The organism is Desulfotruncus alcoholivorax DSM 16058, from assembly GCF_000430885.1.
Taxonomy (GTDB): domain Bacteria; phylum Bacillota; class Desulfotomaculia; order Desulfotomaculales; family Desulfallaceae; genus Desulfotruncus; species Desulfotruncus alcoholivorax.
In genome coordinates, this window is record NZ_AUMW01000024.1 from 1 (window position 1) to 57,671 (window position 57,671).

Annotated in this window: 55 protein-coding genes, 1 tRNA gene and 1 pseudogene; 45 read left to right on the top strand and 12 right to left on the bottom strand. The window is 46.9% G+C overall.

Going from position 1 to position 57,671, the window contains the following annotated elements; translation table 11 throughout:
• The 6 genes and pseudogenes from H569_RS20260 to H569_RS0112295 all read left to right on the top strand — a co-directional run.
• Window positions 1-200: pseudogene (locus H569_RS20260) on the top strand (IS110 family transposase); the annotation flags it as partial.
• Between the two features lie 129 nt (window positions 201-329).
• Window positions 330-1,463 (top strand): condensation domain-containing protein, encoded by a 1,134-nt coding sequence (locus tag H569_RS0112270; protein WP_157833528.1) that lies wholly within the window; start codon window positions 330-332, stop codon window positions 1,461-1,463.
• A gap of 680 nt (window positions 1,464-2,143) precedes the next feature.
• Window positions 2,144-2,569: an RNA polymerase sigma factor gene (locus H569_RS0112280; RefSeq protein WP_027365236.1), complete on the top strand. Its 426-nt coding sequence runs from the start codon at window positions 2,144-2,146 to the stop codon at window positions 2,567-2,569.
• Window positions 2,562-2,813, top strand: a complete 252-nt coding sequence (locus H569_RS0112285) for a helix-turn-helix domain-containing protein (protein WP_027365237.1) — start codon at window positions 2,562-2,564, stop codon at window positions 2,811-2,813. Before H569_RS0112280 ends, H569_RS0112285 begins: the two co-directional genes overlap by 8 nt.
• A 558-nt stretch (window positions 2,814-3,371) precedes the next feature.
• Entirely contained in the window at window positions 3,372-3,593 is a 222-nt protein-coding gene (locus tag H569_RS0112290) for a helix-turn-helix domain-containing protein (RefSeq protein WP_309294786.1), read from the top strand.
• Window positions 3,594-3,697: 104 nt separating this feature from the next.
• Complete coding sequence (locus tag H569_RS0112295; protein WP_027365239.1) at window positions 3,698-5,173, top strand: tyrosine-type recombinase/integrase; 1,476 nt, start codon at window positions 3,698-3,700, stop codon at window positions 5,171-5,173.
• Between the two features lie 171 nt (window positions 5,174-5,344).
• Here H569_RS0112295 and H569_RS0112300 read toward each other — a convergent pair.
• Window positions 5,345-5,430 (bottom strand) — tRNA-Leu (locus H569_RS0112300).
• Window positions 5,431-5,894: 464 nt separating this feature from the next.
• On the opposite strand from H569_RS0112300, the gene H569_RS0112305 reads away from it, so the two are divergent.
• From H569_RS0112305 to H569_RS0112380, 16 genes are all read left to right on the top strand, one after another.
• Complete coding sequence (locus H569_RS0112305) at window positions 5,895-6,524, top strand: RNA polymerase sigma factor (RefSeq protein ID WP_027365240.1); 630 nt, start codon at window positions 5,895-5,897, stop codon at window positions 6,522-6,524.
• The gene (locus H569_RS0112310) at window positions 6,505-7,608 is read left to right on the top strand and encodes a DUF4349 domain-containing protein (protein WP_027365241.1); all 1,104 of its coding nucleotides are present in this window, start codon (window positions 6,505-6,507) and stop codon (window positions 7,606-7,608) included. Before H569_RS0112305 ends, H569_RS0112310 begins: the two co-directional genes overlap by 20 nt.
• 135 nt (window positions 7,609-7,743) lie before the next feature.
• The gene (locus tag H569_RS0112315) at window positions 7,744-7,965 is read left to right on the top strand and encodes a NifU family protein (protein ID WP_027365242.1); all 222 of its coding nucleotides are present in this window, start codon (window positions 7,744-7,746) and stop codon (window positions 7,963-7,965) included.
• A gap of 82 nt (window positions 7,966-8,047) precedes the next feature.
• Window positions 8,048-8,899, top strand: coding sequence for a carbon-nitrogen hydrolase family protein (locus tag H569_RS0112320; protein WP_027365243.1), 852 nt, complete (start codon window positions 8,048-8,050; stop codon window positions 8,897-8,899).
• 54 nt (window positions 8,900-8,953) lie between these two features.
• Window positions 8,954-10,045: a redox-regulated ATPase YchF gene (ychF, locus tag H569_RS0112325; RefSeq protein WP_081411004.1), complete on the top strand. Its 1,092-nt coding sequence runs from the start codon at window positions 8,954-8,956 to the stop codon at window positions 10,043-10,045.
• 307 nt (window positions 10,046-10,352) lie between these two features.
• Window positions 10,353-10,538 (top strand): Flp family type IVb pilin, encoded by a 186-nt coding sequence (locus tag H569_RS0112330; RefSeq protein ID WP_034630511.1) that lies wholly within the window; start codon window positions 10,353-10,355, stop codon window positions 10,536-10,538.
• 243 nt (window positions 10,539-10,781) lie between these two features.
• On the top strand, window positions 10,782-11,342 hold the full coding sequence (locus H569_RS0112335; protein ID WP_034630532.1) for an A24 family peptidase: 561 nt from the start codon (window positions 10,782-10,784) through the stop codon (window positions 11,340-11,342).
• Window positions 11,327-11,731 carry a TadE/TadG family type IV pilus assembly protein gene (locus H569_RS0112340; protein ID WP_034630514.1) on the top strand — a complete coding sequence of 135 codons (405 nt, stop codon included), beginning with the start codon at window positions 11,327-11,329 and terminating at the stop codon, window positions 11,729-11,731. The genes H569_RS0112335 and H569_RS0112340 overlap by 16 nt, the downstream gene beginning before the upstream one ends.
• 34 nt (window positions 11,732-11,765) lie before the next feature.
• The gene (locus tag H569_RS20265; RefSeq protein WP_238492548.1) at window positions 11,766-12,704 is read left to right on the top strand and encodes a Tad domain-containing protein; all 939 of its coding nucleotides are present in this window, start codon (window positions 11,766-11,768) and stop codon (window positions 12,702-12,704) included.
• Window positions 12,705-12,769: 65 nt separating this feature from the next.
• On the top strand, window positions 12,770-13,483 hold the full coding sequence (gene cpaB, locus H569_RS0112350; protein ID WP_027365248.1) for a Flp pilus assembly protein CpaB: 714 nt from the start codon (window positions 12,770-12,772) through the stop codon (window positions 13,481-13,483).
• 18 nt (window positions 13,484-13,501) lie between these two features.
• Window positions 13,502-14,734 carry a response regulator gene (locus H569_RS0112355; RefSeq protein WP_027365249.1) on the top strand — a complete coding sequence of 411 codons (1,233 nt, stop codon included), beginning with the start codon at window positions 13,502-13,504 and terminating at the stop codon, window positions 14,732-14,734.
• A gap of 7 nt (window positions 14,735-14,741) precedes the next feature.
• Entirely contained in the window at window positions 14,742-16,079 is a 1,338-nt protein-coding gene (locus H569_RS0112360; protein WP_027365250.1) for a CpaF family protein, read from the top strand.
• A gap of 11 nt (window positions 16,080-16,090) precedes the next feature.
• A complete protein-coding gene (locus H569_RS0112365) occupies window positions 16,091-17,056 on the top strand; it encodes a type II secretion system F family protein (RefSeq protein ID WP_027365251.1) in 966 nt (321 codons plus the stop codon).
• A gap of 19 nt (window positions 17,057-17,075) precedes the next feature.
• Window positions 17,076-17,993 carry a type II secretion system F family protein gene (locus H569_RS0112370; protein ID WP_027365252.1) on the top strand — a complete coding sequence of 306 codons (918 nt, stop codon included), beginning with the start codon at window positions 17,076-17,078 and terminating at the stop codon, window positions 17,991-17,993.
• 14 nt (window positions 17,994-18,007) lie between these two features.
• Window positions 18,008-18,352, top strand: coding sequence for a DUF192 domain-containing protein (locus tag H569_RS0112375; RefSeq protein ID WP_034630516.1), 345 nt, complete (start codon window positions 18,008-18,010; stop codon window positions 18,350-18,352).
• 127 nt (window positions 18,353-18,479) lie between these two features.
• Window positions 18,480-20,132: a HAMP domain-containing protein gene (locus tag H569_RS0112380; protein ID WP_027365254.1), complete on the top strand. Its 1,653-nt coding sequence runs from the start codon at window positions 18,480-18,482 to the stop codon at window positions 20,130-20,132.
• An 87-nt stretch (window positions 20,133-20,219) separates the two neighbouring features.
• Here the strand turns inward: H569_RS0112380 and H569_RS0112385 are convergent, their stop codons facing one another.
• From H569_RS0112385 to H569_RS21885, 3 genes are all read right to left on the bottom strand, one after another.
• Window positions 20,220-20,870: a response regulator gene (locus tag H569_RS0112385; protein ID WP_027365255.1), complete on the bottom strand. Its 651-nt coding sequence runs from the start codon at window positions 20,868-20,870 to the stop codon at window positions 20,220-20,222.
• 29 nt (window positions 20,871-20,899) lie between these two features.
• A complete protein-coding gene (locus H569_RS0112390) occupies window positions 20,900-22,039 on the bottom strand; it encodes a sensor histidine kinase (protein ID WP_309294787.1) in 1,140 nt (379 codons plus the stop codon).
• A gap of 119 nt (window positions 22,040-22,158) precedes the next feature.
• Entirely contained in the window at window positions 22,159-22,905 is a 747-nt protein-coding gene (locus tag H569_RS21885) for a L,D-transpeptidase (RefSeq protein WP_081411005.1), read from the bottom strand.
• A 316-nt stretch (window positions 22,906-23,221) separates the two neighbouring features.
• Here H569_RS21885 and H569_RS0112405 point away from each other — a divergent pair, with 316 nt between their 5' ends.
• Window positions 23,222-23,431 (top strand): hypothetical protein, encoded by a 210-nt coding sequence (locus H569_RS0112405; protein ID WP_238492546.1) that lies wholly within the window; start codon window positions 23,222-23,224, stop codon window positions 23,429-23,431.
• A gap of 40 nt (window positions 23,432-23,471) precedes the next feature.
• Window positions 23,472-23,732, top strand: coding sequence for a spore coat protein (locus H569_RS20275; RefSeq protein WP_034630519.1), 261 nt, complete (start codon window positions 23,472-23,474; stop codon window positions 23,730-23,732).
• 8 nt (window positions 23,733-23,740) lie between these two features.
• Here the strand turns inward: H569_RS20275 and H569_RS0112415 are convergent, their stop codons facing one another.
• On the bottom strand, window positions 23,741-24,889 hold the full coding sequence (locus tag H569_RS0112415; RefSeq protein ID WP_051273632.1) for an NAD(P)/FAD-dependent oxidoreductase: 1,149 nt from the start codon (window positions 24,887-24,889) through the stop codon (window positions 23,741-23,743).
• A gap of 128 nt (window positions 24,890-25,017) precedes the next feature.
• Between H569_RS0112415 and H569_RS0112420 the strand changes: the two genes are divergently transcribed.
• The 7 genes from H569_RS0112420 to H569_RS0112450 are packed head-to-tail and all read left to right on the top strand — an operon-like array spanning window position 25,018 to window position 30,567.
• Window positions 25,018-26,646, top strand: a complete 1,629-nt coding sequence (locus H569_RS0112420) for a DAK2 domain-containing protein (protein ID WP_027365259.1) — start codon at window positions 25,018-25,020, stop codon at window positions 26,644-26,646.
• A gap of 16 nt (window positions 26,647-26,662) precedes the next feature.
• A complete protein-coding gene (locus H569_RS0112425) occupies window positions 26,663-27,520 on the top strand; it encodes a DegV family protein (RefSeq protein WP_027365260.1) in 858 nt (285 codons plus the stop codon).
• 20 nt (window positions 27,521-27,540) lie between these two features.
• The gene (locus tag H569_RS20280; protein ID WP_051273633.1) at window positions 27,541-27,852 is read left to right on the top strand and encodes a LysO family transporter; all 312 of its coding nucleotides are present in this window, start codon (window positions 27,541-27,543) and stop codon (window positions 27,850-27,852) included.
• A complete protein-coding gene (locus H569_RS0112435) occupies window positions 27,849-28,445 on the top strand; it encodes a lysine exporter LysO family protein (protein WP_027365261.1) in 597 nt (198 codons plus the stop codon). Before H569_RS20280 ends, H569_RS0112435 begins: the two co-directional genes overlap by 4 nt.
• Window positions 28,446-28,476: 31 nt before the next feature.
• Window positions 28,477-28,863 (top strand): DUF6941 family protein, encoded by a 387-nt coding sequence (locus tag H569_RS0112440; RefSeq protein WP_027365262.1) that lies wholly within the window; start codon window positions 28,477-28,479, stop codon window positions 28,861-28,863.
• Window positions 28,864-28,870: 7 nt separating this feature from the next.
• Window positions 28,871-29,791: an ABC transporter ATP-binding protein gene (locus H569_RS0112445; protein WP_027365263.1), complete on the top strand. Its 921-nt coding sequence runs from the start codon at window positions 28,871-28,873 to the stop codon at window positions 29,789-29,791.
• Window positions 29,788-30,567 carry an ABC transporter permease gene (locus H569_RS0112450; RefSeq protein WP_027365264.1) on the top strand — a complete coding sequence of 260 codons (780 nt, stop codon included), beginning with the start codon at window positions 29,788-29,790 and terminating at the stop codon, window positions 30,565-30,567. Before H569_RS0112445 ends, H569_RS0112450 begins: the two co-directional genes overlap by 4 nt.
• On the opposite strand, the gene H569_RS0112455 is transcribed toward H569_RS0112450, so the two are convergent.
• Together H569_RS0112455 and H569_RS0112460 are read right to left on the bottom strand one after the other, a co-directional pair.
• Window positions 30,553-32,496: an aldehyde ferredoxin oxidoreductase family protein gene (locus tag H569_RS0112455; RefSeq protein WP_027365265.1), complete on the bottom strand. Its 1,944-nt coding sequence runs from the start codon at window positions 32,494-32,496 to the stop codon at window positions 30,553-30,555. The two genes, H569_RS0112450 and H569_RS0112455, sit on opposite strands and share 15 nt — an antisense overlap.
• Window positions 32,493-32,747, bottom strand: coding sequence for a 4Fe-4S binding protein (locus H569_RS0112460; protein ID WP_027365266.1), 255 nt, complete (start codon window positions 32,745-32,747; stop codon window positions 32,493-32,495). The genes H569_RS0112455 and H569_RS0112460 overlap by 4 nt, the downstream gene beginning before the upstream one ends.
• A 197-nt stretch (window positions 32,748-32,944) precedes the next feature.
• On the opposite strand from H569_RS0112460, the gene H569_RS0112465 reads away from it, so the two are divergent.
• From H569_RS0112465 to H569_RS0112495, 7 genes are all read left to right on the top strand, one after another.
• On the top strand, window positions 32,945-33,892 hold the full coding sequence (locus tag H569_RS0112465; RefSeq protein WP_027365267.1) for an NAD(P)H-dependent flavin oxidoreductase: 948 nt from the start codon (window positions 32,945-32,947) through the stop codon (window positions 33,890-33,892).
• 45 nt (window positions 33,893-33,937) lie between these two features.
• Window positions 33,938-34,474, top strand: a complete 537-nt coding sequence (locus H569_RS0112470) for a gamma carbonic anhydrase family protein (protein WP_051273634.1) — start codon at window positions 33,938-33,940, stop codon at window positions 34,472-34,474.
• Between the two features lie 198 nt (window positions 34,475-34,672).
• Window positions 34,673-35,584: a heme o synthase gene (gene cyoE, locus H569_RS0112475; RefSeq protein ID WP_027365269.1), complete on the top strand. Its 912-nt coding sequence runs from the start codon at window positions 34,673-34,675 to the stop codon at window positions 35,582-35,584.
• A 181-nt stretch (window positions 35,585-35,765) separates the two neighbouring features.
• Window positions 35,766-36,386, top strand: coding sequence for a Crp/Fnr family transcriptional regulator (locus tag H569_RS0112480; protein WP_051273638.1), 621 nt, complete (start codon window positions 35,766-35,768; stop codon window positions 36,384-36,386).
• Window positions 36,387-36,530: 144 nt separating this feature from the next.
• Window positions 36,531-39,788 (top strand): DEAD/DEAH box helicase, encoded by a 3,258-nt coding sequence (locus tag H569_RS0112485; RefSeq protein ID WP_027365271.1) that lies wholly within the window; start codon window positions 36,531-36,533, stop codon window positions 39,786-39,788.
• A gap of 241 nt (window positions 39,789-40,029) precedes the next feature.
• Complete coding sequence (locus H569_RS0112490; RefSeq protein ID WP_027365272.1) at window positions 40,030-40,422, top strand: hypothetical protein; 393 nt, start codon at window positions 40,030-40,032, stop codon at window positions 40,420-40,422.
• Between the two features lie 18 nt (window positions 40,423-40,440).
• Window positions 40,441-41,382 (top strand): sulfite exporter TauE/SafE family protein, encoded by a 942-nt coding sequence (locus tag H569_RS0112495; RefSeq protein ID WP_027365273.1) that lies wholly within the window; start codon window positions 40,441-40,443, stop codon window positions 41,380-41,382.
• Between the two features lie 6 nt (window positions 41,383-41,388).
• Here H569_RS0112495 and H569_RS22795 read toward each other — a convergent pair whose 3' ends face one another.
• Window positions 41,389-41,532 (bottom strand): hypothetical protein, encoded by a 144-nt coding sequence (locus H569_RS22795; protein ID WP_169726470.1) that lies wholly within the window; start codon window positions 41,530-41,532, stop codon window positions 41,389-41,391.
• A 41-nt stretch (window positions 41,533-41,573) separates the two neighbouring features.
• A complete protein-coding gene (locus tag H569_RS0112505) occupies window positions 41,574-42,428 on the bottom strand; it encodes an HpcH/HpaI aldolase/citrate lyase family protein (protein WP_027365274.1) in 855 nt (284 codons plus the stop codon).
• A 295-nt stretch (window positions 42,429-42,723) separates the two neighbouring features.
• On the opposite strand from H569_RS0112505, the gene H569_RS0112510 reads away from it, so the two are divergent.
• From H569_RS0112510 to H569_RS0112540, 7 genes are all read left to right on the top strand, one after another.
• Window positions 42,724-43,374, top strand: a complete 651-nt coding sequence (locus tag H569_RS0112510) for a ComEA family DNA-binding protein (protein ID WP_034630544.1) — start codon at window positions 42,724-42,726, stop codon at window positions 43,372-43,374.
• A gap of 256 nt (window positions 43,375-43,630) precedes the next feature.
• Complete coding sequence (locus tag H569_RS0112515) at window positions 43,631-45,112, top strand: putative sulfate exporter family transporter (protein WP_081411007.1); 1,482 nt, start codon at window positions 43,631-43,633, stop codon at window positions 45,110-45,112.
• 32 nt (window positions 45,113-45,144) lie between these two features.
• Entirely contained in the window at window positions 45,145-45,312 is a 168-nt protein-coding gene (locus tag H569_RS22580; RefSeq protein ID WP_157833530.1) for a hypothetical protein, read from the top strand.
• Between the two features lie 417 nt (window positions 45,313-45,729).
• Window positions 45,730-46,533 carry a DUF169 domain-containing protein gene (locus tag H569_RS0112525; protein WP_027365277.1) on the top strand — a complete coding sequence of 268 codons (804 nt, stop codon included), beginning with the start codon at window positions 45,730-45,732 and terminating at the stop codon, window positions 46,531-46,533.
• 108 nt (window positions 46,534-46,641) lie between these two features.
• A complete protein-coding gene (locus tag H569_RS20285) occupies window positions 46,642-49,041 on the top strand; it encodes a DNA internalization-related competence protein ComEC/Rec2 (RefSeq protein WP_051273636.1) in 2,400 nt (799 codons plus the stop codon).
• Between the two features lie 161 nt (window positions 49,042-49,202).
• The gene (locus H569_RS21395) at window positions 49,203-54,866 is read left to right on the top strand and encodes a PAS domain S-box protein (RefSeq protein WP_051273637.1); all 5,664 of its coding nucleotides are present in this window, start codon (window positions 49,203-49,205) and stop codon (window positions 54,864-54,866) included.
• Window positions 54,863-55,231: a response regulator gene (locus tag H569_RS0112540; RefSeq protein ID WP_027365278.1), complete on the top strand. Its 369-nt coding sequence runs from the start codon at window positions 54,863-54,865 to the stop codon at window positions 55,229-55,231. The genes H569_RS21395 and H569_RS0112540 overlap by 4 nt, the downstream gene beginning before the upstream one ends.
• Window positions 55,232-55,241: 10 nt before the next feature.
• Here H569_RS0112540 and H569_RS0112545 read toward each other — a convergent pair whose 3' ends face one another.
• Genes H569_RS0112545 through larC2 form a run of 3 tightly spaced genes read right to left on the bottom strand, consistent with a single transcriptional unit; the run spans window position 55,242 to window position 57,458 of the window.
• A complete protein-coding gene (locus H569_RS0112545; RefSeq protein WP_027365279.1) occupies window positions 55,242-56,600 on the bottom strand; it encodes a PFL family protein in 1,359 nt (452 codons plus the stop codon).
• Window positions 56,601-56,616: 16 nt separating this feature from the next.
• Window positions 56,617-56,922: an ACT domain-containing protein gene (locus H569_RS0112550; protein WP_027365280.1), complete on the bottom strand. Its 306-nt coding sequence runs from the start codon at window positions 56,920-56,922 to the stop codon at window positions 56,617-56,619.
• A gap of 44 nt (window positions 56,923-56,966) precedes the next feature.
• Window positions 56,967-57,458 carry a nickel pincer cofactor biosynthesis protein LarC2 gene (larC2, locus tag H569_RS0112555; RefSeq protein ID WP_027365281.1) on the bottom strand — a complete coding sequence of 164 codons (492 nt, stop codon included), beginning with the start codon at window positions 57,456-57,458 and terminating at the stop codon, window positions 56,967-56,969.
• Window positions 57,459-57,671 lie beyond the last annotated feature (213 nt).

Genomic DNA, 57,671 nt, shown 5'->3' on the forward strand with positions numbered 1-57,671 from the left:
GACGTGGAGCGAACCGCGCTGCTGTAGCAGTTGCTCACAGCATTTTAACCATCGTCTACCACATTATTAAACGTAAGCAACCTTATATTGAGCTTGGTCCAACTTTTTATGAAGAACGCAAACGCGAAACTGTTATAAAACAGTCCATTAAGAAACTGGAATCCTTGGGATATAAGGTCACCGTTGAATTAATAGCCTAACGTTTTTAATTGGGCATATAGTCCTTCTGTTGACCGGATTTGCTTTTTGTAGAATTGATCAAGTCTGGTTTAGTATGTTATTGTCTCTTTTCATGGTTGTTGTTTGTTAATTTTCAGGACAGATTATCATTGGATGCTGAACCGATATTGCGATGCCAGTTTATTGAAAATGATAAACAACCTTATTGGCAACCCTTTCAAAATCCAGACGCAATCCAGTGGTTTGAGTTTGTACAAAATGATAGTAAACAAGTGGCAATTGAACAGTTCTTGAAAAGCCCATTTTATTGTGAAGAACAGATGCTGAGTGTCCAACTAATTCGGGTCAATGATAATGATACCCTTTGTGTGAAAATCTCTCATGCCTGTTCAGACGCTGGAGGTCTTAAGCAATATTTGCAGTTGCTGGCCGAAATATATTCGAACTTGCTAAAGGACTCCCGCTACAAACCTAAGCCAAATACGAAGCGCCGCCTGGATCAGAAGAGTTATTTCGAGGCACTGGGTATTAAGGAGCCATTGACCTTACTTGATCCCAATGCCCAGGCTCTGCCCGCTACCTGGGCTTTTCCCTATCACGGTGTTGAGTCAAAGGAAATGCATGTTTCCATGCGCCGTTTTTCTGGGGAATCCTTCGATAGAATCAGAGCATTTGGCAAAACTCATGCCGTAACCATCAATGCTATAATTTTAACCTCATTTTATAGAAGTATGTTTCAACTGTTGAACTCACCGGCCGGGGATGACCGGGAAATCTGCGTAACCATGGATTTGCGAAGGTATTTTAAAACCGATCCTTCTCAGGATATTTGCAACCTGTCAGTAGTCATGACTCCCAGGGTTTGCCGGGTAGAGGATGAACCTTTTAAAGAGACGTTAAGAAGAGTGTCTGAGTCCATTGAAGAATTAAGGAATACTCAAGTAGAATTGACTCGCGCCGTGGGAATTGAAGCACAAGAGGCCATAGAATATTCGCAACTGCTAACTCTTTTTCAGGCAGCCATGCCTCAGCTTATAGAAACTGGCAAGTTTTCTCCAGTCATAACTAATATGGGGATCATCAGTCCATTGCAGTTTGGACAAATCCCAGCTTATGATGCGTATCTCGTTCCTCCAACTATTTATGCCCCCGGTTTTTTACTAGGGGTCAGTACTTATAATAGAACCCTGACCCTGTTAGTCAGTTATTGTGAACCTTCACATCGGACTGAAGATATTGATGCGTTGATGGACTTCATGGCAGATGAGTTAAATTCACTATAACTGCCTGCTTTCGTAATAGTGAAAGAATCCTTGGCTCTAAACTATAGGATATTTTGCCACTGTAAAAAATAGTAAATGGGGTTTTCGGCCTAATCGTCGAAACCCCGAAGTTTCTTAAATGGCAGAGAGAGCGGGATTCGAACCCGCTTAAGCTTCTATTTTGAGGGTGATATTTTGTTCTTGCGGTACTACAAGGATTTACCTTTTAACGTAACAGGAGACCGTTGTTTTGGCGGGAGAATAATCATACACATACTAAATAGCTAATGCCAAACGGCGGTTTTGAAATAAAGAAATTCAAAGCCGCCGTTTTCCTTTTCAAAAAATAGGATTTCGGAGGGCGTGTTAAAGTCGTCCCTTTTTAAGGACACGGCGGCACAAGGAGGATGCCGCCGTGTTTCTTTGTCTTCGACATAATTTGATATTATTCTGCATATCAAAAAAAGAATTGACGCTTTATGGGACTATTGCGGTTGTGAAGTTACCTACACACATTACACGTTAAGATATACAAGCTCCTGCGCCCGATTGGTTTTTATCCAGTCGGGTTTTTTTGCGTTTTGCGCCAAATTATTTTTCACTTCTTGCCGTTCACTTTGCCAAATTTTTCATGCCTACCGTAGTAGTGGCGAAAGGGGAAGCCATCACCCGCCTTTGCGGACGCGAAGGGAGGTGAGAACATGAAGCCTCATTCCCACAAAGAACACAAGCGGCACGCCTTTGACAGCTTTTGCAAAAAGATACTCAAGCATGAAGCCCGCGACTATTACGACGAGTTAAAAAGACACAGAGAACATGAAATATCTTTGGACGAGCTGTCCGAAAAGGATTGGGAGCAGTTGACCGTCATGGACGAATATTTCAAGGATACATACAGCTTTTGCGTGTTGGGCTACGACATCACCGTGTCGGATGAACGCATAGGCGAAGCTCTGAAAGCCTTGCCGACAAACAAGCGCGACATTATCCTGCTGTCTTATTTCCTTGACATGACGGACAGGGAAATCGGGGAACTCTTGAACCTTGTCCGGCGCACCGTTGCCTATCGTCGGACAAGCACTTTGCAGGAATTAAAAAAATTCATGGAGGGAAAAGCGGATGAGTAGCACACGAAACGCTAAAACCGGCAATACCGGCTTGCTTCCTTTCCCCGTCATTGCGGCGGCAAGCAACGGCGACATCAACGCAATCAACACCGTCCTAAAGCACTATGAGGGATATATCGCCGCATTGTCTACAAGGCAGCTATACGACGAAAACGGCAACCCCCATCTGTGCGTAGACCCTGAATTGCGACGCAGACTGGAAACCAAGCTCATAACAAAAATCCTGGCTTTCAGGGTAGCATAACGAAAAGCCTGCTACGGGAGCGCGCCCCCTTTCCGCGCTTCCTGCGGTAGGCTTTTCGTGTTTGCCATTTTGCAAAAGTACATCCATAAACCAATGTGCTTTTGCAGGCTGACAAACGCCTTTCGTTCTTTGACAAAGAAAGCGCGGCAAAACACCGTGCAGCATAGGGCAAATCGGATACTTTCGGTCTATGCCGAGCCGGACGGCGGGTGCGCCACGACTTCCCAAAGGGAACGAGCGATCACCACCCAGGCCGCAAAATGAGCGTGGCAGCTTGTGAGGCGAAGACGCATAGGCCGGTACAATGATACTTCCGTCCAGCCACAGTCCGAGCGTTAAAAGCGTCGCAGGCAATGGGGATGGCCCGTCAGTATGGGGGGAGGTGAAATTCCTATGAGGACGGTTCGCCGCCGTCCGCCGATAAGCCGTATAACGATGGAACCATAAACAGAAACGCAGGTCAGGGGTGCGCCTGTTTGAACGAGCGTGTATGTGTATCCAATTATGGCGCGCCCCCGTTGCCTGCATTTCTATTTTTGAGAGAAAGGGGCTGATACCTTGCTGAAAAGCAATGAAGCATATAAGCTGATTTTTCGGGAATACCCGGATGTGGTCAATGTGGAGCAAATGTGTGAAATGCTCGGCGGTATCAGCGCAAAAACCGGATACCGCCTTTTGCGGCAAAATCAGATCAAGCATTTCAAGATAGGCAGGACGTACAAAATCCCCAAGCTTCATATTTTTGAATACCTGGCGGTCGTGCAGGAATCCAATGCGTAAAACATTGTTCGCACCTTTGCAAGATATTTTGGAGCCTGCTACACTAAACCCGTCAATGGTAGGTGAATATGGACTGTTACTGAATTTAAAGGAGGCAAGAATTCATGGTAACAGGACACCTGCGAGAAAAAAACGGCTATTTCCAGATGATCCTCACCTATAAGGATATGAACGGAAAGCGCCAAACCAAGTCCGTCAGCACGGGACTCCCCGTCAAGGGGAATAAAAAGCGCGCCGAAACGCTGCTTTGGAAAACCAGGCAAGAGTTTAATCCCGACACGGCAATGAGTGACAAAAACGCTTTGTTTGCCGACTTCCTGAAAAAATGGCTGCAGGAAGTTATCAACAGAGTGGACGCCGACACCTACGCCCTCTACGCATACGATGCCAAAACCTTCATCATCCCTTACTTTAAGGATACCGCCGTTACGGTGGCGAAAATAAAGCCGGGGGACATCGAAGGCTACTATCAGTATGAGAGAACAGAAAAAAACGCTTTAAACACCGCCCTGCTCCAATATCACGAGGTCATCAAAGAAGCCTTGGCCTACGCCGTGGAACTTGAGCTGATCCGGGACAATCCGGCCGACCAAGTAAACCCGATCTCCGGCGAAGTGCGAATACTGTTTACCGACTTCCTGCTGGAATGGCTGGAGATGATCAAGCACAATGTGGAAATGACCACCTACGCCTCTTACGCTGTTTGCATCAAGAGCTGCATTATTCCTTATTTTAAGGACTTCAAGCTTACCTTGAAGGACGTGACGCCGAAGCACATTCAGGACTATTATCAGTACGAGCTGAACGAGAAAGGCGTAAGCGCCTGCACGGTGATCCATCGCCACGCCAACATTCGCAAGGCGTTGCAGTACGCTTTCAAGGTGGGCCTGATCGCCTTTAACCCCGCCGACCGGATCGAGCGGCCCAAAACCGCAAAATTCGTGGGCAGCATTTACGATGCCAACGAATTGGAAGCCTTGTTCGCCGTCGTGAAAAATAAACCGATAGAGCTGGCCGTTATCTTGGGCGCGTTTTACGGCTTGCGCCGCAGTGAAATCGTAGGGCTGAAATGGGACGCGATTGACTTCAAAAAAAAGACGCTGACCATCAAGCACACCGTAACCGAGGTAAGGGTGGACGGAAAAGCCATCATCGTGGAAAAGGACCGCGCCAAAACCAAGTCGAGCCACCGCACCCTGCCGCTGGTTGAGCCCTTTGAAAAGCTTCTCCGGCGGCTGAAGGCGGAGCAGGAGCGCAATCAACAAGTATGCGGAAAAGCCTATTGCCGGGAGTATCTTGGCTACATCTACGTGAACGAGCTGGGAGAACGGATCAAGCCGGGCTATATCACCCAGAATTTCGCGCTCACGCTGAAAAACCACGGCTTGAAGAAAATCCGTTTCCACGACCTGCGGCATAGCTGCGCCAGTTTGTTGTACGCCAACGGAGTCAGCCTGAAAGAGATCCAGGAGTGGTTGGGGCACAGTGATATTTCCACCACCTCGAACATTTACACCCACCTGGATTTCAGCTCCAAGGTCGCTTCGGCCAACGCCATCATCGGCGTATATCCCTCCTGACATCCCTCCAAAGCGGGCGGAATGCCAGGTAAATAGGGAGCTGAGAGCACTGCAAATATGCGCTAGAATGGTTCATGTGACGGTATGCCGGGCGGCAAACGATAGGTGGCCGCCAGAAAAGAAAAAAGCCCTCAAATCCGCTTGTATCACGGCTTTAAGAGCGATTGTTTCTGGTGCCGATGGCCGGAGTCGAACCGGCATGGAGGTTATCCAACGGTTTTTGAGACCGCCGCGTCTGCCAATTCCGCCACATCGGCAAGTTTATTTCAATTTCCCTCTCCATAATCCATCTCTGGAATTTGGAGGGATATGGTGGAGGGATATGAAAAACCATAGAGACTATGAAGTTATCAATAACCCAGCAACCACGCGGGTTCGGGAGCCGCCGACCGGTCGAAAAGGGCTTTTCACGCAGTAGATTTTGAGTCGTGTGCGTCTGCCAGTTCCGCCACTTCGGCATTTTATTAATCATTGATGTCTCCAACGTCTGCATATCAGATTGTAACACAGTCAAAACTGCATTGTCAACGATATAGTTATGACAAGGTTTATCATTTATGAAGCTTATGGTTAAATATTCATTAGTTAAGTACATTATAACCTTTGAAAACTGCTTCTAAGCTCCGCATTATTGAAGGATGTTTAGGGCTTTTGTCGAAGTATATTTACAAGGGGTAATTTAACACCCTGGTCTTTTTTTTTGATAGGAGTTGAAAGCACCTTGAGCCTTTCAGACGAGATACTGGTTCAAAAAAGTAAAAAAGGTGATTTAAATGCTTTTAATGAGCTGGTGCTTCGCTATGAGGGCAAAGTGTTTAATATCGCTTACAGGTTTATGGGCAATCATGCTGACGCCAGCGACCTTGCCCAGGAAACTTTTATTCGATTGTACCAGTCCCTTGCCAGTTTTAGAGGAGATTCTTCTTTTTCCACCTGGCTATATCGTGTTGCCGCTAACGCTTGCCGGGATGAATTAAGGAAACGCCAGAGAAGGCGAAGCATATCTATGGATGAAATGATTGCCGCTTCGCCGGCTAACGTTCCTGTTGCGGGTAGCGCTTATTCACCTGAAGATGCTGTTCAGCGCAATGAAGTGCAGCGTCAGGTGCAGGAGTGTTTAAATGAACTCTCAGATGATCACAGGCTAATTTTGGTAATGCGCGAAATCCAGGGCTTGAGTTATGATGAGATAGCGGGAGTGCTGCAGTGCTCGCTGGGGACGGTAAAATCGCGCATTAGTCGGGCCAGAAATGCTCTAAAGGAAAGGTTAAAACGGAAAGGGGAACTTTTATCGAAGGAAAGTCGTCTGACAGAAAAAGGGGGGAAGAGAAGTGCGTTGCCAAGACATTAGGGAACAATTATCAGTATATATAGACGGCATGCTTGATTCTTCCCTGGAAGCGCAGGTTAAACTGCACATTGCCTCCTGTGAGGGCTGCAGGCTTGAATATGAAGACCTCACGACGACTGTCCAACTGCTAAAGAGTTTACCGGAGATAGCGCCACCACCCGATTTTAATTTAAAATTACAAGAAAAGTTAGCTAATTTACAACCTCAGGTGGTTGTATCTAATAAGACTGGCCTGTTAGGCAGGCTGGTTCGGGGCAAATGGTCCGGCCCGCTGGCTGCCGCGGCGGTGGTTTTCCTAACGGTTGGTGTCACTGCTTTATGGTATGATAAGCAGCATGGGGATATGTTTAACCCTGTTGTTCAAGATCAAATTGTTGATGATTCCGGTGGAAACCCTCAGTTTAATAATGCCAAATCTGAGCAGCATAACCTGGTATATGAATCTGAAAAATCGTCTAGCAATTTCAAGAAAAAAACTGAAGCTGGTTTTGGTTCCGCTGGTGTACAAAAAGACGCACCTACAGTTGATGCGCAGCCGGCTGATCCCGGCATAAAGGCTGCGCCTAATATTGCGCCTAATATGAAGGTTGCTCCTGATGTTAATGACACATCTAATTTAAATGAGGTTCCTAAAATCAGCATAATGCAATCAAGCCCGGTGCAAGAAGCTGATGCACCACACGTGGCTCGGGAATATAGAGCGACATGGGAACCCGGGAATGGTGCAGCCGGCTCTATAGGTGATCTGGCGGCAAAGTATGATGGTATTATTGAATATGAGCCGCAGGAAGCTGGCCAGTCTTGGGTGCTGCGGTTACCTGACAATGAAGTGACAACTTTTCTAAATGACCTGGGTAAGTCAGGCAATTTGGAAGTTAAGACCGATGACAGAGATTTAACTGATAAGTATCATCAAATTGAGAGTAAAATTAACGAGCTTAAAGAGATGGAGCAGCGGTTGACTCAAAACAATGACACAAAAGAACTGGCCTCTTTACAGCAGCAGATTCAGCAGCAATCTCAAGCCATGGCTGAATTAAATAAGGAAACATCAATGGCCCTGATTATATTGACGGTTAAATGAGTCCCCGTTATAGGGGACTTTTCTATTGCACTGTTGTCAAATTAAAGTTAAAATAGGAGTAGTTGCGGTTTGGCTTAACACATATCAATAATATGTTAATGCCATAATAGATTTAAGAAAGGAGGAAAGATAAAAATGCGTGAAAAAGTGCAAGCTGCTTTAGATAAAGTGCGCCCGGCGTTGCAGCGCGACGGTGGCGATGTTGAGCTTGTGGATGTTACCCCTGACGGTGTGGTTAAGGTCAGGCTGAAGGGCGCTTGTGGAGGTTGCCCAATGTCTACAATGACATTAAAACAGGGTATTGAGAGAACAATTAAGCAATCTGTTCCCGAGGTTAAAGAAGTAGTACAAGCATAGTTAAAACCCCTGCACTGGCAGGGGTTTTTATTTAACGATTATTGCGTTTGGGGAAATTTTTAATTACGGAGGGGGCTCAAAAATGGTCAGGAAATTTAAGCTGGCAATTTGCCAGAGTAATGTTGCCGGTGATAAGGCGTCAAATATCCGTAACGCAGAAGAAATGGTGCGGCAGGCAGCATCGCAGGGGGCCGAGATAGTGATGTTGCCGGAAATGTTTAATTGCCCTTACCAAACGGAACTTTTTCCAGCCTACGCCGAGTGCTACCCGAACGGAGAAACTATACAAATGTTGTCTGGTACTGCTAAAACAGCCGGTATAGTTCTGGTGGGCGGCTCGATTCCTGAAAAAGACGGTGATATCGTATATAACACCTCCTTTATTTTTGGGCCTCAGGGAGAATTGCTGGGCCGTCACAGGAAGGTGCACCTTTTTGATGTAGATTTACCCGACCTCAAAGTTAGGGAATCCAATACACTGGGACCAGGCAATTGTTTAACTGTTGTAGATGCTGGTTTTTGCAAGCTGGGGGTAATCATTTGTTTTGATGTTCGTTTCCCGGAAATCGCCCGCTTGCTGGCTCTGGAAGGGATACAAGCGCTGCTGATTCCTGCGGCTTTTAATACAGTTACCGGCCCGGCCCACTGGAAACTTTCCATGCGGATGCGGGCAGTTGATAACCAGATTTACGTTGCCGCGGCTTCACCGGCCCGGGACGAAAACGCCGGGTACGTTGTTTACGGCCATTCTATGGTGGTGGACCCCTGGGGTGAAGTACTGGCTGAAGCGGGTTTAGGCAGTGAAATCATTATGGCCGAAATCAACCCCGCTAGAATAGAAGAGGTCCGGGGACGCCTGCCGCTGTTGGCCCAGCGGCGAACTGACTTGTATTCATTGCAATGGAAAAAGGGAGACGGGAATGGAAACCATTGAAGGACCTTGCATTTCTCCCGTCAGAGGAATAAAATTTCGTTTGAGGTGAGAAATGTGCTGACTGCTGGAATAATTGGCCTGCCTATGGTAGGTAAGACAACTATATTTAACCTTGTCACTAATTCGGAGCTGGAAACTTCCAATTACCTGACGGGTAAAACAGAGATTAATATGGAAATGGCCAAAGTGCCGGACTCCCGCATTGACTTTCTGTCCGGATTATACAAGCCGAAAAAAACTACTTATGCTCAAATCCAATTCAGCGATGTACCCGGTCTGGTAAGGGGCGCCAGCGAGGGTAAAGGAGTAGGTAACAGGTTTTTAGACGGAATTCGCAATGCCGACCTGCTGGTGCAGGTGGTAAGGGCTTTTTCCAATAAAGATGTTCCCCACGTTGACGGAGGCATTGACCCGGTTAGGGATATTGAAACCGTTAACCTCGAACTGCTGCTGGCAGATATGGACCTGGTTGAAAAGAGAATTAAACGGATTGAAGAAAGTAAAAAGATAAAAAAAGAACAGGCCGATGAGCTGGCGGTGCTCCGCAAATGCCTGGAAGCGTTGGAAAATGAGATAACCGTGCATCAAGCTGGACTATCCGAGGTTGAAAAATCTTTGCTTGTTAACTACAGTTTTTTGACGGACAAGCCTGTGATTATGGTGGTTAATATTGATGAAGAGCAACTGCGCAGCGGCAGTTATCCAGGGGCGGACAAGGTCCGGGAATTTGCGTCCGGGCGCGGCATCAAGCTGCTGGAAATATGCGGCCAGATAGAAATGGAAATTGCCCAACTGCCTGAAGAGGACAAAGAAGTGTTTATGGAAGACCTGGGACTTAAAGAATCCGGTATTAACCGGCTGGCCCGGGCAGCTTACGAGACACTGGGACTGATATCTTTCTTTACAGTTGGAGAGGACGAGGTAAGGGCCTGGACCATTTCCGAGGGGCTGAATGCCAGGAGTGCCGCAGGCAAAATTCACTCCGACCTGGAGCGGGGTTTTATCCGGGCCGAGGTTGTAGCGTATGAGGATCTGAAGGAAAACGGCAGCATGGCCAAGGCCAGGGAAAAAGGCTTGGTGCGGTTGGAAGGCAAGGACTACATAGTTATGGACGGGGATATTTTGAACATCAGGTTTAATGTCTGATCTATCATAGGATTAAAATCACAAGATTAAATCTTTCTAATTAGTTTGATTTGGGTGGATTATGAGCCGGTGGCGTTTTATGTCACCGGCTTTTTTTAATGATGTACTTCTTTCTTTATAAGTAAGCAAAGATAATAAGCAAAGCATCAGCTAAATACTTTGTCAACAAAGATAGCCTATTATAAGAATTTTAGGGAAAAAGTCCTATTTTTAATGAGACCGGATTAAATGTCGTTTAAGACTATAGGTACATGCAAAAAACTTAGAAAAAAATTAAAATTTTTTAAAAAAAGCGGAGGTGTTCAAAATGTTATTGTCCAAGCTTTTGCGGGAAGAAAGCGGCCAGGGAATGGCGGAATACGGTTTGATACTTGCTTTAGTAGCGGTACTCTGTATTGCTGGGTTTAAGTTGCTAGGTGATGGGATCAGTGGCAAAGTGGATGATGTTCAAAAAGCAATTAAAGATCCGAGTTCAGTTAATACATCTAATTAATTTTTAGGTTTGTTTTATGAAATGTCTCTTTGCTAATGAGGACGGCCAGGCTTTATTGGAATATTCTTTAATACTTTTTCTTGTGGCTGTCACTTGTATTGTTGCATTTCAAACTTTACCACCGGTTATTATAAATTTAATAGACAGAGTTGAGATATAGCTGCAGTTATTTTCTTTTATCCCTAAAAACAACCCTACTTAGGCCCGCTTAAGTAGGGTCTCGTTTTGAAAGGTCGGAATTGGATGCTAAATTTTTACAGTGCGGGCTTAACCCCTGCGGATATATTTTTAGTAATTATTCTTTTGGTTTGCTGCTATACGGACTTGCGTATACAAAAAATCTATAATGCTGTTCTCTTCCCCGCCATCGTTGTTGCTTTTGCTTTTAATATCTTGCAGTACGGCCCGGAGGGAATCTTGATTAGCTTAAAAGGCTTATTGCTGGGAATTGCCTTGTTGCTTATCCCCTTTGCGGCTAACGGAATCGGCGCCGGGGATGTCAAACTGCTGGGGACTATCGGTGCCATAAAAGGTCCGGAATTTGTTTTATTCGTTTTTTTTGCGGCAGCTATAACCGGTGGTGTAATCTCTGTTTACTTGTTAGCCAGGCGGGGACGCCTGCTGGTTACATTGAAAAAAATTTTTTATTCGGCTGTTAATAAGCTTTTAAACATACCGGTTAAATTCGATTTCGCAAAATTGGAGGTGGCTGCAAATGGCGAAGCTTTTCCTTACGGTGTGGCCATTGGTCTTGGGACATTTGGGGTTTATTTACTGGGGTGGTTAGGTTGCGTTACTTTATAAAGCTGCGCGGCGATAACAGGGGGCAGGCGCTGGTTGAGTTTGCCCTGGTACTACCAATACTGATCTTATTATTAATGGCCATATTTGAATTTGGAAACATTTTTCACTCGTATCTTTTAATTACCACGGCGTCACGCGAGGGGGCCAGGATGGGCGTTGTAGGCCATTCAGATGCTGAGATTACCCAAAGGATAGAAGAAGTCTGCTCAACCTTGGATACGTCCAAAATGACAATTAACATTGAGCCGCATGACCCTAATTACAGGAACAGAGGGGTGCCTTTAACGGTGGAAGTGGACTATGAGAATTCTTTATTAACTCCTCTTTTAAGAACATTTCTGCCTGATCCTTTGACAATCCGGGCCCGCTCGATCATGAGAATTGAATAAAAACATTCTGCTTGAGGTGTCAGCTTTGTGCCGCGTGATTAAAGAATTAATCAAAGACTCCAGGGGGGCAGCCACCGTGATCATAGCTATAGCTGCCGTTTCATTAATTGGCTTTACCTCCCTGGTACTGGATATGGGCCAGCTGTTTTTGACACAAGAGAGGCTGGGTAACGCTTTGGATGCCGCGGTGCTGGCCGGTGCCCAGGAGCTTCCCGACGATCCCGTCTCCGCTGTGGCAAAGGTGCGGGAATATTTTACGAGCCACGGGATGGATGTGTCCTCTTTAACCAGCACTGAAGTTTCGGCAGACAACAAAACAATCACCGCTTCCGGTCAGTCAACTGTGCAATACGCCCTGGCCGGAGTGTTGGGGATAAACTCTTCAACTGTTCACTGTTCTGCGGCAGCCAGGATAGAACCGGTAACAGCAGTCAAAGGCATTGTGCCGGTAGGGATCAAGAAACAGGAATTGGTCTTCGACCAGGAATACCAATTGAAAATTGCCGGCAGCAATGACTTGAGCGAATACCTTGGCCCGGGGAATTTTGGTGTGCTGGCCTTATCCGGCTTTGGCTCTTCTTCTTATGAAGATGACTTAAAACACGGATATGACGGTAAGGTTAAAATCGGGGATGTGATTGACACTGCATCCGGCAATAAAAGCGGAGCCACCAGGGACGGTGTTAATTACAGGGTGGCCCAGTGTACTCACGCCTGTACCCCTGAGCATTTCGATCCATCCTGTCCCAGGGTGGTTATAATTCCCGTATACGTTCCGGAGGATATACAAAACAATAAGGTTAACAGTGTGAGAATAGTTGGTTTTGCAACATTTTTATTATCGGTACCCGGGGGCAAATTAGTAGGGAATGAAAGTTACATTCGCGGTAAATATGTCCGAATGACACTATTCGGTGATAGTGACCCCGGTCAAAATGATTACGGAGCATACAGTGTCCGGCTGGTTGAATAGCTAAAAATTAATAAAGAACCTACTCTAAATAGTGCTAAAAGTAATTTTCAATCAGGAGAAATAAAATGAAAAAATTTAAACTTAATCTCATCTTGCTCCTGGCTGTTATCTTTGGTGCAGCTGCTGCTTTTGGTGTCTACCAGTACCTGAACAGCGTCAAGGCGGCTTATGTGAAAAAAGGTGATTTTGTACAGGTGGCCGTTGCCACCCAATACATTGCGCCTAAGACCCAAATTGTTGAGCAGATGTTTTCAATGCGGGAAATACCTGCCAAATACGTTAACAATAATGCTGCTGTTAACCCTGAAGAAGTTGCCGGCAAAATAACCAAAACAGCAATCTACCCAGATGAGCAGATTTTGAGAGATAAAATTGCTGCTCCGGGGGAATCGAAAGAGGAACTGGCTTTAATCATTCCTGTAGGAAGCAGGGCCGTAACCGTAGCGGTTAATGAGGTTTCAGGCGTTGCCGGCATGATCAGGCCGGGTGACTGTGTTGATGTACTGGTTACCTTTGAGAATGGTCAGGGAGGCAAGATAACTTCTTTAATCTTGCAGAATATCAAAGTTCTTGCCACCGGTGGTAATTTAACGGATTCCGCGGGACAGGCGGAGCAAGGCAAGATTTACCAAACCGTCACAATGGCGGTTACTCCACAGCAGGCCCAGTCGCTGGTGCTGGCTTCGGAACAGGGAAGTATCAGGATGATGTTGCGCCCGCCTGCGGATAAAGGAACTGTAAACATACCTTCCAGCAAAATTCAGGATTTGGTGCGGTAAAAGAAAGGGGGCGGTAAAGTGCAGTCAATTAGAATTTTAATCGTGGATGACGTTGAAAACACCAGGGAAGATATTAAAAGATTTTTATACTTTGAGGAAGACATGGAGGTGGTCGGTGAGGCTTCGTCCGGGGAAGATGCCATTAAGATTGCCGGCCGGGTCAAGCCGGACGTGATTCTAATGGATATAAACCTGCCCGGCATGGATGGGATTGCAGCCTCGGAAATAATTTCCGTTGAAGTTCCCGAAGCGGTAATCGTTATGATTTCCATTCAAGGCGAGCAGGAGTATCTAAAAAAAGCTATGGCGGCCGGGGCCAGGGATTATCTGGTTAAACCCTTCACCAGCACAGACCTGGCAGAAACCATTCGCCGGGCCAATGCCTTTTCCCGCAAGAGGCACCTCCGCCTGGTCGGAGAGGAAGAAAGGGCGTCCCGGGTGGAAAAAGTTGCGCTGCCCGGCAAAATAATTACTCTGTTCAGCACCAAGGGGGGAGTGGGCAAGACTACCCTGGCCTGCAACCTGGCCATAGCCCTGGCCGGAGAAACCAGTAAAAAAGTTGTGCTGGTGGACCTTGATCTTCAGGGTGGTGATGCAGCAGTAATATTGAACCTGACGGGAGTTCAAACCATAGCCGACCTGGTTAAAGAGGATTTGGACAGAGATATATTTTTGATTGATACTTTCCTGGCCCCGCATTTTTCAGGGATTAATATTTTATGTGCTCCAAGCAGCCCCGAGCAGGCTGAGACGATAACCCCGGAGCATGTAACGCAAATTATTAATTATTTAAAGTTGAAATATGACTATATCATTATAGATACGGCGCCATCCTACAGTGAATTTAATTTAAACGTGTTGGAAGTGGCGGATAAAATTTTAGTCATGGTGGCTCAGGACCTTCCTACATTGAAACACGTGCGGTCAACTATAGAGGTGCTGGGCGCGCTAAATTATACTGATAAAATCAAACTGGTGCTTAACCAGCTGCGGCCAGACGGCATCAGTGTTAAAGAGTTGGAAAGCAGTCTTGGCTTGACCATGACTGTGGTAATACCAACCGATGATAAAACGGTGCTGCAGTCGGTGAACAAGGGGCAGCCCTTTGTGCTCAGTCAAAAGAACAGCCGGGTATCAGAATGTGTAATAGAACTGGCCGGGAAAGTGAGTGCTGAAAATAAAGCGGCCAAGCCCCCCGGACGTCTGGCGGCTATTAATCCCATTAAAAAGATCTTTAGCCTGTCGAGGTGATTGAAGCGTGTCGCTGTTGGAACGGCTTGAAAAAAATGCCGAAAAAATTGAAATACCACGAATTGAACCAAACAGGGACCCGTATAAAGAATTGCGTGAGTCGCTGCAAAAAAAGGTAGTAAGCGAGCTATCCGGCACCAAGCTGGGGACCGGGACTGACATGGAGCAGGTGGCCGGGAAAATACAGGCGCTGATTATGGAGCACCTGGACGCTGAAAACGGTGGCATGTCGAGACTGGAAAAAGAGCGGCTGGCCGAAGAGATAATCAATAATGCCATTGGCTACGGCCCTATCACTCCGCTGTTGAATGACCCGGACATTACGGAGATTATGGTCAACGGCCCGGATGCAGTTTATATCGAACGAAACGGTGTTTTAGAGTTGACGGATGTAAAATTCCGGAGTGACGAGCATGTGCACCATGTTATCGAAAAAATTGTGGCGCCAATTGGGCGGCGGATAGACGAGAGTTCCCCAATGGTAGACGCCAGGCTGCCCGACGGGTCCCGGGTAAACATAATCATACCGCCGCTGTCGCTTACCGGCCCCTCAATAACCATCAGAAAGTTTTTTCGCGATCCTTTAAAAGTCACAGATTTAATTGCGCTGGGTACGATAACGGTTGAAATGGCGGAGTTTCTCGAAGCCTGTGTTAAAGCCAGGCTGAATATTGTGGTTTCAGGGGGTACCGGCAGCGGTAAAACAACAACATTAAATGTTTTATCCTCATTTATACCAAAAACTGAAAGGATTATAACCGTAGAGGATTCTGCGGAACTGCAATTAAGGCAGGACCACGTGATAACCCTGGAAAGCCGGCCGCTAAACATAGAAGGGAAAGGGGCCATAACAATCCGGGACCTGGTGCGCAACTGCCTGCGCATGCGCCCGGATAGAATTGTGGTGGGTGAAGTGCGCAGCGGAGAAGCACTGGATATGCTGCAGGCAATGAACACCGGTCATGACGGCTCCCTAACCACGGGTCACGCCAATTCGCCCAGGGATATGTTGTCCCGACTGGAAACGATGGTATTGATGGCAGGTATGGAAATACCCGTAAGAGCGATCAGAGAACAGATATCTTCCGCCATTGATTTAATTATTCAGCAAAGCAGAATGCGGGACGGCGCCCGTAAGATTACACATATAACAGAGGTACAGGGTATGGAGGGGGATATCATTACCCTGCAGGACTTGTTTGTCTTTAAGCAAACTGGAATTGATGAAGAGGGTAAAGTAACCGGACGTTTTGAAGCCACCGGGATTAAGCCCATGTTTATTGACCGGCTGGAGGCGTACGGAATTAAACTGCGCGACGACTTGTTTATTGGGAATTACTGGTAAGGGGTGGGAGAATGCCTGTAAAATATGTTGCCGTCCTGGTTTTTATCAGCGGGCTGCTGCTGGTGCTTGGGTTATACCGGCCGTCTTTTGTTGGTGAACAGGAGTTTTCCCGGCGCATGGCCGCAATATTAAAGAAAAAAGAAAAGGATAATCAGGGAAAAGGAACTGACAGGTTAAATTCTGTGCTAAACCGCATCTATCAGAAGTTGATTCATATTGCTAATGCAACCCCGCTTAAAAAATGGGTGGAAAAGGAACTCACCAGGGCTGACCTTCCCCTGCGGGGTGATGAGTTTCTGGTTTTTAGCTGTGCTGCGATAGGTATTGCTACGATATGTGCACTGGTTTTCACCGGCAGCCTGGTGATGGCGTTAATGATTTTGGTTATTTTTATTCCGCTGCCGTACCTGTTCATACAGAGAGCCAGAGCCAGGCGTTTGAATAAAATTAATGCCCAAATTGGCGATGCCCTTTTGATCATAGCTAATTCGCTGCGGTCAGGATTTAGTTTTCTGCAAGCTATGGATTTAGTCAGAAAAGAAATGCCGGACCCAATTGCCAAAGAATTCGGGAGAACTTTCCAGGAAATCAGCCTGGGGATGCCAACCGAGCAGGCTTTGCAAAATATGTCGGAAAGAGTGGACAGCGACGATCTTGAAATGGTTGTTACGGCGGTGTTAATTCAGAGGCAGGTGGGGGGCAACCTGGCCGAGGTGCTGGATAAAATTGCCTATACCATCAGGGAAAGAATCAGGATTAAGGGAGAAATAAAGACACTTACCGCGCAGGGCCGTATTTCAGGCCTGGTTATAGGACTTTTACCTGCATCGCTTGCTGTTTTGCTGTATATCATTAACCCCGGCTACATGTCACTTCTTTTTACAACAAGGATAGGTATTGTCATGGTAAGCGCGGCAGTAATAGCTCAAACGCTGGGTTTCCTGTTAATCAGAAAGATAGTTGACATAAAATACTAGATTAACCGGAGGGCTTAATATGCTTTATATATTACCACTGGTTTTTGCCGCTGCATTTTGGGCCTTTTTGCTGGGTTATGTGTTTATTTTCGGTGAACGGATCACTCTGGCCCGCCGGGTTGACCAGGTTGTCGGGTCTCCTGTGGTGAACATTCGCGAAAAAGAATTAAGTATTCCTTTTGCCGCCAGGGTGATCAGGCCGCTGCTGGGCAAGGCGGCATCGTCCTTCGTCAAGCTGCTTCCTTCTGAGAAAGAAGCAATTCTGGAAAAAAAGTTGACCCGGGCCGGGCTGATCGACCGGCTGAAACCGCTGGAATTTATGGTAATTAAGTATCCAGGTGCGGTGCTGGCCGGGTTTGGAGCCTTGATTATTGCAGGCCTCCTTGGCGCCGGTTTAATGCAGACGATTTTTGCAGTAACCACTGTTACCCTGCTGGGTTTGATGGTTCCCGAGTTTATTTTAAGCGCCCGCTCCAAAAAGAGGGGCAATGAAGTTGAGGCTACCCTGCCCCAAATTCTTGACCTGCTTACAGTAAGCGTTGAGGCCGGCCTGGGGTTTGATGGAGCAGTTTACAAAGTAATCAGTAAAGCCGATAGTGGCATACTGGCGGCGGAACTTAAAAGAATGATGCAGGAAATAAAGGTGGGCAAGGTTAGAAAAGAAGCATTAAAGGATATGGCTGCGAGATTCGATGTTGCTGATTTAAACAACTTTGTCAGCGCAATTATCCTGGGCGAACAGCTGGGGATCAGCATAGGCAATGTGCTCAGGCGGCAAGCCGACCAGATCAGGCTGCGCAGGCGCCAGAGCGCAGAGGAAAAGGCAATGAAAGCCCCTATTAAAATGCTGCTGCCGCTCGTATTTCTGATTTTTCCCGCCCTTTTCATAATTATTCTCGGGCCGGGCGCAATTCAAATCTCCCAATCGCTGATGTGACAGGGGTGAGCAGAATGCTTTTAAATGAATCAAAAAAGACAGTGCTCGCAAAACATTTAAAATGTGCCGACACCTTTTTTACCCGCCTGCTGGGATTAATGGGCACTGGCAAGGAGTCTTTTGTTTCAGGCATGGCGCTGCTGATCAAGCCGTGCAAGCAGGTACATACATTTTTAATGCGTTTCCCCATTGATGTCATCTTTATAGACAAAAATAACCTGGTTATTAAAACAGTCCCCGGTCTTCGCCCTTACAGGGCCAGCCCCCTGGTGACAGGTGCCGCTGCTGTAATTGAATTGCCCCGGGGTACCATTGAAGGTACGTGCACTACTGTTGGGGATAAGCTAAAAATTTGTTAACCGGGGGTGGACCACCATGCCGCCAGCCGGTACCAGTAGGATGAAAATATGGTAAGTCTGTCATTGCGGGGAGCGAAGCGACGAAGCAATCTTACAATAGGGGAGTACCAATGAGGGAGGAGCATCAATGAAGCCGCTGAAAAAAAGGAAATTGTCGATCAGCACCAAAATTGCAGTTAATCTAAGCTTATTAATAATATTTATTATGACTGCACTCGGTATAGTAACAATTTTTCAGTTAAAAGAATCCTTTACCTGGGGTGAAACTGATAAAGGGCGCTATCTAACCTCCATGCTGGCAGCCCGAATCGCAGGACCTTTGGAATACGGGGATATTCCCGCGCTTAACCGGCAAGTTCAGGAATTTCAAGCCGAGACCGGTGTTAAAGGCATAATTATTGCCGACGGTAAAGGGAATGTACTGGCGACCTCCGGAACTCCTCAAATGAACGGTGTGGCCGATAAATTTAGTGACACCGGCGGCGTCGATTTCAAGGTGTTCGGTAACACAGGTGCAGGGGAGACATGGTATTTTAATTTTGCCCGTAAAATTACGGCCAGCGGCGGTGAAACCGTGGGCTACCTGGGTTTGACCACCGGTGCGGAAAATTTGCAGAGCAAAGTAAATAGTATGGCGGTGTACCTTGGATTAATTGCTCTGATTGCTGTTATCGCCGGGATCTTCCTGGCCATCATTATCAGCCGCAGGATTATTAACAAGCCTATTAATGATTTAAGCTCCGCTACTGAGTCAATAGCTACCGGGGATTTTTCCAGAAAAGTAAAGCTGCATCAGCGGGATGAGTTAGGCGCCCTGGCTATTTCGTTTAACATGATGACCGGATATCTTTCCAACCTGTTTCGATCCATCGGCAACTATACCGGTGAACTAACCCGCTCCTGCCAATCCTTGAACAAAGAAATCAATTCCACCGGCAAAACCTCCAAAAGGTTAATTGAATCAGTTAGGGATCACGCTGTAAAAACAAAGGAACATATTACCCAGATTCAGAACTGTGCCGATATTGCCTCCGACCTGGTGGAAAGAGTTGAGCGGTGCGGGAGTTCCCTGCAAAAATCAGCTGCTGAAATAATAAATCTGGCTGAAGGTACATTGGAGCCGGGAATAGCTATCCAGGGGGCATCCGGTGAAATTGGCAAATTGAGTTTATCATTGGAAGAAATGAAAGCAGCCACTGGATTAAACAAAAAAGTTCTGGCGGAAATGAAAGAGGTTGCTGAACTATTCACCCAGTATCTTGATGCCAGCAGGGCTTTTAGTTTTGACCTGGCTCTGGAGGTAACTAAAAGCGGAAGCAGAAAATTTTCCAGAGAATTGGAAGTACTTCAGAAATTGTCCAATGAAGGGCTTGAAAAATCCAGGAAAGTATTCAAAGGTATTGACCGCATCATTCAATCCCTGGACCAACTGGATCAAGCCTTTGATAAGAGTATTGCCGCTGCCTGTAGGGGGAGGGAGAGCATCAGCGCAGCAGGCGAATGCTGGAGCGGATTTAACTTAAAAATGGCCGGTGAAAAGAAAACATTGGAAAATTTAATGCCTGTTCTGGAGGAAAACAGAAAATACGGGGAGCAGTTACTGGAAAAATTAGATCATGTAATAGCGGATCTTGAAAAAACGCTTAACGCCTTCGCAGGTGCCGGGGAGGATGGGAAAAAACAGGCTGAATTGTTGCAAGACCTGGATGCTACATTGCGCCGCATCCTAAGGGTTTCCAGTACCCTGGATAATCTTTGCCTTCAATTTAAAATTCAATAGTTTTAGGGCAGTGTCAGCGGGGAACAAGGCCGGGGGATGGATTTATTCTTCAGCCTTGTGCTTGTTGCGCGGCTTGCGCCATGGTCGTTATATTTCAACTATGCCTTCTTTTATGGCCATTAATGCTGCCTGGGTGCGGTCGGAAACATCAAGTTTTTGAAATATATTAGTCAAGTGGTTTTTAACCGTCTTTTCACTGATGTAAAGTTTTCCGGCAATTGTTTTGTTGGAATCCCCATTTGCCACCAGCCTCAAAACTTCCATTTCCCTTTCTGTCAGCCCCCAGGGCCGTGTTTCCTGCGGCTTTGTGGTTAACTTGTTAATCTGGCTAAAAATTTTAGCCGTTAAGGACGGGGAGATAAACGATTTACCATCAGCCACCTGCTCAATAGTGTTAATTAACTGGTCCGGGCTGACGTCTTTGAGCAGGTAGGCGGCAACACCATTGCGAATCATTTCGATAATGTATTCTTCCTGGTCATGAATGGTTAGCGCAATGATTCCGGTGCCGGGCAATTCCTTTTTAATAATTTTGCACACTTCCATCCCCGTTAAATCAGGCAGGTTAATATCAAGCAGCACGATGTCCGGGCGGTATATTCGACATAGTTCTATTGCTTGTTTGCCGTTGCATGCCTCCGCGACAACCATAAATTTTTTTTCCAGGGATACTATTTTGGTTATCCCTTCCCTGACAAGGGCGTGGTCATCAACAATTAGTATCGATGTTGGCTTCAAACAGCATCACCCCTTTTTAGATACGTTGATCAAACGGGAATTGTGAGGGTAATCATGGTTCCTTTGCCCGGCGCGCTCATAATTTTATATTCGCCCTTTAATATCTGAACCCTTTCCCGCATATTAATCAGGCCGTAACATTCCCGCTGCGAATGATGCTCAAGGTTTTCGGGGTTAAAACCAATGCCGTCGTCTTTAATTAAAATTGTAACTTTGTCATTCAGCTGTTCCATTTTAACCAGAATATTTTTGGCTTTAGCATGTTTGCGGACATTGCTAAGCGCCTCCTGTACCACCCGAAACAGGGCTACTTCGGTGGCAGGGTTAAGACGTGCCTGCTTGCCGAAAAAAACAAATTCTATATTTTGCTTGTGCTGGTTTCTATAATCCTCCACGTATCGATTAAGAGCGGGGACCAGTCTAAGATCGTCCAGTACCATAGGCCGGAGGTCAAATATTATTTTGCGTACGTCTTGCAGGCTTTGCCGCACCAGTTCCTGTAAACGGACCAATTCTGTTCTAACATTTTGCGGCTCAACTTCCATTAGCTTTAGAATATATTCCGCCCGCATCACGATATTGGCAAGCAGCTGGGCCGGCCCATCATGAATCTCCCGGGCCACCCGTTTACGTTCTTCTTCCTGGGCCCGGATGATATTAATACCCAGTTGTTGAATTAGCATTATCTCCCCTATTCTTGTCGACAAGTTTTCCATATGCTTGCTGAGGTATTGCGACACTACTCCGAGGTGCGACATGATATTTTCAGCTCTTTTTTGCGTTTCTTGCAAGCTGCGCAGGTTTTTTTCCAGGTTATCCCGTTTATACCTTAACAGCTGCTCCTGGCCTTGCAGCCCGGCAACCTCAAGTTGTAACTGCTGTGCTCTTTCGTAAGCCCGCTTTATATCTGCTTCCGTGTAGCGGTTAAAGTCCCTGCTGACCTCCATCAGGTGAAGGCGGGCCCGTTTTTCTCTGGCGTAAAGTTTATCTACCCGGTCAATTAGTTGTAATACTGTCTTTCTAACGTCCTCCAGTTCATCTTTAACCCTGACATACTCAATTCTGGTATTTTCCGCAATATCATAAACCTGTTCCTGAGATTTTTGGATATAAAGCAATATTTCATTAATGATTTTGTCAAGCAATGCTGCGTCAAACAATATTTTCACCTGCCAGTTGAATACGGAGCGGGTAAATATTTATTCGCTGTTGCTCACAGTCTATCCTGCTGCGAATGTAGAAACATTTTCAATATCCAAGGAAGTTGTAAATATACCAGATACAGATATTATTGCTGCTGTGCCAATTCTTTAATAATACTTCTAGTCGCAAAATAAACGATAATATTGCTCCTGTTGATCAGGCCGCTTTGCAGCAGGACCTGGCCCGTTGCCTCGCCTGCTATTTGAAGTGCCTGGTTAACCTGTGGTTTTTCAATGGCGGCAGGTTTTTCAGAGACAGCAGGCTTCGGGGAAGCTGCCGCCATTTCAGCCGGCCTGGAGGATGGCTTCTGGCTGATGTCCTTTTTACTTGCTTCGGCAACAGCCGGCTGCTGCACCTCCCATGCGGGCTTCAGATTAGGATTGTTAATGATCTTAACCGGGGTTCCCAGGGGAGTATGATCAAACAGCCAGGTAACATCCTGATTGTGCATTCGAATACATCCCCCGGACGCGTAGGTTCCAATGGAGGCAGGGTTATTGGTCCCATGAATGCCGTAAACCCCGCCGCCTCCGACGCTTAGACCCAGCCAGCGGTAGCCCAGCGGGTTCCTGGGACTCCCGCCGGGGATATTAAGGCGGTAGTAAGCGGGATTAACTAATTTAACAACAATACTGAATTGCCCTTCGGGAGTAAGTGCGGGAGTTCTCCCCGTGGCCACCGGGAAAACTTTGAAAATAGTGTCATTGCTGTTAAAGTAGAGTTTGTTGGTGGCTTTGTTAATGATTATCTCAGTTTTTGCAGCCGCCGGCCCGGCCAGGGAGAAGAATATGGCCAGGCATAGAATTAGTGTGGTATGACTCTTTCTTGCCATCTTGACGCCTCCTAATTAAACTGCTTTTATATAACTACGGTGTGAATACTGGTTTGATGACAGTTTTGGTTAGCATGAGGAATGGATTTGCCGGATATTAGACAGGAAAAGGAAAAAGCTATCCTGGTGGCGCAGGTGTTGCCGGGATGACCAGTGATGAGGTAGAGGAATCGTTAAAGGATCTTTCCGGCCTGGAGCAAACAGCCGGGGCCGAAGTAGTAGATATCTAATAGGGGCTTTTGAATAAAATAGTTTGACTGGTAAAAAATAAAAGCAAGTTCTTGAGCGGGAGGTAAGTCCTATATATGCTGGGAGTTTGACAGACGCCGAAAGACTGGCGATAGAGTCTCAATTGCGGGCTGAGCGGATTTGTGCCAAAAAAGTTCAGGTCTATATGAGCGCCAGCCAGGATTCCGCTGTTCAGGCAATACTGCAGCAGATGGCTGAAAAAGGGCAGCATCATATCAGCATACTTAACAACATGCTGCATAACGCAGACTTCTATTCAGAATTAACTCAACACTAAACAGATTGATAAGGGAAATTAATTTTATGGGGGTTTAACTATGCAGTTTAACGATAAGGACATACTTACCGACCTATTGCTAAGCACCAAGGATATATTCGTTGATTATCACAACGCTGTACTTGAAGTTGCCAATGATAATGTGCGCAATACCCTGATTCAACTAAACAATGAAGAGATCAATCTGCAGCGCCAGGTTTTTAATCTGATGCGGGACCGAAATTGGCATCAAATAAACGCAGCGGAAACTTCCAGCCCATCAAAAGATAACGCAGAAGCCGGCCGGAAGCTGCCTTATTAACACATATTTTAAAACACCACCGTTTCTTTCTGTCTGATGGCGTTAAACCTTTGGGGTGAAAGGGGGGCCGGATCAACCGGCGGGTTAATGCCAAGGATCAGGCAAGCCGCGATCAACCCTACAGCCGGCGCGTGCATAAACCCGTTTCCGCCGAACCCTCCGATGCAATAAAAGCCCTGTAATTCTGTTTCGCCCAAAATGCCCAGCCCGTCGGGTGTTAGTGACCTGATGCCTGCATAAATACCTGTTATCTCGGCGTCTTCAAGCACGGGTATGCGCTGCGTTGCCGCCTCAATGAATTCAAACAGGCCGGATCTGTCCACCACCGGGTCCAAACCCGGAGAAGTTTGCCTGTCGGTGCCGCCCAGCAGCAGGATGCCGTTTCTTTCGGCATGTATATAAAACCCGGTATCCAGGTCGACGATGAGCGGGATATCTGAAGGAATCTGCTTCATTGGGGCGCACATGTGAACCTGCCTGCGGTACGGGGCAGCCGGTAGATCAATCCCGGCCAGCCGGGCCACTAGGTGCAGGTGCGGGCCTGCTGCATTAACTACCACCGGTGCCCGTGCTTCAAAGCTGCCGGCTTTAACCCCTTCGATTCGACCATTTCGGGTAATTAACGAGCTTACTTCGGTATTGCAAAACACTTTAACCCCCAGCCGGCGGCACTGCCGGTAATAGCCTTCCATTACCCCATAGGGGTCTGCGTAAGCGTCAAGCCGGCAGTAGCTGCCCCCTATTAGATCCTCTGTCCGGACAAAGGGGTAACGCCCGGCAATCTCCCCGGGCCCGATAATCTCCGAGGGTACTTCAAGCCGGTCCATAGTTGTTTTCATTTCCAAGAGAGAAGCATATTTTGAACTTTCCCCGGTTACAAAAAGATATCCCCTTTTGCGAAAATATATTGGGTATTCCATTTGGGCAGCAAACCGCTGGAAAAAAGGATAGCTGATTTTGGTTAAAGTAATGTTTAAAGGGTGGGCAAACTGGTGTCTTATTCCGCCTGTGCACTGTGCCGTTGACCCCGCGCCGTGGAATTTTTCTTTTTCTACAAGCACAATGCTTAAACCGGGTTTTTTAGCGGCCAGATTATAGGCTGTGCTCAGGCCGATAACACCGGCACCGGTAATAATCACGTCTGCGGTAACAGCCAAGATGATCCCTCCTTGAATTACTCCCGTAAAAATATGTTAATCTAAAAAGGTGCAATTTGTATAAATGAAGAATTAATACTGGAGGTATTTTACCTGCGCGCATAGTTATTTACAAGGGGGATGTATTGTTGTACATATATTCTTTTGACGGAGAACAGTTGAAATATATGCTGGTTGGCGGGGTAAACCTGCTGGCGGAAAATAAAGCGGAAATAGATGCGCTAAATGTTTTTCCGGTGCCGGATGGAGATACCGGAACTAATATGTATCTTACTATGCTCTCCGGAGTCAAGGAAGCAAAACAAGTGGATAATAACAGGATTGGTGAAGTGGTTGCAGCCCTTTCCAAAGGCTGTTTGCTGGGCGCCAGGGGAAACTCGGGGGTAATACTTTCGCAAATTTTTCGCGGTTTTGCTGAGGCGCTAAAAGGTTTGGACAGGGCCGGAGCCCGGGATATTGCCCGGGCGTTCAGCAGTGGCGCCGGTGCTGCGTACCAAGCAGTAGGCAACCCGGTGGAGGGGACGATACTTACGGTCAGCCGAAAAACGGCTGATGCTTTTGAGCGGGCCGCTGCCAGGAGCAATGACCCGGTGCGGGCGCTGTTGCTGGCCTCCCGTGCTGCCAGGCATGCCCTTGATGAGACGCCTGCTTTGCTGCCTGTTCTTAAAGAGGCAGGCGTGGTGGATGCCGGCGGCAAAGGTTTTGTGGTTATCCTGGAAGGAATTATTCAGGCCTTAAAGGATGCTGCCGCCCAAAGAAATATTGAGCTGTTTGATTTAGCCGCTACGCAGCAAAAAGAATTTGCCGGGACCAGGGCCAGGGAATTCAGCGCGGAAATTGAGTTTACCTATTGCACAGAATTTATTCTAATGGGCCGCAACATACCCCACGAAACTCTGCGCCAGGAACTAACACCTTATGGTGATTGCCTGCTGGTGGTGGGAGATGACCAGATCGCCAAGGTTCATATCCATTCCAATCATCCCGGGCTGGTTTTGGAATGTGCATTGAAATATGGTAGTCTTAATTCAGTACAGGTCAGCAATATGGAAGAACAAAACCAGGACTTTAAAAAAACCGGCGATAAAACAACTGCAGCTAAACCGGTGGGTGTTCTGGCGGTAGGCACCGGTGAAGGTATTGCCACCATCCTGGAAAGTATGGGGGTGGATGTCGTAGTTGAAGGCGGTCAAACCATGAACCCTTCAACGGAAGATCTACTTAAAGCTGCAGAGAAAGTAAACGCAGCTTCAATAATAATTCTACCAAATAACAAAAATATTCTGATGTCTGCCCGCCAAGCGGCAGAACTGATTGATAAGGACGCAGCCGTGGTTCCAACGGTAAGTATACCACAAGCCTTTGCCGCCATGCTGGCTTATAACCAGGATGACACTATGGTTGACAATAAAGCTAAAATGGAGCAAGCCCTGGCTGATGTTAAGACCGGCGAGGTGACCAAGGCTGTTCGGGACACAGTAATCAACGGCATGACTATTGCAGCGGGGGATTTTATCGGGCTGGCCGACGACGTTATGGTGGTGGCAGGCCGCAACCTAACGGGGGTTGTTAATACTCTAATACAAAAGATGCTCGACGAGGATTCCAGTCTTGCCAGTCTGTATTATGGTTCAGATATGACAGGGGTGGAATCCCGGGAAATAGCCAACCAGCTTCAGGCTGACTTTCCTGATATTGATTTTGAGGTACATTATGGGGGCCAGCCTTTGTATCATTTTCTGATTTCCGTTGAGTAAAAGGCAGGTGTTAATAATGAATAAAGTGCACATTGTTACCGACAGCACTGCTGATCTTCCCAAAAAACTGGTTGATCAATATAACATATCTGTGGTACCTTTGAAAGTTTTTTTTGGGCCAGAAAGCTATTTGGACGGAGTAGAGTTAAACTCCAGTGATTTTTTTACCCACCTGGCCGGAAGTAAAGAATTGCCGACCACTTCCCAGCCGTCACCGGTTGAATTTACTGAATTTTACCAAGAATGGGTTGATCAAGCGGCGGATATAATTTCAATCCATATTTCTGCCCACATGAGCGGTACTATCCAGTCAGCGCAATTGGCCAAAAAAATGTTAAATTATGATGGCCTGGAAGTTGTGGATTCCCAGGCAGTCAGCGTCGTGCTGGGAATGATGGTCCTCGCGGCCGCCCGTGCGGCGGCGGCAGGCTTATCCAGGGAAGAGATTATAACCCTGATTTGCAACATCATGACCGATCACCGAGTCTTTTTTATGGTTGATACTCTGGAATATCTGCAGCGCGGCGGGCGGATTGGCCGGGCGCAGGCTTTTCTGGGTACAGTGCTGAATGTAAAGCCCATATTGACCATACGCGAGGGGTTGATTTACCCCCACGAAAAGATCAGGGGCAGAAAGAAAGCAATTAGCAGGCTGGTTCAATTAATCAGTGAAAGTTACGGCGACAGCCCGTTGTTTTGTTTTTTAACCCACGGCAGTGATTTCGAGGGACTCCAGGCATTACAAGAGCTGGTTAAAAGTAAATTAAACTGCATTGAAATTATGGACAGCCGGCTGGGTTCCGTTGTTGGCGCCCATGTTGGTCCTGGATTATCAGGTCTTGCCGTTTGCCCGTACAAATATGTTAACTTCTAAACTAATGGAGAGAAAAAATCATGGCCTTAATTTTTATCAGCCTGGCGGCAGGTATTCTCATCGGTTATTTTCGTCCTCTTTCAGCCAGGGGGGCTAAGGTAACACATACTTTTACTATGCTGGGGCTAATAATTTTACTTGCCTCAATGGGTGCACAGCTCGGCAGCAATAAAAAAATCCTGGGTGAACTTGGGCAGATAGGTGTGGAAGCTGCTGTTCTGGCCGGCTGTAGTGTGGCCGGCAGTGTTTTACTGGTTTATTTCGCCCGGAATTATATTTACCGGGACCTTGAGCAAAAACTATCCCACTGGCAGGGGAGGGAGGATCGTTGACTTTTATTGTTGTCGGCGCCATTCTGGCCGGTGCTCTGTTCGGTTACTGGATACTTCCCGCCGGTATGCTGGGCTACCTGGATCAGGCCACGTCGCTGGCTTTGTGCATTATGCTGGTGGGGGTGGGAATTGACCTCGGCAGCCAGCGTCAAACATGGCTGCGCCTGCGGGCTTTGGGGTGGAAGATATTGCTCGTTCCCGTTCTTGTAGCAGTGGGCAGCCTGGCCGGGGCGGTGGCCGGCGGTACTTTTTTAGGTATGCCGTTTAATGAATCTTCGGCGATCGGGGCGGGCTTTGGCTGGTATAGCCTGTCCGGTGTGCTGATAGCTAAAATATACAGTGTTGAAACCGGCGCGCTGGCATTTTTAACCAACGTCAGCAGGGAATTACTTGCTTTTGTGCTTATTCCCGTGCTGGCGGCCAAGTTTGGCAACCTTGTAGCTGTTTCACCCGGAGGAGCCACCACTATGGATACCACTTTACCATTAATCGCTAAAGCCACCGATGCGGACACCACCGTTATTGCCGTTGTGAACGGGACGATTCTGTCTTCACTGGTTCCATTTCTGGTCCCTGTTTTGATCCATTTATAACTTAATTCCAAATCCTAATGGCGGTGATCCTTTGAAGCCGGTTCTTTGTACTTTTGTAATCTGTGACAGGGTTACGTCAAAACAAGGTAAATTTTCACTGGAAGGGGTATTTTACCGCATCCATCCGTTATTATACCCGGCCAAATACAAATGCTTTTTGGTGGTGGGGTGGTGCGGCGTGCCGGGGACCTACAGGTTCGGCCTTAGGTTCCTGGCTCCGGGGGGCCGGGTAACTTTGGAAATCAATGATTTTCAATTTTCCATCGGCCCGTCCAGCCCCTATCACAACACCATTATTAATGCCGAATTGCCTCTGCCGGAAGAGGGCATATATAATTTTGAGATTTATTTGGAGGGCGAACCGGCGGGCCGTTTTCCGCTGCACGTTATAACGGCGCCCGCCGGGATCAAACAGTGAGATTAATATGGATAATGTAATTGAGGTACATAATCTGGTTAAGAAATACAACGGGTTCACCGCAGTGGCAGGAATTAACTTTCAGGTGCGCCGGGGTGAATGTTTTGGTATATTGGGGCCCAATGGAGCAGGTAAATCGTCAACGGTTAAAATGATTTACTGCTTTTCCCCGGTTACTGCGGGAGAGATAACTGTATTGGGGATGGATGTGCTCAGTCGGCCCAGGGAGATAAAAGCACGAATGGGAGTTGTGGCCCAGGAAAACAATCTTGACCCTGATCTGACGGCATTACAAAATTTAGTTAGCTATGCCGGCTTTTATCGAATTTCCTCAGCTGAAGCCCGGGAAAGGGCTTTGGAATTGCTGGGGGTTTTTGGTTTGGAGGAATGGTCCAATCACAAGGTTGATGATCTTAGCGGAGGTATGAAAAGGAAGCTGACCATTGCCCGGGGCTTAATTAACAGACCGGAGGTGCTTATTTTAGACGAACCCACAACCGGACTTGACCCGCAGGCCAGGCATGTGGTATGGCAGCAGTTAAACAGCCTGCGCGAGCGCGGTGTAACCCTGCTGCTGACTACTCATTACCTGGATGAGGCCCAGCATTTATGCGACCGGCTGATAATTATGCACCGTGGTACAATTGTTGAGGAAGGGGCACCGGGTAAATTGGTGGAACGACATATTGGAGCTGAAGTTGTGGAAGTGGTCAAAGGCGCAGGTGCCGCAACAGAAATTGTTGCAAGCTCGAAAGATTTTATCAAAGGGCACCTGGTTGTGGGAGATAATTTATATTTATATCCCCTCGACGGGCGCGAACTTGTCCGCTTGTTGGGGCAGCTGGGTGTAGGGAGGTTGTACCTCAGGCCGGCCACGCTGGAGGATGTCTTTTTGAAATTGACGGGCAGGGGGCTTGTCGAAGAATGATTCAGCCATTCCTTCCGGACGTATCTGAACTGGTATGCCAGGTTTTTAAACGTAATTTTACCGTTTTCCGCCGTACCTGGATGGTCAGCATGTCCTTTAATTTTGTGGAACCGCTGCTCTACCTGGCGGCCATGGGTGTCGGTTTGGGGAGCTATGTACGCCCGATGGAGGGTTTGCCTTATCTTAATTTCATCGCTCCCGGCCTTACCGTAACCTCTGCCATGTTTGCCGCGGCTTACGAGTGTACATACGGCAGCTTCATCAGAATGGAATTTCAAAAGATCTATAACGCTATAATTGCCACTCCGGCCAGCGCTGATGACGTGGTGTTGGGAGACATGCTCTGGGGAGGCTTTAAATCGCTGCTGTACGGAACGGTGATATTACTGGTTATATTGGCGCTGGGACTGGTGCGGTCCCCTTGGGCCTTGCTGACGCCTCCGGTATTCTTACTGGCAGGTATAACCTTTGCTGCCATGTCAATGGTGTGGGTTGGTTTGGTTCCTAGCATAGATAGCTTTAATTACTTTTTCTCACTGGTGGTAACTCCATTGTTTCTGCTGTCCGGGGTGTTTTTCCCTGTGGATGACCTGGCCCCGGCCATGCGTGCGGCTGCCTGGCTCAGCCCTTTATATCACTCGGTAAGGGTGGCTAGGGGCATGATCAACGGCAGCGTTGGAACGTATATCTTGGCCGATATACTCTGGCTTGCCGTTCTAGCGCTGCTGCTGGTGCCCCTGGCCCTGTATTTGATGCGCAGGTTATTGATCAAGTAAATTAGGGTCTATTCCCAGTTCGGACAGCTTACTTTTGGCGGGCCGGCCGGTGGATTCGTCCCAGCCGCGTGCGCGGTAATATTCTGCCAGCGTTTCCTTTACCTTGGACTGGTCGAGTTTACGGCCGGCGGCCGGGCCGTTACCGACGGGCTCATTGTAAAACCGTGTCGGGTAATCACTGTCGGCAGGTTTTTCCCCGTGCTTGATATTAAAAAGTTTTTGCAAATTCCAGGTCCTTTCGCCGGCCCTGATCGTTTCTTCAGGCGAAAGGTCTATGCCCGTAAGCGCAGAATACAATCCGGAAATAAGTGTGGGTCCGACGGTGTGTAAAACCGGCGGCCTGATACACAGTCCGGTGGCATTATAAACCGCGATCAGGTCTTCGGACCATTTGCTCATTTTGGGTATATGTATATCCAAAGTGGCGGGGTCGAATATTTGCTGCTTTAATGCCGGGTCCATGTCCAAGTTGTCGTACATGGTTTGCGGGAAGGCGAATTTTTCAGTTCGGTAAGGCACCGGGTTTTCGTTATAGCGCAGGTTTTCCACCGGGTTGCGGGTGCGCAGGTGATCGCCCCCCCTGGTATTGGTTATGAACCCCAGGCTCCAGGTGGACCAGCGCCCGCGCGGGTCAAAGATGAAGCATTCCAAGCCCTTGACGTGAATGGCGCCGGAATCGCTGCCCGTCAGCCGGGCGGCGGCTTTGCGGGTACCTTCGGCAAGGATATCGCCGGCGCCCCTGCGGTAGGCAATATCCTCCAGCAGGTTTAGAGTGGATTCCTCATCGCCCCAGGATAATTTATAACCCAGATCGCTTTCGGTAAGCTGTCCCTTTTGAAACAGTTCCATCGCCTGGGCCACCGCTGCGGCGGCGGATACCATATCCACGCCCAGCCGCTGGCAGGATTCGGTCAGGCGGGCAATGGCGGGGAGGTTGTTGATATCACAGCCGGCGCCGAACCCAATAACCGGTGTTACTTCCATATCCTTCATTTTTAACCCGCTGTACGGCCCTTCTTTGACCTCAACCCAGTGGGCGCAGGCTATGGGGCAGGCAATACAGGCCACCCCGCGGTTGCTGTATCGGGGAACCAGCTTGCGGCTCCTGGTTTCCAGCCAGCCGTCAATTACCCCGGTTTGAAAATTCCTGCCGGGCAGGATGCCGAATTCCTGGTAGGGTATGGTGACCAGCATGGTGCCGAAGCGTTCGAAGGGGCCGTAAAAGGGGGAAGCATAAATTGCCTTGCTGGTAGCGGTAACGGCTTCAACGAATTCCTTTTTGCGCGCAACTGACACAGCCCCTGTGCCCCGGACGGCTATGGCCTTTAAATTTTTGGAGCCCATCACCGCGCCCAGCCCGGTTCTGGCCCAGGCGTCATAAGGGCCGTTTTCAATGCTGGCAAATTTAACCAGGTTTTCGCCCGCCGGTCCGATGACGGCAACCTGCAGTTCCGGCTCGGACAGTTCTTTGCGCAAGGCGGCTATGGCATGCCAGCAGTCTTTGCCCCACAGGTGGCCGGCCGGTAAAATGTTTACAGCATCGTTGCGGATGCTGATAGTCACTGGCCGGGGCGCTTTGCCCCGGATAATGATTCCGTCATAACCGGCGAATTTCAGTTCGCTGCCCCAGTAATTGCCTGAATTGGCGGTGCCAAAAAGACCGGTTGCCGGCGATTTGGCTGAGACCTCGGACCGGCTGGCAGTGGGGACGTTGGTGCCGACCAGGACTCCCGCGTTAAAAACAATAATATTTTCCGGCCCCAGCGGGTCAGCCCCGGCCGGAATCTGATCCAATAAAATTTTGGCGTTGAAACCCAAACCCGAAAGATGTTTTCGGCAAAACTCTTTTTCCAAATCAATGGTTTCTATCTTTCCGTCTGATAAATTAATGTCCAGTATTTTCCCGGCATATCCGCGGTAGTTGTTCATGACGATTCACCCCTTTCTTCCCCGGTTTCCAGCACTTTGAGCGCCCCGGAGGGACAGGCCCGGGCGCACTGCAGGCAGCCGGAACAGGAAGATAAAAAACGCAGCTCAAATTTGCCTAAAAAATCATCCCGGTAAATTTTTATATTTGATAGATTAAGATCAAAGCTTCCATGATTAATTAACGAACACGTCAGAGCGCAAGTACTGCATCCGATACAGTGCCGGGGTCGGACGGCCAGCTCCTTGGCCATAAATATCACCAACTTTTTTGTTAAAATTTAATGGTTATATTTAAATATTCAATAAATTTTGAACCAACCCTGCAAATTATAAAATACGTCTTCATAGTTGTAAAATATGGATTATAATTTTAATTTATGTTGCAGATTATTAAATAATGGATTACGATAAAAAATATGCTTAGATATTGTGAAAGGGAGTATTTGAGTTGAAATTGCCGCAAATTAAAATTGGTAAACTAATACCCAGGTTTCCAATTATTCAGGGAGGTATGGCCTTGCGCGTTTCCACTGCCCCGCTTGTAGCTGCCGTGGCGGAAGCCGGTGGTATCGGGGTGCTGGGCGCCACAGGGATGGCCCCTGATGAACTCAGGGTGGAAATAAGAAAAGCACGGGATTTAACCTCGGGTATCATTGGGGTAAATATTATGTTCGCCATCCGTAATTTTGCCCAAATGGTACGTACCGCTCTGGAGGAAAAAATTGATATTGTATTCACCGGGGCCGGCTTTTCCCGTGATGTATTTGGATGGGGAAAAGAATGTGGGATCCCTGTGGTTTCCATTGTGTCATCCGGAAAACTTGCAGCCATAGCGGAAAAGTACGGGGCGGCCGCGGTGGTGGCAGAGGGTGTTGAAGCAGGCGGTCACCTTGGCACCAACCGCTCATTATTTGATATATTACCCGAAATAAGGGCAAAGGTTAAAATACCTGTAATTGCTGCCGGAGGCATTATTGATGGCTTTGGCGTGGCCAAGGCGTTAAAAATGGGTGCCGATGGTGTTCAAATGGCGACCAGGTTTGTACTGAGCAAAGAGTGCGCTGTTGCCAAAGCTTTTAAGGAAATGTATTTAAAGGCAAGGGCTGAGGATGTGGTGGTTGTGGAGAGTCCTGTGGGCTTGCCGGGAAGGGCTTTGCGCAACGAATTTGTTGAAAAGCTGCAGCAGGGCAGCCAGCCAAACCCTGAAAAGTGCCGGAATTGTTTAAAGGTATGCTCGCACAAATACTGCATCATGGATGCGCTTGAAAACTCACGTACCGGGCAGGTTGATGAAGGGCTGGTATTTTGCGGGCAAAATGTTTATCAAATTAAAGATATATTACCGGTTAAAGATATCTTTAAACGGATTGTTGCCGAAGTGGAATCGGTTGAATAGCATGTACCAGAGTAATTGTAACTGCTGGAGAATCGGAGGTGCCTGATGAAAGAAAACCGGATAATTTCCTATGGTGGAAGAACGCCAAAGCTGCACGAAACTGTTTTTGTAGCGCCTGGAGCCAAAATTATCGGCCGGGTCTCAATTGGTGAAAACAGTAGTGTATGGTATAACGTGGTAATTCGCGGAGATGTTGATGAGGTAACAATCGGCGCCGGCACCAATATCCAGGATGGTGCGGTTCTACACCAGGACAGGGGATTCCCTCTGGTTATCGGCAATAATGTTACAGTGGGACATAATGCCATCGTGCACGGTGGTATCGTGGGTGACGGGGCCGTTATCGGTATGGGCGCCATTGTTATGTCCGGAGCCAAAATCGGTGCCAACAGCGTGCTTGGTGCGGGATCACTATTGCCCCAGGGTAAGGAGATTCCGGCTAATTCGCTGGCTTTGGGTTCTCCCGCCAAGGTAGTGAGACAGCTTACTCCGGAAGAAGTGCATAATTTTGGGGAAATGGCCAGAGTCTACAGCCGGCGTGCCAAATTCTACCGTGGTGCCGGGGATAATCCCGACATTTAATAAATCTTTCTGCCTGGTGCTGTTGGATTTGTACCGAATCACCCGTATTCATGTGAACCGCTGGGGATTATTTCAGCTTTTTTTCACTGGTCCATTTATGATAAAATACTTAGTACGTTTACTCATAAGTCTCCTGTATAATTAATTATAAAACTAAGGAATTTAAAGATAGAATTTGTTTGTAACGGAGGAAACACAGTGCAAGTGAGTCCGACCGGAGTGGGGACAGGCCCGCCTCTGAAAGAAATACTGTTTTCAATAAAGAATTACATTGAAGTTACCAAACCCAGGTCAGTATTTTTACTGGTTTTTACCGCGCTGGTCACCATGTTGATAGCCGCCTCTCAATACGGCATGACGGCGTTAGTGCTTACCAAGGCTCTCCTGGCCATCACCCTGGCTTGTTCAGGAGTTAATACGGTAAGCTGCTACGTGGACCGGGACATAGACGCCATCATGGAAAGAACCAGGCATCGTCCAATTCCCTCCGGCAGGATAGCCCCACCGGTGAAAGCACTGGTGTGGGGTTTGGCTCAATTTATCGCCGCCTTGGGAATAGCGTTGACCCTCAATCCGGAATCTTTTTTATGCATTTTTGCCGGTATGTTGGGTTATGTTGGTATCTACAGCCTGTGGTTCAAACGAAAGAGTTCCTGGAACATCATCCTGGGCGGGTTCAACGGCGGTTTGCCCGCATTATTTGGTTGGACGGCGGTAGCGGGCAAAGTTGAGGCGCTGCCGGTACTTATAGCGCTGCTTGTAATATTATGGATTCCCAACCACATCTGGAATTTGGCCATATTTTATAAGGACGATTACCGCAATGTTGGCGTACCCATGTTGCCGGTGGTTTGTGATATAAAACGCACGTTGTTATACATCATGCTTACCGTAATAGGCATGTTTTCCTTATCTATCGGTATATATTTAACCGGAGCCTTTGGCATGTTTTATCTGGTATGTGCTGTAATTTGCGGTATAGCCATAACTGCCGGTAATATTTACTTATTCCTTGTTCCCGAGCAAAAAAAAGCCTGGTTTTTATACAAATTGTCCAGCCCGTACCTGTTTATTATCTTTTTAGCCATGATGATAGATCTGTATTTATAGCTTGCGTAAATATTTAAAAAAATATAAAATTGTGTTTGACTTAATTAATTAACACATTAATTTGTTGGTTTTTTTAACAAAGGAGGTGGCCTGGTTGAACAATAACAGTTTTAACGAAATACTTGATTTTAACGCCAATAATATTCTCCGCACCGAACCCGCATTGGATGAAGCTGAAAAAATGCTGATCAGGGAGGCGGGCTCAACTGTTCATTACCCCAAGGGCCACATAATTTTTGCCACCGGTGATATATCCGACCGGGTGTACTTAATCGAAAGCGGATGGGTTAAAATCTACAGGCTTTCCGCGGACGGCAGGAGGGTTACAGTGGGAAGCATCCGCAGCCCGGGCGAAATGATGGGCCTGGCGGAAACTTTGGCGGGAGCTGAACGTACATGTTTTGCCGGAGCGATTAATGACGTTTCTATGGTGGTTATGACCAAAAGTAAATTTGAAGAATTAATGGCCCAGCATTCCATGTTAGCAATAAAGGTTGCTAAATTGCTGGGTGCCAGGATGCGCGAGGCGGAAGCCATCATCCACGAAATGGTATGCTGGCAGGCTCCGGGCAGGCTGGCCATGATGCTGATAAAAATGGGCGAGAGAATGGGTGTGCAGTCCAAAGGCGGGATTAAAATCAACCTGCAGCTTACCCATGAGGAAATAGCCAACATGGTCGGGACATCCCGCCAGACGGTGACTTCGCTACTAAATACCTTTAAACAAGAGAAAAGCATCGTCTACGAGGGCAGGGCGATAAGGATAATAAACCCCGACAAACTCGCCAAATGGGTCATCTAGGGGGTCAGGCTTAAAATAACTATAATAACTGCAATTTAATTATTGCATGGCGGCCATAGTTTTGGCCGCTATATTTTTATTTCGAAATGTCACTGGTTTTAGTAAAATAAACTTGAAAATTTTGTGGTATTTACGGGGTGTTATATGCTTAAACTAAGTGATCAAGCGATAATGGAGTTAGTGGATAATAGCCAGGTTTTTCAAAGGGGATGGCAATATTATAAAGAAAACAGGGTGACTGCCCTAAAATTCAATAAAGAGGAATTATACCTCTCCGCCCTGGTTAGTGGCGAACAGCAGTACGAAGTTGAAATAGGCTTTTCAAAAGATGGTGAAGTTTATGACATATCTTGTGACTGCCCCGCGTATTTTCAATACGAGGGTGCATGTAAGCATATTGTTGCGGTGTTACTGGCCTTTCGCGATAAGGCCAGGGTTAAGGCTAAAAATAAAAGTAACACTCATGAAAATGTACTGGCGCAAAGTATTTTAGATTATTTTAATGGTGTTAATGACCCGCCCAAAATTCCAGTGGATTTGGAATTAACCCTGGATTACGGGAATGAAATGAGGGGTATGGCGCGTCATGTGGTCTCTTCTCTCACTTTGCGCATGGGGGAGGGTAAATTATATGTTGTTAAAAACGTTAAAAATCTTTTGAAGGCCATGAATAAAGGAGAAACTATCGTCTTTGGCAAGAATTTTACTTATTCTCCTTACAGCCACGCGTTCAGTCCTAAAATTGGTCCGGTAATTGATCTTTTGCAGGAAATGTATGAAATTGAAGAGAGCATGTTGGAAGATTACTGGTACGGAGGCTGGCAAAGTGCTCAAGGCAGGCTCTTTAAGGGTAAGCAGGTTTTATTAACAAGGTCGCTGGCGCTCAGATTGTTGGCGCTGCTGCCCTCCGAAGGCTTCAATATCAAGATATTTAACCAAGAGTTTATTAATGTGCCAATACTGGAGCAGGATTTGCCTTTACGCTTTTTACTGGATAAAAAAAATAATGACCTGTTACTGAACTGGGAAGAGATGGATATATTCCCTCTGGTTGCAACCGGGGAATATTTCTTTTACGGCGGCAGGGTTTATAAAATTTCTAATTATCAGAGAGAATTTTTTGCGCCTTTGGTAAATGCATTTGCCCAATCTCCCGATGGCATTCGATTTTCCAAACGGCAAAGGGATCGTTTTATAGCAGAAGTACTGCCGGTGGTTAAAAAAATAGGCCGGATTGATCTTTCGCCAGTGGTACAGGATAGTTTGCTTCAAGAAGATTTAATGGCGAAAGTTTATTTAGACAGGGCAGGGGACGACGTTACAGCCAAAGTTGAATTCGTTTACGGTGAAGTCCGCATCAATCCTTTTGCCGCAGAGTCTCCACCGGCCACGGGGGATAAAATTCTTGTGCGCGACCCGGCAGGGGAAAAGGCAATATTAAGCCTGTTTGAACAGGCTGAGTTCAGGACTCAAAATGGCAGTTTATATTTAAAGCAGGAAGATGCGATATATGATTTCGTGCAGCATCTCTTGCCGAAAGTTCAGCAAGTGGCGGAAGTATATTATTCCGAGAGTTTCCACAAAATCCGCTTCCGGAATGCTAAAGCATTCTCCGGAGGGATTCGCCTGATTGAGGATAGTGGCATGCTGGAAATTTCTTTTGAGCTGGAAGACATTGATATGTCGGAAATGGGCGCCATATTCCAGTCCCTCAGGGAGAAAAAGAAGTATTACCGGCTTAAAGACGGCTCATTTCTGCAATTGGATACACCCGAAGTTAATTTGGACCAAATGCTGCATATGCTCGATATGCTTGATCTCACGGAAAAGGATTTAAGAAAAAATGTAATTAAATTGCCCCGGTACAGAGCCTTGTATATTGACCGGTGCCTTAAGGAAGCTGACTTGCATTTCACCAAAAACCCGGCATTTAAACAACTGGTGCAAAATATTACGGAACCCCGGGACCTGGAATTTAATCCCCCCGAGAATCTAAGAGGTGAACTGAGGGATTACCAGAAGGTAGGGTTTAAATGGCTTAAAGCGCTGGCTGCGTATGGCCTGGGTGGAATTTTAGCCGATGATATGGGGCTGGGAAAAACGATCCAGGCTATTGCCTTTATTATCTCGGAAAAGGAAAAGGTACAGGCCCCCAGCCTGGTGATTGCGCCCACTTCGGTGGTATACAACTGGCAGGATGAAGTTGAAAAATTTGCGCCCGGTTTGAAGGTTGTGGTGGTGTCAGGAACCCGCAGGGAACGGGAATTACAAATTAAGGCGGCTAAAGATGCGGATTTAGTAATTACTTCCTATGCTTTAATCAGGCGTGACATAGAGTTATACGAGGATTTTTATTTTGGTTATTGCTTTTTAGACGAGGCGCAACATATTAAAAACCCCGGTTCGCTTAACGCCAGAGCTGTAAAAATTATTAAAGCCAGGGGCTATTTCGCCCTCACCGGCACTCCCATGGAAAATAATTTGACTGAATTATGGTCCATTTTTGATTTTGTCATGCGCGGCTACCTGTTATCCCACCAGAAATTTGTGAAAAAATATGAGCGGCCGGTTATCAGAGACCAGAACCAAAGAGTTTTGCAAGAATTGCAAAAACAAATAACTCCTTTTATTTTGCGCAGGATGAAAAAAGAAGTTTTACAGGAGCTGCCGCCCAAGATAGAAAGCAGGGTACTCACTGATTTAACCAGGGAACAAAAGAAAATTTATCTTACCTATTTGCAGCAGGCCAGGGGTGAAATTGAAGAGTCAATCGCAGCCAGGGGGTTTGCAAACAGTCAAATCCAAATTTTGGCGGTTCTGACCAGGCTGCGCCAAATTTGCTGTCACCCGTCCACATTTTTGGAAAACTACAGAGGTGACAGCGGTAAGCTGCTGTATCTAAAAGAAACTCTGCAGGACACCGTTAAAAGCGGTCACAGGATTCTGCTGTTTTCCCAGTTTACCGGCATGCTCGGTATTATTCAAAAGCTGCTTGATGCTGAGCAAATAGATTATTTTTATCTGGATGGCTCCACCAAAGCAGAGGTAAGGGGTCAGATGGTGCAGGCATTCAATAAAGGTGCGCGGGACGTCTTTTTAATATCCTTGAAGGCCGGTGGGACCGGTTTAAATTTAACCGGCGCGGATATGGTAATTCATTATGACCCCTGGTGGAATCCGGCCGTGGAAGAACAGGCAACAGACCGGGTTTATCGCATTGGCCAGAAAAATGCGGTCCAGGTGATTAAGCTAATTACCAGGGGCACCATTGAAGAGAAAATATATAACCTCCAACAAAAGAAAAAGGCGATGATTGATTCGGTTATCCAGCCCGGGGAAACAATGCTCTCCAAAATGACCGAACAAGAACTCCTTGATCTATTGGGGTCAGGCTTAAACTAACGATAATAACTAGATCGTAGGATTAGAATATTAAAACGCGTGCGAATGGGAATTGACTTAAAGCGCGCGTTTTTTTGCGCGCACGCGTGCAGTTGGGTTTGTCGCCGGCACGACGTTTTTAATGTCACCAAGATGACTTTTGGCTGTCATTTTGCTGACATTAAGCGTATCTATTATTTGCTAAACTTATTTTTAGTATTAATAATTGTGATAATTAACTGAGATAGAAAGGTGGTGAGTTATGGTAAGCGCACTGTTGGATAAATGGTTTCATCCAAACCGTGCCAAGCAGCAGGAACTGGAGGACAGGATCAGGGAATTGCAGGAACTTTCCAATATAGCTCTGGAAATTGGCAACCGTCAGATTTACCAAAGCCTGCAGGTAGAATCAAACGAATTATTGATGAAATATTTTGTATATGCTTTTTTTGACGGGCTTCGTTTTCTTGTACCCCACCTTTTTCTACTTGCGTTAATAAGCACGAAAATCAGTTCAATCCAACTGCCGGTTAGCTTGCCGGCGCTTGGCGATAAATTGTCTGTTGTAATTGTATATATTGTGCTGGCAGTGTTGGCGAATTATCTTTATAAAAAATATAAACGTAATAGAGACTGCCTATCGAAAATTTATTAACTTGGGAGGTTAATGTAGATGGATTTTTCAGTGGCCGGTGTGCATGTTAGCCCCATATTTTTGATTTTATGGTCTTTATTTGTAGGTTATGTTTTTTCAACGGTTGGCGCCGCAGGTGGGATTCTGGCCGGTGTCGGTCACATCACTATCTTTGGTTTAAAAAATGCCAATATTGTAAAACCTATGAACCAGGTTTTAACCCTTATAAGCCCGGTAATTTCTTCCCCCTTATATTTCAAAGAGCGCCGCTTGGTTGTGCCTGCGGCTGTAGCTCTGGGCCTCGGCGGCATAGCCGGTGCCTTGATCGGGTCGTATCTTTCCCATACCTTTTTGCCGGATATGAAAAGCTATAAGCCTTTATTCGGCGCTATCACCTTGTTTATAGCAGTTAAAATCTGGCTGGAAATGCTGCCGTCCGCCCAGGCTAAACAACAAAACGTTAAAAAAGCCAACAAAGCCTTTGAAGATAAGGTAAAGGAATTAAAAGCAGCGGGCAGAATGAACGAACTTAAAGATATCGGCGTTAAGTTTAGAGAAATTGGAATTAACAATACGTTTACTTTCGCTGGCGAAACCTTTAAATACAATGCTTTGTCTCCCTTTATCGCCGGCCTGCTTGTCGCCATTATTTCCGCTGCGCTGGGTGTCGGCGGCGGCTTCCTGCTGGTGCCTTACCTGAGCAGCATGTTGGGTTTCCCTATGTTTATCGTGGCAGGTACTTCCGTGCTCTCAATCCTGGTATCTTCCGCCACCAGTATCGCCAATTACCTTCGTATGGGCAGCAGCCTGGACTATGCCATGTTAGGCTTTGAGGTAATTGGCGTAATCGTGGGTTCCTACCTTGGCCCCGTATTATCCAAGTATATCAAAGGCCAGTACTTAAAGATTTTCCTGGCTGTAGTTCTGACGTATATCGGAATCGGCTATGTATTAGCGGGTTTCGGAATTAAAATCGTTTAATAAAATTTAGTCTGTTTCATTATAAGAAAGTCTGGTCACCCGGGTAAAATCGCCTTTGCGTTTTTCCTCCCGGGTGGCTTTTTTTTCCAGAAAATCAGTCATGCCCGGAGCAACTGACGGCTCATCTTTTTTCTTGTTCTTTTTTTTCATAAATTATCACCCCGGAAATATTTTACCCCCGGGGTTAAACTTTATTTAAGTGTGGATAATATTTGACGGGCGCGGTTAACTATGGGGTACTCAACCATCTTGCCGTCAAGTTGAATTACGCCGGTTCCACTTGCTTCCGCCTCCTCAAAAGCGGCGATGATCCTTTTGGCAGTCCGGATTTCTTTGGCTGTGGGGCTAAATACATTAATTACAGGTTCTATTTGAGCAGGGTGGATTACCAGCTTACCCTGGAAGCCCATTTTACGTGCCCTTAGGGCGTCCCGGCGCAGGGAATCAACGTTTTTGATGAACGGGCAGACTGTGTCTACCGGCGGCTCAATGCCCGCCGCGCTTGATGCGACAACTAACTTCGACCGGGCATAAAACAGTTCGGTTCCTTCTTCAGAGTATGTGGTCCAGGTTTCTGCGGTATAGTCATTGCCGCCCAGGGCCAGCCTTTTTACCCGCGGGCATGCCGCTGCGATTTCGGTTGCACTTTCAATACCCCTGGCGCTTTCAATAAAAGGGATTAATTCCAGGGTGCCGCGCGGGATCCCCTTTTCCTCTTCCAGCAGCCCGATCAACCAGTCGGCCATCCTGACTTCCTCCCCCGACTCTGCTTTGGCCAGCATAATACCGAGCACCCCGGAGTTTACCACTGCCTGCAGGTCCCTTAATATATACCTTGTATGAACACCATTGACGCGCACAAAGGCAGGCGGCAATTTTTCGGTATTGATAACCTCTTGCACAACCGACCTGGCAGTGTCCTTTTCACTTATCGCCACTGCATCCTCTAAGTCTAAAACCACAGCGTCGGCGCCCAGCGAAAAAGCTTTGGTAATTTTTTTACGGTCAATGCCAGGCACAAATAATATACACCTGTAAAAAAACATATGATATACATTCCTTTCAATGATAAAATATGGTTGATATTGTTTTATTTGTTTTATTTTTCGACGTCAGTGACATTTTTCCTATTAAATTATCCAAGGTTCGGATTTTATGCTCTGATAAAGCTTACCGGCCGGTCCATGGAACTTTGCTTTGATCAACGACGGTTACGCTATGAAAATTACCTGCAAGTAATGCTGTCGCAGCGAAAAGCTTATATGGAGATTGTATACAGGTATCAATAAATTGATGCCGGAAAGACGATAACAAATGGGAAGGTGAGTGCCTTTGTTGCAAATGGAAAAAAGGCACCAGGTGGTAATATTAATTATTGCTGCTGTTATATTGTTTGGCGCCGGGTATAAGTACGCCAAGGTCAAGCAAGCAGGCAGCACGGCGGGTGATGCTGTGGTCTCCGGGCAGCAAGACGGTAAAGCATCCCTAGCTGAGGAAGAGAGTGCAAAGGAACCGCGTGAAATTGTTGTCCATGTGGCGGGTGAGGTAAAAAAACCCGGAGTTTATCACCTGCCGCCAGGTTCCCGGGTAATCGATGCCATTGATTTAGCCGGTTCCACGGAAGATTCGGCCCTTGACAGCTTAAACCTGGCCGCACCGCTGGAAGACGGGAAACAAATTACCGTGTTGAGCATAAAGGAACTCCGGCAGCAGGGACCGGGCCGGACCTTATCTCCCACAGCAACGCAATCTTTCAATGCAGCGGCAAATGTTACAGGTTACACAGGCGGCAGCGGTGGCTTAATCAATATCAACCTGGCCGGCCCGGCTCAGCTTGAAGAATTACCCGGCATCGGCCCGTCCCTGGCCCAGCGCATTATTGACTACCGCACTCAAAACGGTCCTTTTGCTGCTGTAGAAGATATAAAGAACGTATCGGGGATTGGTGAAAAAAGGTTCGAACAGATCAAAAGCCGGATATGTGTGAACTAACTGAAAAAAATTGGCGGTTATGCTCGCTTAGGCAGTGCGCCGGTGTTTTAGGAGGCGCATAGGGAAGTATAAAAGTCATTAAAAATGGCATTACCGGTTGTAATTTTGAATAGGAATTAACTGTAAATTATTACAAAAATATTTAAATAAGGAGGTGATAAAACCCAAAACTTAAAGCAATTTGATAAAAGGAAGGTGATATTTTACAGATTTTTAAGAACCCGTTGCATATTCCTTTATTTTAGGGGGGAAAAACGTGAATCAAATCAACACTTCACCTGCCCGTTCCCCGCTGCTTAAAACAGAGGACTGGTGGGCTGTTTGGCTGGGAGGATTGGTCTTCCTGCTCGGTCTTGGCCCTTTAGTCGGGACAGATTTATTAGGATGGGCAGTCAAAACCAATGTTTGGCTGAGCGCGTCCAAAGCGCTGGTACCGCAATCTGAGAATTATGCTTTTCTGCCTGGCTGGGTATCTTTGGTATTGACTTATTTATTCTTCCTGGTGACCACCACCATTGGTGCTACAGCTATGGGCTGGAATGTAAAGAAATATATGACCGGGTTTACTTTAATTTTTGCTCTGACGTATGGTTGTTGGTTTCTTGGCAGTTATGCCCATATTGCAGCTACCAAGAACACGCTGGCTAAACTGAATATCACATGGTCAATGGGACTTACTCAGGAAATAGGCTTTGTTATTGCTATGGTCGTAGGATTAATAATAGGTAATTTTTGGCTCGGACTTGCCAGTTATCTGCAGGAGGCCGCCAGACCTGAGTGGTTCATTAAAACGGGGATTGTAATATTGGGTTCGGCTTTGGGGATTAAGGCCCTGGGTTCTATGAACCTGGCCTCCACGGTTATTGTCCGGGGGCTTTGTGCCATTGTCGAAGCTTATTTAATATATTGGCCGGTTGTTTATTTTATTTCACGAAAATGGTTCAAGCTTACACCGGAGTGGGCGGCGCCATTGGCATCCGGCATTTCCATCTGCGGGGTTTCGGCGGCCATTGCCACGGGCGGGGCAATCAGGTCGCGTCCTCAAATACCTATTATATTGTCCTCCGTTATAGTTGTGTTTGTAGCGGTTGAGTTGCTGTTGCTGCCCTGGATGGCGGAAATGCTGCTCTATAAGGAGCCTCTCGTCGCCGGTGCCTGGATGGGTCTTGCGGTCAAAAGCGACGGCGGGGCCGTGGCCAGTGGCGCTATCACAGATGCGTTAATCAGTGCCAAGGCGCTTGCCACCATGGGAATTAAGTGGGAACCCGGATGGATGCTGACCACGGCCACTGTAACCAAAGTTTTTATCGATATATTTATTGGCATTTGGGCCTTTATTCTGGCTATCATTTGGTCCGTGTACAGGATTGACAACAGAGACGGCAAGGAAAAGGGAGACAAGGTTTCCGCTGCGGAAATCTGGGAACGTTTTCCTAAATTTGTTATCGGTTACGCGGCGACATTTTTTATTTTGCTCTTAATTGGTTTGCTGGCACCCCATGCAATCAAGGCGGCCACAACCGGTGCGGACCAGGCTAACGGGCTGCGCGGCATATTTTTTATGTTGACGTTTTTTTCCATTGGTCTTGTTACCAATGTTCGTAAGCTATGGGCCGAGGGGATGGGGAAAATCGTGGTGGTATATGCCGTTTGTCTGTTTGGCTTCATACTTTGGGTAGGCCTCTTTATCTCATGGATATTCTACCACGGCATTATGCCGCCCGTGGTAGGCGGCTAGGCGCACGTGTCCCCTGTTAGGAGGTGTTAGGCATGTCTGAATTGGGATATAAAATTGAACAACAGCCCAATGTCAAGGCTGAAATGGAGGCGCAGGAATGGTATGACCTGCTGCCGGTAGAAAAAAAATTAATTAAGTATTCATTAAGTCTGGGCATTGTACTGCTGGTTGTTTTTATCTTTGTTTTCAAGTTCATGTAACTTATTTTATAATCAAATAACGTAAAGCAACATTTTCACAGCATCAAGGACGGTATATAAAACATAAGGGCGAACCCATATGGAGACGTGGGTAGCCCTTTTTTATATTATAGCCCTCTTGCCGTTGGCGCCATTGAGATTGCTTCGCTGCGCTCGCAATGACAGTAAGGGAAATTGCGCAGCGCGCGGAGGGAACCACCGGAGCGCCAGATACAAGTAACATAGATAATAACGCGCGCTTTTTGTCGCGATAAAGACAATATTTATGTCGTCATAAAGACACTATATTTGTCGCTGTACTGACATCAGATGCGTTAAAACTTTGATATTTTTAACGTATAATTGAAAATTATTTATAAGATAATTTTTTCTAATGCAATTTTAATCTATTGATAAATTTTTTAGGGAGGCAAAGAGATGCTTTTAAATGTTCAAGAGCTTGCTGAAAAGGACCGGTTAACCTATTCCGAGATGGCTGATGCTCTGGAGTACCTTTATAAATTGGACTATCACCCGGTAGCCGTCAAATTTTTCTGGGATGAGGAAGAGTTTAAAAATTTTAAAGCAGAAAAGGTTCCCGGACCCAAAATGACTGTTTGCCAGGTAGCACTGGCCTCCCGGATGAATAACTATATCGTTAAGGCCAACGCTGACAACTTGATGTGCGGCAACGCCAAAACCTGCCTGGGTATGCGCGAGGCCAGCGATGAAGAAGTCGACGGTCATGTTAAATATACCGCTGACTGGGATATGGCTAAAAAATGCTTACTTGCCAAGCCCATGCTTCCGCTTGGCAAATTAAAAGGTTTTATGACCGCACCGCTGGGCAAAACCGCCGTGGAACCGGATGTTGTTTTTATGGTTACTAATGTTTTGCAGGCCTATCACATTTTCAATGACTACATAGGAGGCAAAAAAGTGCCTACATTGCAGTTTAATCAAACTGTTAATTCAGCGGTATGTGGCGGTATGGTATGGTGTTACAATGAACAAAAGCCCAATATGAACACGATGTGCGCCGGCAGCTACACATCCGGTAAAACTGAAAAAGGTGAGGTTAACGTTTTTATTCCCGGCCAAGACATTGGTATAGTGGCTAAACAATTAATTAACCGCACGGCCAAGTACGGCGGAGCTTCGATGGTTGGCTCACCCGGACAGGAATGGCCCGGGCTGCATGTATGTAAGAAGTGCCCAATGGTTAAGTTTAAAGACGCATAAGGTTATAATTGATCAGGGCGGAACCATTTGGGGTTCTGCCTTTTTTGTTTGATTAATTAGTGTTATATGTTATCATTGGTTAATAAACGCTGTTTTGGGGAGTGCAAGGTGAACCGGCCTTTAGTTGCTGTTACCATAAGTTATATATTAGGTATAGCATTTGGTGTGCGCTTTAATTTAAGCCCCGGCTTGTTGCTGTTGCTTTCCACTAGCTTTTTGATTTTTGCCTTGTTTTACTGCGTCCGGGCCTGGCATGAAAATTGCCGGGTCTTTGTTTTGCTCTTTTTTATTTTAGGCTGGACCATTATATGTGTTCATACTGAAAAACCTGCTAACGGTCCGGAAAAATATGCGGGCCGATATGTTACTCTGGAAGGTATAGTTGCTGCTGAACCACAGTTACAGCAAGATAGCGTTAAGTATACCATTGAGGCCAAAAGCATTAAACAGGGTGCCCGGAGGTTGGAAACGAGTGGTAAAGTACTGGTCAGGGCACCGGGTAATGGTCCTGTTTACCAGTATGGTGACCTGTTGCAGGTTGGCGGCTTGATCTATATTCCACGGGAACCAACCAATTTTGATGCTTTTAATTATCGTGATTACCTGGAACGTCGAGGTATACAGTGTCTTTTATATGCCAATAAAAATCAGGACCTAAAGCTGTTGGGCAATGGCGCGGGCAGCCAAATCTTGCTGTTGGCTTCAAAAATTAAAGGAAGGCTGACTGAGGTAGCCGGTCAAACCCTGGATAACCGGCAGGCAGCCGTAATCGGCGGGCTGTTGTTCGGGAACAGGGACGGAATTGATGACCAAACCATGGATATTTTTGCCAATACTGGTGTTGCACATGTGCTGTGTGTCAGCGGGCTGCATGTGGGATATGTTCTGGCCGGGGTGCTTGGTCTGGCCGGTTTACTACGTCTCCCAAGGCGTCCGGTACTTTTCCTGGCCCCACCTTTAATGTTGTTTTATGCAGCTATGACTGGAATGGGTCCGGCGGTTGTAAGGGCGGTGTTAATGGCCACAATAGTTTTATTTGCGGCATATTTAGGCCGGGAAAAGGATTGGCCGACCGGGTTGGCCCTGGCGGCCCTGGTCATCCTGTCGATTAACCCGGCTTATCTTTTTGAGATAGGATTTCAGCTTTCTTTTACAGCAACCTGGGGTATTCTTTACCTGGGGCCGGCGCTCGGTGCATTTTTGCGCATCCGTTTGGGAATGCCCGTCTGGCTGGCCATGCCGCTGCAGGTGACACTTGCCGCACAGCTTGCCACGCTGCCGGTGCTGCTTTATTATTTTAACCTGCTTGCTCTAGTGGCGCCGCTGGCTAATTTATTGCTGGTTCCCATGGTAGGGGTGGTAATGCTGTTCGGTTTTGTAGGTTGCGTCACAGGTATAATTTTTTTGCCGCTGGCAGGGTTTATTAACTCCGCAACCGGGGCGCTGGTAGACCTGTTTCTGGGCCTGGCCGGTTTAATTGAAAGCTTCCCCTGGGCTAAAGTATACCTGGCGACTCCACCCTGGTATGTTTTCCCGGCCTGGTATGGATGTTTGGTGCTGGCGGTGCAAACAGCCAGGGGCGATTTTGCCTTATTCAGCAAATGGGGGATCAGCAGGTATGTCAATGCTGCAATAGGTGTATGTCTGGCTGTTTTTATATTTTGGCCCTGGAACGGGACCGGCGGCCTGATGGAAGTTCATTTTATTGATGTCGGCCAGGGGGATAGCATCCTGATGCGGTTTCCGGGCGGACGTGCCATGCTGGTTGATGCGGGTGGCGTTTGGGGCGATCCGGAAAAGGCGCGCGCAGTGGGAGATAATACGGTGGTGCCGTATTTGCGCCGGCTGGGGATTAATCATCTTGACGCGGTGGCCGTTACCCACCCGCACGGGGACCATGCCGGCGGCATTCCGGCCGTACTGCAAAAATTTAAAGTTGGCGCGCTGGTTCTTACCGGGGCACCGGGTTACAGCGAATTTTTGGCGAACGTTCCCGAAAAAATAAAAATTTACCGGGTGGGGTCAGGCCAAACGCTGCGGCTGGATAATAATGTTGAGGTGTATGTAATCGGCCCGGATTTGAAATTCGAAACACAGCCGGCAAGTGAAGATAATTTAAACAATACTTCGTTGGTATTGGCTGTTGAATACGGAAAAGTCTCATTTTTATTGACAGGTGATGTTGAGGCGGAGGCCCAAAAGGAATTAATTGCCGGCGGTGTAAGATTAAGAACCACAGTCCTGAAAGTTCCCCATCACGGCAGCGGTTTATTTGCCCCTGAATTTTTTAAAGCTGCAGAACCTGATTATGCAGTGATACAGGTAGGGGAGCACAACCGCTTTGGGCACCCCGCTCAGGCGACGTTGCAGGCGCTATCTGAAAACGGCGCAAAGATTTTTAGAACGGATCGTGATGGAGCAGTGGTATTTGAAACAGATGGAGAAAAACTAAATGTCAAAACAGCCAGGGAGGGTTTAGGAATTGATTTGGAGAAAAAGATTCATTAAGCACAAAAGTTGCGTTGAATCATAATATCTATTAATTATTTCAACTATCAGAACTACTCGGGAGCCGGAATGAGAGAACCGGCTCGGGGCATTCCGCATTCTGACTCCTGACTCCTGACTCCTGACTCCTGAATTCTGAATACCTGAATAAGAGGTGTCTTATGCTTGGTTTAAGTGATTCAATAGATTTATGGGATTTGGAACACCTTAACTTGGAAGATTTAAACAACCCGCTGTTTGAAAAAATGGTTAATCTATTGCCGGTGCCATTTTGGATTCTGGATTTAAACTATCAGGTTATAAAATATAACCGGGCTGCCCAAAAATTTTACAAAGATAAGTTATCTGGTAACCCTTATTGTTATCAACTCGCCCGGAATATTAATGCACCATGTGAGAGACAAGGTCAGTTATGTCCGCTGGATGAGGTTCAGAAGAGCGGTAAAGCCGTGGTGACAGAGCGGAAATGCCTCTCCGGTGATGGGACTTTTCTTCCGATGGAAATATGTGCCCTTCCTGTTCTTGACCGGGAAGGCCGGGTTGCTATGGTTGCGGAAATACTGTTTGATATTTCCGAACGAAAAAAATATTTGGATATGCTAAAACGCTATGAAGTACTTTTCGAAAACGCCAAGGATATAATCATTATGGTTGATTTAGCAGGAAACATCCTGGAAGCCAACAGGGCGGCTATTAACGAATACGGCTATACCAGGGAGGAATTGTTGGGCTTAACAATTGCCGATATCCGTACTCCTGAAACCGGTTACAAAATTAAATCCCAAATGAAGCGAGCAGAGCAAAATGGAATAATGTTTGAAACTATGCACCGGCGCAAAGACGGCACGGTTTTCCCTGTGGAAGTTAATTCACAGGGCGTAAATTTAGGCGATGAGAGGGTAATCCTAAGCGTTATCAGAGATATTACAAAGCGCAAAAAAATTGAAAGCGAACTGCGCACCGCCCACCAGCAGGTTAGGGATATAATTGAGTTTCTTCCCGATGCCACTTATGTAGTTGACGCTGATAAAAGGATTATTGCCTGGAACAAGGCCATGGAACAGTTGTCGGGCCTGCCTAAAGAGCAGGTTCTGGGCAAGGAGCCTTTAGATTACACCCAATCTTTCTACGGAGAAAAAAGGCCCGCTTTGGTTGAATTTCTATGGCCATCTTATAATCAGATTGAGAAGCAGTATAACAATGTTCTAAGGGAAGGAGACACGTTATTTGCAGAGGTATTTGCGCCGGTGTTGCATAACGGTATGGGAAAATACTTGTGGAAAAAGGCTTCTCCGCTGTATGACAGTAAGGGTTCCATCGTCGGTGCCATAGAGTCCATTCGGGATGTTACAGATTTTAAGCGGGTGGAAGAAAACCTGTCCTGGGAGGCGGAAGTCAACTCTGCCCTGGCCGAATTGTCCAAAGCAGTGGTTTCTTCGGATACGGTGGAGGATATAGCAAATCTGGTCATGGATAAGGGGAAACGTTTAACAGGAAGCAAATATGGCTTTGCCGGCTACATTGACGAAGAAAACGGTTATCTAGTTTCACCCACCATGACCAGAGATGTTTGGAAAATATGCAGCATTCCGGATAAGGATATTGTCTTCAAGAAAATGAGCGGCCTTTGGGGCTGGGTGATAAATAATAAAGAAGGGTTGCTTACAAATACTCCACAGGAAGATTACAGGTCCAGCGGGGTTCCTGACGGGCATATTCCGGTAAACCGGTTTCTCGCGGCTCCTGCCATGTTGGGCGAAAGGCTGGTTGGAGTGGTGGCGCTGGCTAATTCAGAGCGCAATTATAACAGCCGCGACCTGGAACTGGTGCAGCGAATGGCTTCCATTTATGCTTTAGCCATCAGCCGCAAGTGGGACGAAGAGCGAATAACCAAAATTAATGAATGCTTTTTAACTTTCACTACCGATCCGGATAAAAATATAAATTTGCTGACAGCACTATGCGGTGAACTGTTTGGTGCGGCCAGTGCCGTTTACAATCGCCTGGATAATGGATTGCTTTGTTCCTGGGGGCAGTGGCGAACGCCGGCGGATTATAACCCGGTCGATAAGCCGGGGGGGCATATCTGCTATGATTTAATCAAACGCGGCGGTGATCAAGTATTGGTTTTACGCAACCTGCCCCGGACAAGCTATGCCAAAACTGATCCCAATGTGGTGGCCGGAGACTTACAAACTTACATGGGACAGCCGGTTAAACTTAACAACAATTATGTAGGAGCAATATGTGTCGTTTTTAAACGTGATTTTATTCCGACTGAAAGCGACAAAAGAATTATGGGCATTATCTGTTCCGCCATCGGGGTGGAGGAAGAACGCAAGTTGGCCCAGATCAAGCTGCGCCAGAGCCGGAGTTTCGGCTTTGCCGTATTGAATTCACTACTGGCCCATATTGCCGTCGTGGATAAGCAGGGCAATATTGTTGAGGTTAATGAGGCGTGGAAACAGTTCGGCCGGGAAAACGGCGCTGCGGAAAAAACGATCCTTGGCATTAACCGGAATTACCTCGAAGAATGCCGGCGCGCCGCTGAGGCGGGCTGCGATACGGCCCGGAAAGCGTTTGACGGAATCAAGGCTGTGTTGGATGGTACCAGGGGCAGTTTCAGGCTTGAATACCCCTGTCATTCCCCTAGTTGGAAGCGCTGGTTTAATTTAAATGTAACACCGTTAAGCGGCGAGCCCGGCGGGGCGGTTATATCACATTTCAATATAACTGAAAGAAAGAAACATGAGGAACGACAGGATGTAGAGCTGGCAATACTTACCGAACTGGCCAAATTTGACGATTTAAAAAAATCCATTGCCAATGTTCTGGATATTTTAACAGCATTGTTTAACTGCGAGGCTGCAGCTATCAGGTTGCTCGACGGAGAGGATTATACTTATTTTGCGCATACTGGTTTTTCTGCATCTTTTGTGCAAAAAGAGTTTTCATTATGTTCTTATGATCCCAACGGAGTGATCAAAAAAGATATTAACGGCAATCCGGTGCTGGAATGCCTGTGTGGAAAGGTTTTACGCAATGAGTTGAGCGGCAATGTTGATGATAGTTATATAACCAACTATGGTAGTTTTTTAACCGGCCAGGCATCCGGCATTAAGGATGATGCCAATGGCCCGCTTAAGTTGGAGGGTGCGTGGCGACTAACCTGCCCGGTGTCCGGCTATGAGACAATTACATTGATTCCAATTAAACATGAGGGCAACAACATTGGATTATTGCAGCTTAACAGTACATGCCGGAATGCTATAGTTAATGAAGATATGTATTTTTTGGAATTGATTTCCAGACATATAGCCTCTGCCGTCAGGCATTTTCAAGATGCAGCAGCCTTGCGTGAGAGTGAAGAGAGATACCGGCGCCTTGCTGAAAACGCTCCGGATGTAATTTACCGGATAAGCTATGTTCCAGAGCCGCATTTTGAATATATCAGTCTGGCTGTGGAAAAACTGACCGGTTACACACCTGATCAATTTTATGATAACAACAAGCTCCTCTGTAGAGCTGTTTATCCCCATGACAGGGGGTTGCTGCAAAGCCTCGTTGCAGGGGAAACCAGTGGCGGGGAACCTGTTGAATTGCGCTGGCAGCATCAAAACGGCCAAATAATTTGGATGGAACACAGAAACTTAATTATCAAGGACAAGGATGGCCATATAGTCGCGATTGAGGGAATAGCAAGGGATATTACCGAGAGAAAAATGATTGAATCCGCCCGCCGGGAGCGGATGTTGTACGACCGGGTAATGACGACTGCATTGTCAATATTTACTAAATACCATAACCGTAGCGGTTTGTTGGAAGAATTGCTGGATTTGGTTCTTGAGCGACTTGACTATCAAGCCGGTGTGTATTACGCGTATAACGAGTGGTCCAATGTGCTGGAAAAGTTGGTCTCCAAACCAGTCGAAGTTGGAAGATTTCACGACCTTTTAGATGATGAAAAGATTAAAAGCGCAATGCTTAATAAAGAAATAGTCGTAATTGACGGTAGCCGGCAGTCCAATACTTTAAATATAAAGTTTAGCGGCGATAACGTAATTATTATCCCTGTTCACTACCAGGAAATCATGCACGGTGTAATTGTCCTGGCCGCTGGTAAAAAAATATCCGGCAACGAAGTTGCGTTTCTGGAGCAGATGTCTGTTCAATTGGGGATAACTCTGCACGGCATTAAACAATTTGATGACTTAAAAACACTATCCAGCCAGCTGGCAGTAAGGCAAAAAGAAATTGAAATCAAAAATAAGGAATTAGAATACGCCAACCGGGCCAAAAGTGAGTTTTTAACCAATATGAGCCATGAACTCAGAACGCCGTTAAATTCAGTAATCGGTTTTTCAGAATTACTGGAGAGGCAGCTTTTTGGTGATCTTAATGACCGCCAGCTTGAATATGTAATGGATATAAAGGAAAGCGGCGAGCACTTGCTTTCCCTGATCAACGATATTCTGGATTTGTCAAAAATAGAAGCCGGAGCCATGGAACTTGATCTAAACGACGTTTATTTACCCGACCTTCTGCATGGGAGCATCCGCATGTTCAGAGAAAAAGGGATGAAAAAAGGCATCAAATTAGATTTGGATATAGACGATACAATTAGCCTAATAACGGCAGATTCAAGAAAAATTAAGCAAGTTATCTTTAACTTATTATCCAACGCGGTAAAATTTACACCTGAGGGCGGCAGCGTGACGCTATCGGCCGTTGGCCGGCAAGACCATGTGCTTGTGTGCGTCAGTGACACGGGAATAGGTGTCTCCGAGGAGGACAAAGACAATATCTTTAAGGAATTTGCCCAAGTTGACGGATCCCTATCCAGACGGCATGAAGGCACGGGGCTGGGATTGGCTTTATCGAAAAAACTGGTGGAAATGCACGGGGGAGAAATTGGCGTAGAGAGTAAGCTAGGTGTCGGAAGTAAATTTTTCTTCAAGCTGCCGGCCAAGCAAGGTCAGAAGGACAATGAAACAGTAAGGAAAGGAAATAAAGAGTTTGGCGATTTGCCGGTAATAAACGCCGGCCCAGGCAAAATACCCCTGGTTTTAGTCGTGGAGGATGATGACCGGGATGCCATGTTAGTTGAAATGTATTTAAAGAACGAAGGGTACCGTGTTGTAAGGGCCGCAAACGGACAAGAGGGTTATGAAATGGCCCGGAAGCTCCATCCCCAGATTATTACGATGGATATTTTAATGCCGATAATGGATGGTTGGGGTCTGCTGAAAAAGCTGAAAGCGAACAGGGAATTAATGAACATCCCGGTCATAATCATATCGGTGGTTACCGATCATAAAAAAGGTATAAAATTCGGGGCCTCGGAGGTTCTGGTCAAGCCCTTTGATCCTGCCATTCTGGTGGAAATCATGAGGCGTAAACTGGGCAATCAACTATTAGGCAAGCCTACTCACACAATTTTGGTTATAGATGACGACCCCAAAGCCGTAGAAATAATAACACAAAACCTTTCAGGGCATGGTTACCGCACGCTGAAAGCATATGGCGGCGTGGAAGGAATAAATATGGCCAGGGAGGAAGAAGTTGACCTGATCCTGCTGGATTTAATGATGCCGGAAGTTGACGGGTTTGAAGTGCTGAGGGTACTGAAGCAGGATCCGCAGCTGAAGCATGTTCCCGTTATTGTATTAACTGCTAAAATTTTAAATGCCGGTGACTATGAGAAACTGCAGGGGCTGGTGGTTACGGTTAAAGAAAAAGGGACATTCAGCCATACCTGGCTGCTATCAACAATAAGCAGGGCTTTAAACGTGCCACAACCAATGAGCGATGGTGAAAAAGCATGATTGAAGCGAAATGTATTTTGGTTGTTGAGGATAACGATAAAAACCTGCGACTCCTGAAAGATTTTTTGGAGTCGCAGGGGTATGCCGTGCAGGCGGCTAAAAGCGGCAGGGAATGCCTGGAACTGGCCCCGGCCTGTAATCCCGGGTTGATCTTAATGGATATTCAAATGCCTGACATAGATGGAATTACGGTTACCAACCTGTTAAAAAAGGAAGAAGCAACAGCACAAATACCGGTTGTTGCCATTACCGCCCTGGTTATGAAAGGCGATAAGGAGCGCATACTAAAATCCGGATTTGACGGATATCTTGAAAAGCCGGTTAACTTTGACCTGTTGCTTGAAATAATACAAAAATGGTTGTAGGCTATTAACACTAATTACTAAGGCTTTGTACCGGCGCCGGGATGCGCCCGCCGCGTTTAATGAAGCGGTCGGAAGAAAACGGGTGAACCGCCATTACCGGCGCCCGGCCAAGCAGGCCGCCAAATTCCAAATAATCGCCCACCTGTTTGCCGGGAGCGGGGATTATTCTTACGGCGGTGGTTTTTTGGTTGATCATGCCTATAGCCACTTCGTCGGCAATAATTGCCGAAATAGTTTCGGCACTGGTTTCGCCCGGCACCGCGATCATGTCCAGGCCAACTGAACAAACACAGGTCATAGCCTCCAGCTTGTCGATGTGGAGGGCTCCTTCTTCAACAGCGCGAATCATGCCCGCATCCTCACTGACTGGAATAAAAGCACCAGAAAGGCCGCCAACATATGAAGAAGCCATAGCGCCGCCTTTTTTTACCGCGTCATTAAGCAGGGCCAGTGCCGCTGTTGTACCATGTGTTCCGCAGCGCTCCAGTCCCATGGCCTCAAGAATTTCAGCAACACTGTCGCCAACTGCCGGTGTGGGTGCCAGGGACAAGTCCACTATGCCGAAGGGTACGCCCAGGCGGGCAGCGGCGGTTCGCCCCACCAGTTCTCCCATGCGGGTAACCTTGAAGGCGGTCTTTTTAATAATTTCCGCCAGGGTACCGATATCGTGGTCAGTGGCGCGCTCCACAGCTTTTTTAACCACTCCGGGGCCGCTGACCCCCACGTTGATTACTGCTTCCGGTTCGCCAATGCCATGAAAGGCCCCGGCCATAAACGGGTTATCCTCGGGTACGTTGGCAAACACCACCAGCTTGGCGCAGCCAAGCCCGTCCCGGTCGGCCGTTAGCGCGGCGGCGTCTTTAATTACCTTTCCCATCATGGCTACCGCATCCATATTTATTCCTGCTTTGGTGGTGGAAACATTAACTGAGGCACACACCCTTTCTGTCTCTGCCAGTGCCCGGGCAATGGTGTTGATAAGTTTTTCGTCCCCGCAGGTAATGCCTTTGTGGACCAGTGCTGAAAAACCGCCGATAAAGTTTACGCCCACCTCTGCGGCCGCACGGTCCAGCGCCCGGGCAAAAGCCATGTAATCACCGGTTTCCGAACAGCCGGCAACAAGTGAAATTGGCGTCACTGAAATACGTTTATTTACTATTGGAATGCCGTACTCCCGGGCTATTGCTTCTCCCACCGGCACGAGATCGCCCGCCAGGCGGTTGATTTTGTCATATATCTTGTTGCAGGCTTTCTGCGGGTTGGTGTCGGCACAATCAAGCAAGTTAATTCCCATAGTTATGGTTCGGATATCCAGGTGTTCTTCCTGAACCATTTTTATTGTTTCCATTATTTCCTGCATTGTCAGCAAGGTGAAACCCTCCGTTCTACAGTCTGTGCATAAAGTTAAAGGCGTCCTCATGCTGGGCGTCTATGCGCACGCCAAGTTCTCCGCCTTTGGCTCCCAGCCGGTTTTTTAGCTCCAGCAAGTCAATTTTGCTTTTTTCTATGTCGGCAATCAGTACCATAACTAAAAATTCCTGCATAATGGTCTGGCTGATATCGAGGATGTTAATGCAGTTTTCTGCAAGTATGCCGGTGACTCCGGCAATAATACCCACCCTGTCGGGCCCGATTACCGTGATGATAATCCGGTTTCCACCGGTTTCCTCGTTTGCATCGAGATACTTCATAATTCACACTCCTAACTATTAATGATTGTTATTGTGCGGGACCTTTATGATTCACCATTATTTTTAACTTTATTCCGGGATTTTGCCAGCACCAGGGCGGCAGTATAAACATCCTGTAAAGGCACTTTCTTTTCAATGGCCAACCTTTTGCAATCTTCGTATTCAGGACTGTACCGTAAAGGTTTTTTGCCGTCACCGGTACAAGCGGTTTTTACCCGTACCGGACCATACTGGGTATGCACAGTTATAAAGTCCCGAAATAGAAAGGCGCGATTTTCGGTACGAACTCGTACACCCAAGGTTGATGTTTCTGTAAATATAATATCCAAAATTTGATTCAGGTTTTGCCGGTGGACCAAAACTTTCAGCAGCACGCCGGGGCGCCCTTTTTTCATAATAATGGGCTGCAGATAGGCGTCCCGCGCTCCTTCCGACAGTAGTTTTTCGATGATGTAAGCATAAAACTCTGGATTCATATCATCAATTGCAGTTTCCAGGACGTTTATTTCTTCCCAGGCAAAGGATGGTGTATTCATTTTGTAACTCCGTTTCCCATATGCTAATATTTCTTAATTATGTATTTTCGCTTGTAGTTGACAATTTCCTTGCAAGATCCCAAAAAGCATCACATTATTTGCGGGGAGCCACCGGTCCACAGGTATAACGGCATCGGGGGTTATATAAAGTTTGGAATTAAACACTAATTTTTATTTACTTATTTATTTATTTTCATTGACAAATACTTTTTT

What these genes read in the sequence shown, in the direction of transcription:
- H569_RS0112315 (WP_027365242.1), top strand. Translation starts at nt 7,744, where the DNA reads ATGCGTGAAAAAGTGCAAGCTGCTTTAGATAAAGTGCGCCCGGCGTTG.
- H569_RS0112285 (WP_027365237.1), top strand. Translation starts at nt 2,562, where the DNA reads ATGAGTAGCACACGAAACGCTAAAACCGGCAATACCGGCTTGCTTCCT.
- H569_RS0112280 (WP_027365236.1), top strand. Translation starts at nt 2,144, where the DNA reads ATGAAGCCTCATTCCCACAAAGAACACAAGCGGCACGCCTTTGACAGC.
- H569_RS0112370 (WP_027365252.1), top strand. Translation starts at nt 17,076, where the DNA reads ATGCTTTATATATTACCACTGGTTTTTGCCGCTGCATTTTGGGCCTTT.
- H569_RS22795 (WP_169726470.1), bottom strand. Translation starts at nt 41,532, where the DNA reads ATGAAAAAAAAGAACAAGAAAAAAGATGAGCCGTCAGTTGCTCCGGGC.
- H569_RS0112505 (WP_027365274.1), bottom strand. Translation starts at nt 42,428, where the DNA reads ATGTTTTTTTACAGGTGTATATTATTTGTGCCTGGCATTGACCGTAAA.
- H569_RS0112550 (WP_027365280.1), bottom strand. Translation starts at nt 56,922, where the DNA reads ATGAAGTATCTCGATGCAAACGAGGAAACCGGTGGAAACCGGATTATC.
- H569_RS0112335 (WP_034630532.1), top strand. Translation starts at nt 10,782, where the DNA reads ATGCTAAATTTTTACAGTGCGGGCTTAACCCCTGCGGATATATTTTTA.
- H569_RS0112470 (WP_051273634.1), top strand. Translation starts at nt 33,938, where the DNA reads ATGAAAGAAAACCGGATAATTTCCTATGGTGGAAGAACGCCAAAGCTG.
- H569_RS0112380 (WP_027365254.1), top strand. Translation starts at nt 18,480, where the DNA reads ATGAAGCCGCTGAAAAAAAGGAAATTGTCGATCAGCACCAAAATTGCA.
- H569_RS0112425 (WP_027365260.1), top strand. Translation starts at nt 26,663, where the DNA reads ATGAATAAAGTGCACATTGTTACCGACAGCACTGCTGATCTTCCCAAA.
- larC2 (WP_027365281.1), bottom strand. Translation starts at nt 57,458, where the DNA reads ATGAATACACCATCCTTTGCCTGGGAAGAAATAAACGTCCTGGAAACT.
- H569_RS22580 (WP_157833530.1), top strand. Translation starts at nt 45,145, where the DNA reads ATGTCTGAATTGGGATATAAAATTGAACAACAGCCCAATGTCAAGGCT.
- H569_RS0112455 (WP_027365265.1), bottom strand. Translation starts at nt 32,496, where the DNA reads ATGAACAACTACCGCGGATATGCCGGGAAAATACTGGACATTAATTTA.
- H569_RS21885 (WP_081411005.1), bottom strand. Translation starts at nt 22,905, where the DNA reads ATGGCAAGAAAGAGTCATACCACACTAATTCTATGCCTGGCCATATTC.
- H569_RS0112540 (WP_027365278.1), top strand. Translation starts at nt 54,863, where the DNA reads ATGATTGAAGCGAAATGTATTTTGGTTGTTGAGGATAACGATAAAAAC.
- H569_RS0112295 (WP_027365239.1), top strand. Translation starts at nt 3,698, where the DNA reads ATGGTAACAGGACACCTGCGAGAAAAAAACGGCTATTTCCAGATGATC.
- H569_RS0112490 (WP_027365272.1), top strand. Translation starts at nt 40,030, where the DNA reads ATGGTAAGCGCACTGTTGGATAAATGGTTTCATCCAAACCGTGCCAAG.
- H569_RS20280 (WP_051273633.1), top strand. Translation starts at nt 27,541, where the DNA reads ATGGCCTTAATTTTTATCAGCCTGGCGGCAGGTATTCTCATCGGTTAT.
- cpaB (WP_027365248.1), top strand. Translation starts at nt 12,770, where the DNA reads ATGAAAAAATTTAAACTTAATCTCATCTTGCTCCTGGCTGTTATCTTT.
- H569_RS0112445 (WP_027365263.1), top strand. Translation starts at nt 28,871, where the DNA reads ATGGATAATGTAATTGAGGTACATAATCTGGTTAAGAAATACAACGGG.
- H569_RS0112320 (WP_027365243.1), top strand. Translation starts at nt 8,048, where the DNA reads ATGGTCAGGAAATTTAAGCTGGCAATTTGCCAGAGTAATGTTGCCGGT.
- H569_RS0112485 (WP_027365271.1), top strand. Translation starts at nt 36,531, where the DNA reads ATGCTTAAACTAAGTGATCAAGCGATAATGGAGTTAGTGGATAATAGC.
- H569_RS21395 (WP_051273637.1), top strand. Translation starts at nt 49,203, where the DNA reads ATGCTTGGTTTAAGTGATTCAATAGATTTATGGGATTTGGAACACCTT.
- H569_RS0112525 (WP_027365277.1), top strand. Translation starts at nt 45,730, where the DNA reads ATGCTTTTAAATGTTCAAGAGCTTGCTGAAAAGGACCGGTTAACCTAT.
- H569_RS0112460 (WP_027365266.1), bottom strand. Translation starts at nt 32,747, where the DNA reads ATGGCCAAGGAGCTGGCCGTCCGACCCCGGCACTGTATCGGATGCAGT.
- H569_RS0112450 (WP_027365264.1), top strand. Translation starts at nt 29,788, where the DNA reads ATGATTCAGCCATTCCTTCCGGACGTATCTGAACTGGTATGCCAGGTT.
- H569_RS20275 (WP_034630519.1), top strand. Translation starts at nt 23,472, where the DNA reads ATGCAGTTTAACGATAAGGACATACTTACCGACCTATTGCTAAGCACC.
- H569_RS0112510 (WP_034630544.1), top strand. Translation starts at nt 42,724, where the DNA reads ATGGAAAAAAGGCACCAGGTGGTAATATTAATTATTGCTGCTGTTATA.
- H569_RS0112330 (WP_034630511.1), top strand. Translation starts at nt 10,353, where the DNA reads ATGTTATTGTCCAAGCTTTTGCGGGAAGAAAGCGGCCAGGGAATGGCG.
- H569_RS0112365 (WP_027365251.1), top strand. Translation starts at nt 16,091, where the DNA reads ATGCCTGTAAAATATGTTGCCGTCCTGGTTTTTATCAGCGGGCTGCTG.
- H569_RS0112495 (WP_027365273.1), top strand. Translation starts at nt 40,441, where the DNA reads ATGGATTTTTCAGTGGCCGGTGTGCATGTTAGCCCCATATTTTTGATT.
- H569_RS0112480 (WP_051273638.1), top strand. Translation starts at nt 35,766, where the DNA reads ATGCTGATCAGGGAGGCGGGCTCAACTGTTCATTACCCCAAGGGCCAC.
- H569_RS0112375 (WP_034630516.1), top strand. Translation starts at nt 18,008, where the DNA reads ATGCTTTTAAATGAATCAAAAAAGACAGTGCTCGCAAAACATTTAAAA.